The organism is Psychrobacter sp. NPDC077938 (genome assembly GCF_044542635.1).
GTDB lineage: Bacteria > Pseudomonadota > Gammaproteobacteria > Pseudomonadales > Moraxellaceae > Psychrobacter.
Genome location: NZ_JBITUW010000001.1, coordinates 288358 through 346028 on the forward strand (window position 1 = coordinate 288358; position 57671 = coordinate 346028).

Annotated in this window: 44 protein-coding genes; 11 read left to right on the plus strand and 33 right to left on the minus strand. The window is 44.4% G+C overall.

The genetic code is table 11. The features are described from left to right. Positions 1-33 precede the first annotated feature (33 nt). From ACIGBM_RS01275 to ACIGBM_RS01290, 4 genes are all read right to left on the minus strand, one after another. Positions 34-1050 carry a cell division protein ZipA C-terminal FtsZ-binding domain-containing protein gene (locus ACIGBM_RS01275; RefSeq protein WP_397476503.1) on the minus strand — a complete coding sequence of 339 codons (1017 nt, stop codon included), beginning with the start codon at positions 1048-1050 and terminating at the stop codon, positions 34-36. A 215-nt stretch (positions 1051-1265) separates the two neighbouring features. After that, positions 1266-5210: an AAA family ATPase gene (locus ACIGBM_RS01280; protein WP_397476504.1), complete on the minus strand. Its 3945-nt coding sequence runs from the start codon at positions 5208-5210 to the stop codon at positions 1266-1268. A gap of 66 nt (positions 5211-5276) precedes the next feature. Beyond that, positions 5277-6218 (minus strand): hypothetical protein, encoded by a 942-nt coding sequence (locus ACIGBM_RS01285; protein ID WP_397476505.1) that lies wholly within the window; start codon positions 6216-6218, stop codon positions 5277-5279. A gap of 51 nt (positions 6219-6269) precedes the next feature. Next, positions 6270-7073 carry a sulfite exporter TauE/SafE family protein gene (locus ACIGBM_RS01290; RefSeq protein ID WP_397476771.1) on the minus strand — a complete coding sequence of 268 codons (804 nt, stop codon included), beginning with the start codon at positions 7071-7073 and terminating at the stop codon, positions 6270-6272. A 157-nt stretch (positions 7074-7230) separates the two neighbouring features. Here ACIGBM_RS01290 and ACIGBM_RS01295 point away from each other — a divergent pair, with 157 nt between their 5' ends. Together ACIGBM_RS01295 and ACIGBM_RS01300 are read left to right on the plus strand one after the other, a co-directional pair. Beyond that, the gene (locus tag ACIGBM_RS01295; RefSeq protein ID WP_191114703.1) at positions 7231-8172 is read left to right on the plus strand and encodes a biotin--[acetyl-CoA-carboxylase] ligase; all 942 of its coding nucleotides are present in this window, start codon (positions 7231-7233) and stop codon (positions 8170-8172) included. A gap of 59 nt (positions 8173-8231) precedes the next feature. After that, positions 8232-8960: a pantothenate kinase gene (locus tag ACIGBM_RS01300; RefSeq protein ID WP_101205592.1), complete on the plus strand. Its 729-nt coding sequence runs from the start codon at positions 8232-8234 to the stop codon at positions 8958-8960. Between the two features lie 110 nt (positions 8961-9070). Here ACIGBM_RS01300 and ACIGBM_RS01305 read toward each other — a convergent pair whose 3' ends face one another. From ACIGBM_RS01305 to ACIGBM_RS01365, 13 genes are all read right to left on the minus strand, one after another. Next, the gene (locus tag ACIGBM_RS01305) at positions 9071-10258 is read right to left on the minus strand and encodes an isovaleryl-CoA dehydrogenase (RefSeq protein WP_102091661.1); all 1188 of its coding nucleotides are present in this window, start codon (positions 10256-10258) and stop codon (positions 9071-9073) included. Positions 10259-10460: 202 nt separating this feature from the next. Next, on the minus strand, positions 10461-11381 hold the full coding sequence (locus ACIGBM_RS01310; protein ID WP_397476506.1) for a hydroxymethylglutaryl-CoA lyase: 921 nt from the start codon (positions 11379-11381) through the stop codon (positions 10461-10463). A gap of 58 nt (positions 11382-11439) precedes the next feature. Continuing rightward, positions 11440-13539 (minus strand): acetyl/propionyl/methylcrotonyl-CoA carboxylase subunit alpha, encoded by a 2100-nt coding sequence (locus ACIGBM_RS01315; protein ID WP_397476507.1) that lies wholly within the window; start codon positions 13537-13539, stop codon positions 11440-11442. Positions 13540-13616: 77 nt separating this feature from the next. Further along, positions 13617-14426 carry an enoyl-CoA hydratase/isomerase family protein gene (locus ACIGBM_RS01320; RefSeq protein ID WP_397476508.1) on the minus strand — a complete coding sequence of 270 codons (810 nt, stop codon included), beginning with the start codon at positions 14424-14426 and terminating at the stop codon, positions 13617-13619. After that, positions 14426-14875 carry a hypothetical protein gene (locus tag ACIGBM_RS01325; RefSeq protein WP_397476509.1) on the minus strand — a complete coding sequence of 150 codons (450 nt, stop codon included), beginning with the start codon at positions 14873-14875 and terminating at the stop codon, positions 14426-14428. The genes ACIGBM_RS01320 and ACIGBM_RS01325 overlap by 1 nt, the downstream gene beginning before the upstream one ends. A gap of 98 nt (positions 14876-14973) precedes the next feature. Next, complete coding sequence (locus tag ACIGBM_RS01330; protein WP_057758338.1) at positions 14974-16584, minus strand: carboxyl transferase domain-containing protein; 1611 nt, start codon at positions 16582-16584, stop codon at positions 14974-14976. A 240-nt stretch (positions 16585-16824) separates the two neighbouring features. Continuing rightward, on the minus strand, positions 16825-18600 hold the full coding sequence (locus ACIGBM_RS01335) for an AMP-binding protein (protein WP_397476510.1): 1776 nt from the start codon (positions 18598-18600) through the stop codon (positions 16825-16827). 368 nt (positions 18601-18968) lie between these two features. Further along, complete coding sequence (locus tag ACIGBM_RS01340; RefSeq protein WP_397476511.1) at positions 18969-20213, minus strand: FAD-dependent oxidoreductase; 1245 nt, start codon at positions 20211-20213, stop codon at positions 18969-18971. 99 nt (positions 20214-20312) lie between these two features. Continuing rightward, positions 20313-20921: a DJ-1/PfpI family protein gene (locus ACIGBM_RS01345; RefSeq protein ID WP_397476512.1), complete on the minus strand. Its 609-nt coding sequence runs from the start codon at positions 20919-20921 to the stop codon at positions 20313-20315. A 403-nt stretch (positions 20922-21324) separates the two neighbouring features. Continuing rightward, positions 21325-22056: an amino acid ABC transporter ATP-binding protein gene (locus ACIGBM_RS01350; RefSeq protein ID WP_397476772.1), complete on the minus strand. Its 732-nt coding sequence runs from the start codon at positions 22054-22056 to the stop codon at positions 21325-21327. 190 nt (positions 22057-22246) lie between these two features. Continuing rightward, complete coding sequence (locus ACIGBM_RS01355) at positions 22247-22915, minus strand: ABC transporter permease subunit (RefSeq protein ID WP_296209595.1); 669 nt, start codon at positions 22913-22915, stop codon at positions 22247-22249. After that, positions 22912-23658 carry an amino acid ABC transporter permease gene (locus tag ACIGBM_RS01360; RefSeq protein WP_057758328.1) on the minus strand — a complete coding sequence of 249 codons (747 nt, stop codon included), beginning with the start codon at positions 23656-23658 and terminating at the stop codon, positions 22912-22914. The genes ACIGBM_RS01355 and ACIGBM_RS01360 overlap by 4 nt, the downstream gene beginning before the upstream one ends. A 96-nt stretch (positions 23659-23754) precedes the next feature. Continuing rightward, positions 23755-24729 carry a glutamate/aspartate ABC transporter substrate-binding protein gene (locus tag ACIGBM_RS01365; RefSeq protein WP_180958124.1) on the minus strand — a complete coding sequence of 325 codons (975 nt, stop codon included), beginning with the start codon at positions 24727-24729 and terminating at the stop codon, positions 23755-23757. Positions 24730-25105: 376 nt separating this feature from the next. Between ACIGBM_RS01365 and ACIGBM_RS01370 the strand changes: the two genes are divergently transcribed. After that, entirely contained in the window at positions 25106-26086 is a 981-nt protein-coding gene (locus tag ACIGBM_RS01370; RefSeq protein ID WP_347162464.1) for an Hsp33 family molecular chaperone HslO, read from the plus strand. An 88-nt stretch (positions 26087-26174) separates the two neighbouring features. On the opposite strand, the gene ACIGBM_RS01375 is transcribed toward ACIGBM_RS01370, so the two are convergent. The 10 genes from ACIGBM_RS01375 to ACIGBM_RS01420 form a co-directional block, all read right to left on the minus strand. Further along, positions 26175-27668 carry an alpha/beta fold hydrolase gene (locus tag ACIGBM_RS01375; RefSeq protein ID WP_397476513.1) on the minus strand — a complete coding sequence of 498 codons (1494 nt, stop codon included), beginning with the start codon at positions 27666-27668 and terminating at the stop codon, positions 26175-26177. A gap of 236 nt (positions 27669-27904) precedes the next feature. After that, the gene (locus ACIGBM_RS01380) at positions 27905-30121 is read right to left on the minus strand and encodes a PhoX family protein (RefSeq protein ID WP_397476514.1); all 2217 of its coding nucleotides are present in this window, start codon (positions 30119-30121) and stop codon (positions 27905-27907) included. A gap of 297 nt (positions 30122-30418) precedes the next feature. Beyond that, positions 30419-31048, minus strand: a complete 630-nt coding sequence (locus ACIGBM_RS01385; RefSeq protein WP_397476773.1) for a fumarylacetoacetate hydrolase family protein — start codon at positions 31046-31048, stop codon at positions 30419-30421. A 216-nt stretch (positions 31049-31264) separates the two neighbouring features. Continuing rightward, a complete protein-coding gene (locus tag ACIGBM_RS01390; RefSeq protein ID WP_101205569.1) occupies positions 31265-31990 on the minus strand; it encodes an ABC transporter permease in 726 nt (241 codons plus the stop codon). Positions 31991-32002: 12 nt separating this feature from the next. Then, positions 32003-32737, minus strand: a complete 735-nt coding sequence (locus ACIGBM_RS01395) for an ABC transporter permease (RefSeq protein ID WP_057758316.1) — start codon at positions 32735-32737, stop codon at positions 32003-32005. A gap of 436 nt (positions 32738-33173) precedes the next feature. Beyond that, positions 33174-34121 (minus strand): ABC transporter substrate-binding protein, encoded by a 948-nt coding sequence (locus ACIGBM_RS01400; protein WP_394124465.1) that lies wholly within the window; start codon positions 34119-34121, stop codon positions 33174-33176. Positions 34122-34193: 72 nt separating this feature from the next. Then, positions 34194-35090: a transporter substrate-binding domain-containing protein gene (locus tag ACIGBM_RS01405; RefSeq protein WP_101205565.1), complete on the minus strand. Its 897-nt coding sequence runs from the start codon at positions 35088-35090 to the stop codon at positions 34194-34196. Positions 35091-35242: 152 nt separating this feature from the next. Beyond that, entirely contained in the window at positions 35243-36043 is an 801-nt protein-coding gene (locus ACIGBM_RS01410; protein WP_238069235.1) for a transporter substrate-binding domain-containing protein, read from the minus strand. Between the two features lie 342 nt (positions 36044-36385). Beyond that, complete coding sequence (locus ACIGBM_RS01415) at positions 36386-37183, minus strand: ABC transporter ATP-binding protein (protein ID WP_057758311.1); 798 nt, start codon at positions 37181-37183, stop codon at positions 36386-36388. A gap of 348 nt (positions 37184-37531) precedes the next feature. Then, positions 37532-37837, minus strand: coding sequence for a hypothetical protein (locus ACIGBM_RS01420; RefSeq protein ID WP_397476515.1), 306 nt, complete (start codon positions 37835-37837; stop codon positions 37532-37534). A gap of 431 nt (positions 37838-38268) precedes the next feature. Between ACIGBM_RS01420 and ACIGBM_RS01425 the strand changes: the two genes are divergently transcribed. The 4 genes from ACIGBM_RS01425 (at position 38269) to gltS (ending at position 42293) form a co-directional block, all read left to right on the plus strand. Next, the gene (locus tag ACIGBM_RS01425) at positions 38269-39570 is read left to right on the plus strand and encodes a glutamate-5-semialdehyde dehydrogenase (RefSeq protein ID WP_397476516.1); all 1302 of its coding nucleotides are present in this window, start codon (positions 38269-38271) and stop codon (positions 39568-39570) included. Positions 39571-39691: 121 nt separating this feature from the next. Beyond that, positions 39692-40444: a ribonuclease domain-containing protein gene (locus ACIGBM_RS01430; protein ID WP_397476517.1), complete on the plus strand. Its 753-nt coding sequence runs from the start codon at positions 39692-39694 to the stop codon at positions 40442-40444. A 1-nt stretch (position 40445) separates the two neighbouring features. After that, a complete protein-coding gene (locus ACIGBM_RS01435; RefSeq protein WP_397476518.1) occupies positions 40446-40859 on the plus strand; it encodes a barstar family protein in 414 nt (137 codons plus the stop codon). Between the two features lie 159 nt (positions 40860-41018). Continuing rightward, positions 41019-42293 carry a sodium/glutamate symporter gene (gene gltS / locus ACIGBM_RS01440; RefSeq protein WP_102078318.1) on the plus strand — a complete coding sequence of 425 codons (1275 nt, stop codon included), beginning with the start codon at positions 41019-41021 and terminating at the stop codon, positions 42291-42293. A 128-nt stretch (positions 42294-42421) separates the two neighbouring features. Here gltS and ACIGBM_RS01445 read toward each other — a convergent pair whose 3' ends face one another. The 4 genes from ACIGBM_RS01445 to ACIGBM_RS01460 all read right to left on the minus strand — a co-directional run bounded on the left by ACIGBM_RS01445 (position 42422) and on the right by ACIGBM_RS01460 (position 48176). Next, a complete protein-coding gene (locus ACIGBM_RS01445; RefSeq protein ID WP_290178050.1) occupies positions 42422-43957 on the minus strand; it encodes a sodium:alanine symporter family protein in 1536 nt (511 codons plus the stop codon). Positions 43958-44366: 409 nt separating this feature from the next. Next, positions 44367-45623, minus strand: a complete 1257-nt coding sequence (gene glyA / locus ACIGBM_RS01450; protein WP_397476519.1) for a serine hydroxymethyltransferase — start codon at positions 45621-45623, stop codon at positions 44367-44369. A gap of 582 nt (positions 45624-46205) precedes the next feature. Further along, positions 46206-46694 carry a chorismate--pyruvate lyase family protein gene (locus ACIGBM_RS01455; protein ID WP_397476520.1) on the minus strand — a complete coding sequence of 163 codons (489 nt, stop codon included), beginning with the start codon at positions 46692-46694 and terminating at the stop codon, positions 46206-46208. Between the two features lie 99 nt (positions 46695-46793). Further along, positions 46794-48176 carry a GNAT family N-acetyltransferase gene (locus ACIGBM_RS01460; protein ID WP_397476521.1) on the minus strand — a complete coding sequence of 461 codons (1383 nt, stop codon included), beginning with the start codon at positions 48174-48176 and terminating at the stop codon, positions 46794-46796. 607 nt (positions 48177-48783) lie between these two features. Between ACIGBM_RS01460 and ACIGBM_RS01465 the strand changes: the two genes are divergently transcribed. Then, positions 48784-51003: an NADP-dependent isocitrate dehydrogenase gene (locus tag ACIGBM_RS01465; RefSeq protein WP_191114679.1), complete on the plus strand. Its 2220-nt coding sequence runs from the start codon at positions 48784-48786 to the stop codon at positions 51001-51003. A gap of 236 nt (positions 51004-51239) precedes the next feature. Here ACIGBM_RS01465 and icd read toward each other — a convergent pair whose 3' ends face one another. Further along, positions 51240-52499, minus strand: a complete 1260-nt coding sequence (icd, locus tag ACIGBM_RS01470) for an NADP-dependent isocitrate dehydrogenase (protein ID WP_397476522.1) — start codon at positions 52497-52499, stop codon at positions 51240-51242. Between the two features lie 437 nt (positions 52500-52936). Between icd and ACIGBM_RS01475 the strand changes: the two genes are divergently transcribed. Both ACIGBM_RS01475 and ACIGBM_RS01480 read left to right on the plus strand, forming a co-directional pair. After that, positions 52937-53551, plus strand: a complete 615-nt coding sequence (locus ACIGBM_RS01475) for a pseudouridine synthase (protein WP_397476523.1) — start codon at positions 52937-52939, stop codon at positions 53549-53551. A 220-nt stretch (positions 53552-53771) separates the two neighbouring features. Beyond that, on the plus strand, positions 53772-54635 hold the full coding sequence (locus tag ACIGBM_RS01480) for a DUF305 domain-containing protein (RefSeq protein WP_397476524.1): 864 nt from the start codon (positions 53772-53774) through the stop codon (positions 54633-54635). A 148-nt stretch (positions 54636-54783) separates the two neighbouring features. Here the strand turns inward: ACIGBM_RS01480 and ACIGBM_RS01485 are convergent, their stop codons facing one another. After that, positions 54784-56814 (minus strand): M61 family metallopeptidase, encoded by a 2031-nt coding sequence (locus ACIGBM_RS01485; protein WP_397476525.1) that lies wholly within the window; start codon positions 56812-56814, stop codon positions 54784-54786. 324 nt (positions 56815-57138) lie between these two features. On the opposite strand from ACIGBM_RS01485, the gene ACIGBM_RS01490 reads away from it, so the two are divergent. Next, positions 57139-57624, plus strand: coding sequence for a peptidylprolyl isomerase (locus tag ACIGBM_RS01490; protein ID WP_057758283.1), 486 nt, complete (start codon positions 57139-57141; stop codon positions 57622-57624). The last annotated feature ends 47 nt before the right edge of the window (positions 57625-57671 follow it).

The following is a 57671-nucleotide window of genomic DNA, read 5'->3' on the forward strand; positions in this document are numbered from 1 at the left end:
GCTGCTATTAATCAGCTTTTAGCCTTTACACTGCTAGCCCTCATAATCACGGACTTGGTTACGTAGCTGTTGCTTGTATTCAGGCGTGATTGGTTCATTCTCTTCATCCAGCATAATCGCGTCAAGGTCGCTTGCCATCATGTAAGCAATGCTCATCATACTATCAAAGCTGCGTACGGCTTGTGGATGAGGCAATGACAAGAACACCACGACACCGTTATAGGTGTTGGTCGCGACACTATGCGGATCAAACGGCGCGATACCGCTATCAGTGATGCCCATCATGCTAAACCACAACATACCAGTGCCGTCTTTCTGCTCATAGCGATGGAACATATTCATCGCACCATAGCGTAGACCGTATTTATCAATCAATGCTAACAGATCACGACCACGGATAATCGCCGCTGGACGGTCACGATATTGGTGCGGCAAGATGGTAATATTGATATTGTCTTTAGCGTTGATCAATGGGCCGTTTTGCGCATCATCACCTGACTCTGATAGATGCTGATCCAGTATCGGGCTGTTATCATCGAAGCTTGGCTCTTCTACCGTATCAATGGTTGGCATCAGGCTATCGGTCGCTGACATTAGGCTAGAGAACGCATCAGGCTCTTGCTCGATATGCATCTGATCGGCGACTTCTACAAACTCAGCACTATCGGCACGGCGCTGCTCTTCTTGCCAGCGCGCGTAGTCTGCTTCATCGATGACGTCATGGTCGTCAGCTGCTACATGGTCACGCTCAGCCGTTAGTTGCGCGTCAACGTTGGTATGCGCTTGCGTCAATGGCTCTTCTTCAACCACAGCATCCAAGTAGCTACGATCTGGACCGATGCTCGTCTCGCCTGCGACTGTATCATCAAGATCTGGCTGATCGACGATGTTGCGCTCGTGACGCGGTATGATCGGAATACCATTTTTATCATAATTGACCGCAGCAGCTTCGGTAGCACCGCGGCGCTTAAAGCTACGAATGACCATAAACAGCCCTGCGAGCACGATAAACGCGGCAATGGCAATCAATATAAACTGAATAACGGTCATGATAAATACATCCTAGTATATATAACAAAAGGGAATACACAAACGAGCATAAATGGCAATATTCTAGCATGGCTGACCTATATCGTCACCACATTGTGTACTTTATAACCAGTATGCTGGACTGAGGTCAAGCTTATTTGCATTTATGCCAATTGATTGATTATATTTGCATTGCGCTGATTCTCATAGCACTTTTAGTATCGGCTATTTCACGCTTAGCTCTCTACGTAACGCGCGGCTTCATCGAGCGACACACTGACGAGTGTAGAAATGCCCGCACTTGGCATGGTAATACCTTTTAGCTCATCAGCAATTTGCATCGTTAATTTATTATGACTGATAAAGATAAACTGTAAATCATCTGCTAGCTCATGAATGAGACTGGTGAAGCGCGCGACGTTGGCATCATCAAGCGGTGCATCGACCTCATCAAGCACACAGAACGGTGCGGGATGCTGCTTAAATATCGCAAAAATCAAACTCAGCGCGGTAAGGGTTTTTTCACCGCCCGATAGTACCGCTAAGCGACTATTACGTTTTCCCTTTGGCTGCGCCATTAAGGTAAGCCCTGCCCGCCACTGTTCTGACTTTGGCGTATTGGCTGGCATCTCGTCAGTGTTCAACGTCAGGCTAGCTTGTCCACCGCCAAAGACTTTGGCAAATAAATTGGCCAGCTCATTATTGACCGCATCAAGTGTCTGCATAAACAGTGTCTTGGTCGTCTCATCAATAGAGGCAATCGCTTCAGTCAATGTCTGCATACTGGCCGCGATATCTGCCGTCTGCTGTGCGAGTGGCTCTAAGCGCTCGTTTACCTCGGCCAACTCTGCGACCGCTGCCAAATTCACTGGCCCAATCTTGCTCAACTGCTGGGTCAACTTGGCTTGCTCAGATTCAAGCTCAGCGATTTTGTCTGGACGGACGCGGCGATCATGAGCGATAAAATCTGCTAGCAGGTTTGAGACGCTCATGCTTTGTTGCGGTTGCTCTGCTTGCGCTTTATATTTATGACTTACACGGTAGTAGGCATCTAGAGCGCTTTGTGTATGCGCGCTAGCATCCTCTAACCGCGCCGCGCTTAATGCCAGCTCAGTAGCATGACGGGCAAGTTCGTTTTGCTGCGTTTGCAATGTATTTTGCAATGTATCAAATGCTGTCTGCTGCTCAGCGTACGTTTGTTTTAGTGCTGTTAGCGCAGTATCGCGCTCGTTCAATAGCACTTGCTGCTCATCGCGCGTTATTTGGGCAGACTGCAAAGCTGCTTGTAGCTCTGGCAATTTAGCCTGCTGCTGATCGTGACGCGTCTGTAGACTTTGCTCATTCTCTAACGAGTTGTCGTGTTGCTCAGTCGCACGAGCCAGACTACTAACACTATGTTCTAAACGCATCTCGTATTGCTGAATACGCAGCTGCAGTGCTTGCCAAGCATCATCATCAGCTTGACGCGCACGGTTTAGCTCGCTGCGCTCAGCTTGCAGTTGCTGAGTTGTCGCTCGTGCTTCTACTATTTGCGGCGTTAGCGTAGCAATCTCGCTTTCAATGTGCTGTTGTTCTTGCTCAAGGGTTTGTTGCTCTTGCGCCAGTTCTTGCTTTTCCTGCTCAAGCGTTGCTTTATCAGCGTTCAGACGCTGGCTATCCGCTTGCAACCGCTCAGCGTTGGCTCGCTCGGTCGTCAGTTGCTGCTGGTATTTGTGCTTATCACGGGTTAACTGCTCAGCTTGCGCACGCGTTTCTTCCAAGCTAACTAACAATGCATCATAATCGCGCTGGTCTTTTGCAATAGATTTTTGCTGATCTTGTATTTTTATTTCAAACTCATCAAGCAAGTCTTCTAATGCTTGTAACCGCGTACGCTGTTGCAGGCGCTGCGTGAGGAATTGGCTATTGCTATTGTTTTGCTTATCCTGCGCACCAGCGAATTTGCTTAAATTAATCGTCCCATGACGACTGATCAACCAACCATCTACTGTAAGCACAATAGCAGACGGTGGCAATGACCTTAGTACATCAGTAAGTGTATCAACCTCATGCTGCTCACTGGTCTCAAGCTGCCCCGTATATATATAACATTGCTGCCAAAGCGCTAATGTAGGCTGTTTAATCAACTGCGATAATGGCAACACTTTATCAATCAAACTATCTGGCAATTCGCTGACAAAATTATGGTCACTGATGCTATTTTGCACAGTAGGCAACCATAAGCTATGACCCGTCTCTACTAGAGTTTTATCTTTTGCACTGGCAGGCGTATTTTGTGCTGTTTGATAAGTCAGTAAATCTGCAACGTCATGCTCAAGCGCTTGCCATAAGCTATTCGCTCTTTGAGAAACGCCAGTAGCATTATTAACGCTTGATTGCTTGATTTGATTAGCTTGTTGGTTAGCAGCCAGCACATGGCTGTCTAGCCACAACGCCAAGATGTTATCGAGTAGCGGCGCATACTCCTGCCCTTTCGCACTTAGCTCAATCTGCTCACGTAACGTTGTGATGGCTAACGGCTGATTATGTATGCCATCGTTATCTGCATTACCTGTCGCGGTAGATTGAGTCTTTTCCGATTGCTGTTGTGTAGGTTTTGGATGCAATATCTGATGCAGGGTATCGTATTCGCCTGCCAGCAGCGCATGACGCTTTTCATTATCGCTCAGCTCGCTCTGCTGTGCGTTTAGTCTCTGCTGCAAGCTGTGCGCTTGCGGTTGTATCTCGGACAAGCGTTCATCAACGGCTTCGCATTGACGCTCAACTTGCTGCAACTGCGTGCTTAGCTCAGTGACTTGCTGTTCTAGCACTTGACTGAGATTTTGCGCATTATCAGTCTTACTCACATCAGTACTGTCAGATGTAGATGGCGCTATAGACTGCTGTAATTGATGCCACAGGTTTTGCCAGTTTTGCTCGCGGCGTTGCCATTTATCATGACTTTGCTGATGGCGTTTTTGTGCTTGAGTGTTAATGGCCTGTTGCTGCTCAAGCGAACGGGCTTTATCTTGTAAGCGTGACAGATTGTTTTGCGCTTCATGCCACGCGCGTTGTAGTGGCTGCTCATTGCGCTTATAGTTATCGCGTTTATCTGTCAGCTCAGTCAGCTGCGGATGTAACGTTTCTAGCACTTGATTCTGCTCAGCTTGTTCAGCTTTTAGGCGTTCAATATCAGCGAGTGATTGCGCACGCTGTTGAGCCAAGCCAGACAGTTGCTGCTCAATGGCATTTAGCTGTGACTTAGCATCACTTAGCTTATGTTCCGCTTGTTGATAGCCGAGCTGCTGCTGATAGTGAGCGCTTTGGGCATCGTCTTTGAGCCATTGCTCTTGATTAATACGCGCAGTGAGCTTATCTTGCTGAGCTTTGAGCGTGTCGTAATCAGCTTGTAGTGTCGACACCTCAGCAGCACTACGCTCATGCGCTACTTTCTGCTGTTGATGCGTTTGCTTGGCTTGATAAAGCTGCTGGATAGCAAGCTGCTGCTCGATATCAGCTAGTGTTAATGCCAACTCTTCGTAACGCTGCGCACTAGCCGCCTGTTTAGACAGTGTCTTTTGTTGGCGTAATAGCTCGCTTTGCATATCGTGCAGACGTGCTAGGTTGTCTTTTGTTTTCTCTAACTTCTTTTGCGTTTCTTCACGGCGAGCCTGATAGCGCGAGACGCCTGCCGCCTCTTCGATAAACTCACGCAGCTGCACGGGGCTAGACTCAACAATGCGCCCAATCATGCCTTGCTCAATCACCGCATAGCTACGTGCACCCAACCCTGTACCTAAAAACACATCGACCACATCACGGCGACGGCAACGCGTACCATTGATAAAATAATCTGAGCGGCCATCTTTATTTACCTGACGGCGAACCGATAGCTCTTGGTACAAGTTAAACTCGTGGCGAATACCAGTCTGCTCATCTTGGGTATGCTCAAAGGTCAGCTCGACACTGGCGACACTTTTTGCTGTTTTATCTTGCGTACCAGCAAAGATAACATCGCTCATCGCCCCACCGCGTAACTGCTTGGCAGAGGTTTCGCCCAGCACCCAGCGGATGGCATCAATTACATTGGATTTGCCACAGCCGTTCGGCCCGACGATGGCAGTGATGCCATGACGAAAAGTAAAAGTGGTTGGATTGGCAAAGGATTTGAAGCCTGCCAGCTTTAGAGATTTTAAACGCATGAAGAGTCAATAAACTTAGCAAAAACAGGCGGCTATTCTACCTGAAATTGTGCTAGGTTTTTAGGGTTAAACGGCTAAGTGCATAAACGATTTTGATTCAAGGCTTTGATGGAACCCTCGTAGCAGTTTTTGCTCCACTTGGCAGACGCTATTTTCTGCTAAGTAGCGATTATTAAACTCGATAAAGGCTGACCAAGAGATACTTGCCACTTCTAAATGATCGACTATCTCTAACAGCTCTGGTCTTAGCAAATGCTGATACTTCCTTGGCCGTTTATGACACAGAGCCAGCTCCCGATCTACGAGCGTTTGCTTGTTTTGCTTTAGCGCGTCACCACCGATAAATAACAGCAAAAACTTTGCCCCTTTATCGATAAAGCCGTTTGCTAATAAATGCTCGTACATCAAACAATACTTTAGGATTGGGTCTGGGTTTTTCCGACCAGCGAGCTTTAACTCATTCGCTATCAGCACATTCGCCTGATGGTTATAGGCTAGGTTGTCCATATACATTGCTTTTAGCTCTGTACTGTTTTCAAACATACCGCTATTACCATGTGTCGACCATGACCCACTTGGCTCAAAGTTGATAAATTTACGATAAAATAAGTCCAGATAAACATCACTGCACAAACTCAAAAAGATATCGAATTCTTTATTTAGATAGTCTTCAGAAAAGAACGTTACGCGGCGCACGGCTTCTCTCGCATTACAGATACCCATCGTTTGCGTTGAATACGTCTCTAGCTGCTCAGTTTCATTCATTTTTGTATTGAGCTTTTTGATGACTGATTGCTCAATCTCTTCTATATTTTTGTCTTTTAACTCTGGGTGGGCCGCCCACTCAATGATTTGGCGTACGTATTGCTTTTTAGTGATGCCTAAAATACGCTGCGGCTCCCATGCCAAAAACTCTACCATATTAGAGAGACCTGTCGTCCATGATAACTGGTCTTTTAGATGATTCATTGAGCCGAAAACACGGCGGTATTTTTCTGCAGCTTTCATACTAATAATGTCTCACGGTTTGCTTACTAATTTTATAAAAACTCATTATTGCTATAAAACACCCAATCCACTCAACAACAACTGTCCTCCAGCAAATATCAATAATACGCCAAATGCGCGCTTAAGCATCAATGCAGGCAATACGTGAGCAAGCTTGGCACCGACTTTTGCCATGGCAAAGCTCGCCGCTGAGATAAATAGAAACCCAGTAATATGGACAAATCCTATCGTGCCCTCAGGCAGATTGACCACGTCTTGACCGAACCATGCAAACCCTGCCGCCCCTGCCAACGCAATCGGTAGACCACACGCTGCTGAGGTGCCGACCGACTGTTTCATCGGTAACCCTGCCCAGTTCAAAAAAGGTACAGTCAAACTGCCGCCGCCGATACCAAAGATAGATGACGCCATGCCAATACCTGTACCAGCACCAAACTGGATGCCGGCCGATGGTAGCGGTTTACCCACTTGCTCTTTATTAGAAAAGAACAGCATTTTTAGAGCGACCAATAGCGCACCGAAACCAATAATAGCCTGTAGAGCCTGCCCATCAATCATATCTGCGATACCAGCACCGACTAAACTACCAATGACCAATCCCAGCGCCATTTTGCGCCATACTTCCCAGCGGACACCGCCGCGCTTATTATGTGCAGTCAGTGAGCTGATTGAGGTCACTACAATGGTCGCCAGTGAAGTACCGATGGCCAAATGGGTGATCACTTCTGGCGAAAAGTCATAAGCGGTAAAAATCCAGACCAATGCGGGCACGATAATCATGCCACCGCCGACGCCAAACAAGCCCGCGCTAACACCGGCAAACGCGCCTGCAATCACAAACCACACATATAACATCATAGAACGAACCTTTTATAATACTGACTAGCGCTTAGGCGTGCTTAATTGTATTTGCCAAATCTCAGCGTGACCTTTATGCTGTTTACTCGGTACTGTCTGACCGCAACAATCGCTCAGTATATCAAAGTTTCCTTTAACCACATCGACTAAACTTATGCCGCCACTCACTAGTTTTTCTACCTATTTATCCGAGCTAAATCACCGTCATGTGGCTAGTAGCGCCTCGACCAATAGCGAGCTGATAGAAGCCTTGCAAAACGGATCGTTAGATGTCGCCACCGTACACGTTTTGACCGCGGAAACCCAAAGCGCAGGTCGTGGTCAGCACGGACGCTCGTGGCAGTCACCGCGCGGCAATGTCTATCTATCGCTATATCATCCCGTGCATATGCCGATCAGTGGTTTACTATCGCTCATCATTGGTCTTGAACTGGCTAAGATGCCTGTCATTCAAACTTTGAACGAGCAACTACAAGCGCAAAAGATGACGCCAATTGGGGTGAAATGGGCAAATGACTTGGGGTTTTATCCCACTCAAGAGGCTCATCTTGTACCATCGAATAACGCCGCTGCAAATCAGCGTACGCTACCCTTTAATAAACTGGCTGGGATTTTAATAGAGCCAGTGACGAAAGCTGGCAGGTTGGTCGGTGTGGTGCTAGGTATTGGCCTAAACGTACAAGCAGCACCAAAGCTCACCACACAAACGTCTGAGGGTATGAGCTACCAAGCGATTAGCTTACAAGACATTAATGAAAGGCTGCCTTTAGAGACACAATCTGCGCGCCTACCAGACCTACCAATGCTCTATCAACAGATGTGCAAAGCATTGATGGCGGCGATGACACGCTTTGAGCATTTGGGCATAGAGCAGCCAACGGGTCATACTTATTACTTAGATAGTTTTTTGGAGCAGTTCGCGATGATGGATGCGCTATCAGGTCTGCGCTTACGCGTCACGCAAGACTATAATAACGAAGAAAAAGTCGTGACGGGAATCGCTTGCGGTGTCGACACACATGGCTGTTTGCAATTGCGCCAAGATAGCGGTAAGATTTCTACGCTTTTTACTGGACGCATCGACGTTATTTATTAGGCTTAGACAACTATATTGATAAATACCATCATTAACGAGCACTATATAAAGGGACTTTTATGCTCTGGCTTGATCTTGGAAATACCCGCCTAAAATACTGGCTAACCGATGATATCGGACAAATAGTCGCGCATGATGCCAAGCAGCACCTGCAAGCGCCTGCCGAATTACTTATGGGTCTGACAGATCGTTTTGAGCGTTATGCGCCTGACTTTATTGGTATCTCATCAGTATTAGGCGACAACCTCAATGCCAAAGTATCAGAGACACTCAGTCGTTTGAATATTCCGTTTGAGTTTGTCCATGTCGATGCAGCGCACGCACTGATGAAAAGTGCTTACAATGATCAGCAGCTCGGCTGTGATCGCTGGCTACAGATGCTCGGTGCGGTCGATAAGAAAAAACGCCAGTGTGTAATTGGTTGCGGTACAGCGGTAACCATTGATTTGATTGATCATGCTGAGCATTTGGGCGGTTATATTTTCCCCAGTATCTATCTACAGCGCGAGTCCCTGTTCTCTGGTACTAAGCAGATTACCATCTCGAACGGTACTTTTGATAGCGTCAGTCAAGGCTTAACCACTCAAGACGCGGTGCATCGCGGTATTTTGCTCTCTATCGTCGGCGCGATTAATGAAATTAGCCATCGTCACCCTAATTTTGAATTGATTATGACAGGCGGAGATGCAGCTATTATTTCGCAGCACGTTAATCGCCCAGTACGCTTACGTGATGATTTATTATTAAACGGTTTGGCAAGATACTTTGATTATCGTAACAAGTCTTAACCGCTTATAGATAATTCGGTTTAACGTTGACACAAAAAAAGCAGCACGTTTTGAACGTGCTGCTTTTTTATTTTATATTAGAAAATAGCTAAGGCGTCATTAGCTACTTCTTATTTGGTCTCGTTAAACAGCTCGCGACCGACTAGCATACGACGAATTTCACTGGTACCTGCGCCAATTTCATACAGCTTGGCATCGCGCCAGTAGCGACCGAGTGGATACTCATTGGTATAGCCATTACCGCCAAATATTTGAATACCTTCACCTGCCATCCATGTGGCTTTTTCGGCACACCATAGAATCACACTGGCGCAATCTTTGCGCACTTCTCGACTATGACCAGCACCGCGCGCGTCCAACATATCGAGGTTTTTACCAACGGTATATAAGAAGCTACGACCGGCTTGTAGTATCGTATACATGTCCGCAACTTTACCTTGGATAAGCTGGAACTCACCGATCGCTTGACCAAACTGTTTACGGTCATGGATATAAGGCACGACATTGTCCATCACTGCTTGCATGATACCGATAGGACCTGCAGCTAACACGGCGCGCTCATAGTCTAGGCCACTCATCAGCACCTTGACGCCTTCATTGAGACCGCCCAAGATATTTTCGCTTGGTACTTTTACATTATTAAAAGTCATCTCACCAGTATGGCTACCGCGCATGCCGAGCTTGTCTAGCTTTTGTGCGGTACCAAAGCCTTCCATACCTTTTTCAACGATAAAGGCCGTCATGCCTTTAGCACCTAATTCAGGATTGGTCTTCGCATAAACCACCATCACGTCAGCATCAGGACCATTGGTGATCCACATTTTGCTACCGTTCAACACATAGCTGCCGTCTTTTTCTTCTGCTTTGAGCTTCATACTGACGACGTCTGAGCCAGCGCCTGTCTCACTCATGGCCAGTGCACCGATGAATTCACCGCTGATTAGCTTTGGCAGATATTTCTGCTTTTGTTCTTCAGAACCATTACGTTTGATTTGGTTGATACATAGATTAGAGTGTGCACCATAGCTCAGTGCTACCGATGCCGAAGCTCGGCTAATCTCTTCCATCGCGACCATATGTGCGACGTAGCCCATGTTAGAGCCGCCGTATTCTTCAGGAACGGTAATACCATGTAGACCGAGGTCACCCATCTTTTGCCATAAATCCATTGGGAACTCATCGCTGCTATCAATCTCAGCAGCACGTGGGGCGATCTCATTTGCCGCAAACTGCTGCACGACATCGCGTAGGGCATCAATATCTTCGCCAAGTTGAAAATTTAATCCAGGTAAACTCATAACTATTCCTTGTGTATAAATATTTTTAATCTTCAAATTTAAATCTGTTTTTAAAGCCGATGTAGCTGTATTTTTGCTACCGTTTTTAATGTCATAGTCAACTTAATGTGAAACTGTGGCAAGGCAACCGAGTGTAGATGTATATCGAATACTTCAAACGAGGTTAACGCTGGCATACTTCTATAGTGGGTTGACTATCTACTTAAGATTGACGCTTACTGATTAGAGCACGTGCTACATTTGAGCCGTTAGGACGCTTTAAGAACTCGCTGATACGCTCACCTGCCACGACCAACTTATCCAAATCAATACCTGTACTGATACCTATGCCATGCAGCATATACACCACATCTTCGGTCGCGACATTGCCCGTTGCGCCTTTAGCATAAGGACAACCGCCAAGACCAGCGACGGAAGTATCAAACTCACTGACACCCATTTGTAGTGCGGCTAGCGTATTGCTCAATGCTTGACCATAAGTGTCATGAAAATGACCCGATAGCATAGAAATATCAGCATACTCAAGTGCAGCTTGCAACGCTCGTTGTACTTTGAGCGGCGTACCCACACCGATGGTATCGGCAATGCCAATCTGCTCTGAGCCAATCTCTATCAGACGCTTGGTGACATAAGCTACTTGGCTGGGGTCAATTTCGCCTTCATAGGGACAACCAACCGTACAAGAGATAACGCCACGTACTTTTATACCCTGAGCTTTTGCTGCCGCAGCCACTAGTGCAAAACGTTCGATACTCTCATCGATACTACAGTTAATGTTTTTTTGGCTAAAGGTTTCGCTGGCTGAGCCAAAGATGACGATCTCATCAGGACGATGCAAAATAGCATTTTCGAAGCCACGCATATTGGGTACGAGTACCGAGTAACAAACGTCCGTCTGCCGCGTCGGCGCTAGCGCATCAAGTAGTGCGCTGTTATCGCCCATTTGTGGCACCCACTTTGGCGAAACAAAACTGGTCGCTTCCAATTTTTTGACACCCGCCGCAATTAAATCATTAATGAGCGTTTGCTTAACCTCAGTCGGCACCGTCATGGATTCGTTTTGTAGTCCATCACGCGGACTGACATCAACGATGGTGACATGGCTTGGATACGAATGGCTCATACTTGTCGTCCTTTTTGTTATTTGCGCTTTATGAGGCTTTTTTATTAAGCTACGTCAGCTATGCGCTTTCGCTATCGATACGCAATAGCTCATCACCATCAGCGACCAAATCACCTGCTGCAAATAACAGTTCTGCTACCACACCATCCGTCGGTGCCGTAATGGTATGTTCGATTTTCATAGCTTCGATGACGGCAAGTGGCTCGCCTTTTTTGACCGTGTCACCTACCGCAACTTTGAATGCAACCACTTGTCCTGGCATTGGCGATTTTAAACTACCAACCGCTGCTGTGTCTTCGCCCACATGTGCCATTACGTCGACAAGCGTAATTTCATCGCGTCCACTATCCGTGAATATGTAGACTGTCTCGTTATTCACCCAGCTTTGGGCACTGATACGTGCACCCTCTAACCATAAGGTATGATTGTGCGCGTCACTGCTATCATAGTTGACCTCACCTTCATAAACCGTTTCGGTCTGAGCCGCTACATTGATATTGCTATCATCCTGCGTATTTACGATTTCTTTACCAATGACGAGCGTAAAACTACTGAGATTATCGCCGCCTTTTTTGCTATCAGTACAACTTGCATTATGCCAATTACTGATATGAGCGCTATAAGTCTGCTCATCATAAACCAAGCTAAATGAACGATTATAATCGCTGTAAGCACGGAAACCCGTTGGCTTGCTAAACGGATCTGAGCCATGCGTGTTCGCTTCACTCGCAAGCTGCTGCGTAATAGCTGTCACCACAAGCGTCGATAATTCAAGAGGATGCTGATCAAAAAGCTTGTCCTGCTCGCGCTCTATCAATGCGGTATCAAGATTGGCTTTGCTAAATGAATCGGTATTTAAAATATAACGCAAAAATGCCACGTTGTTTGGCAGACCAACGATACGCGTCTGTGCCAATGCACGATCTAGTCTCGCCAAAGCTTGTTCGCGCGTAGGAGCATGGACGATAAGCTTGGCAATCATAGAGTCGTAAAAAGGACTGATCACATCTCCCTCACGTACGCCATCATCGATACGTACATCGGTAATGTTAAAGGTACTATGCTCAGGCTTTTGATAAGTGAATAAAGTGCCTGTCGCTGGCAAGAAATTGTTGTCAGGGTTTTCAGCACAGATACGCGCTTCAATTGCATGACCATTGATAGCCAAATCATCTTGTGTTTTTGGTAATGGCTGACCCGCTGCAACCAACAGCTGCCACTCGACCAAATCGACACCAGTAATCGCTTCACTAACGGGATGCTCAACTTGCAAACGCGTATTCATTTCCATGAAATAAAAATTCATAGAGTCTTCGCGCTGCTCAACGATGAATTCAACCGTACCTGCACCCACGTAATCGACAGCACGTGCTGCTTCGATTGCCGCTGTGCCCATCGCTTCACGCATGGCAGTATCGACACCGGGCGCTGGCGCTTCCTCTAATACTTTTTGATGGCGACGCTGTACTGAGCAATCACGCTCAAATAGATGCACATAATTACCATGCGTATCACCGAATACTTGGATTTCGATATGACGTGGTTTTAGTGCGTATTTTTCGACCAACACTTGATCATTGCCAAAACTGGTAATCGCTTCACGGCGACATGAATCTAACAGGTCAATAAAATCGCTGCTCTTTTCAACGATACGCATGCCTTTGCCGCCGCCACCTGCACTCGCTTTAATCAAGACAGGATAGCCAATACTATCGGCCTGCTGCTGCAAAAACTGCGCATCTTGATTGTCACCATGATATCCCGGTATCAACGGCACGCCAGCCGACTCCATCAAGCGCTTAGACTCAGACTTGCCGCCCATAGCACGGATAGCTTCCGCCGATGGACCGATAAATACTAGACCAGCATCTTGGCAAGCCTGTGCAAAGTCTGCATTTTCACTCAAAAACCCATATCCTGGATGGATTGCTTGGGCGCCCGTTTCAAGCGCTATCGCAATAATAGCATCGCCTTTTAGATAACTGTCTTTCGGTGCCGAACCACCCAAATAGATGGCTTCATCACAGACAGCCACATGTTTGGCCTCACGATCCGCATCAGAATAAACAGCAACGGTACTGACGCCAAGACGCTTAGCAGTCGCGGCCACTCGGCAAGCAATTTCACCACGGTTGGCGATTAGAATTTTAGAAAACATAACTATCCCTGTGTCTTGTCGTTATTATTTGACGTCTTGTCTATTTGCCCATTTGCCTATCATTGTTCTACTACTAGTTAGTCTGCCATTAGCCAATCAGGTTTACGCTTTTGCAAAAATGCTTGCACGCCCTCTTTACCCTGCTCTGATGAGCGGATATCAGCGATACCTTTGACCGTGTCAGCAATAAGCTCATCTGTAATAGGTGCACCAGCGACATCATGTAGTAGTTGCTTGCAGGTTTTTACCGCGTCAGGGCTGTTCTTAACTACTTTATTACAGAACGCAGCCACTTCATCGCCTAGCCACTCTTCGCTAACACGCTCATGGATAAAGCCAAGCTGACGCGCCTTTTTGGCATCAAATACTTCAGCACTTAAAAAATAACGCTGCGATGCTCTAGCGCCTAGCGCTCGGATAACATAAGGACTGATAGTGGCAGGTGCCAACCCTAAACGCACTTCACTGAGGCAGAAATTAGCAATCTTAACGGCGATAGCCACATCACAAACAGCAACTAAACCCATGCCACCTGCGTATACATCACCTTGAATAGCCGCAACTGTTGGCTTAGGACATTCATAAATAGTCTTAAGCATTTGCGCCAATTTATCAGCATCCGCTAGATTCTCTTCATAGCTATAATCCGCCATGGCACGCATCCAATTAAGGTCAGCACCTGCGCAAAATGCCTTGCCAGCAGCCGCTAGCACAATGACACGTACCTCATCATCAGCACCAAGCGTATTGAACGCATCGGTTAGCTCAGCAATCATTTCATCGTTAAAGGCATTACGTATCTCGGGACGATTCAATGTCACTGTCGCCACATGCTGCTCCACTTTAACCAGTAGGCTTTTATAATTTTTATCACTGTCTTTTTGCATTATTTTCTCTTTTGTAAAAACTTATCCATTGAATATGAAAGCGGTTTCTCGACTTCAAACTTACCAAACTCATTATCAAATGTTGTCCATGCGCGAGTTAAATATCCACGATTACGAAAAAAAGGATGAATCCATATCCAGCATAACTTCCATTTACCATGATTTTTTTCAAATAGACACCCACCAAAACATCTAGTAGGCATTGGTTTAAACTCATCAACGCATAGATCCATAGCACTCTCCGTGAACAAGAAACCTATACAATTACTTTTATGACTATCCGCTTCATACTGAATATGATCAAAACGCATTTCATTTTTAAAATATCTTGCATGTTTTTCTAGCTCTGTCCTTTTTTCTAACTCAGTGTCTGGTAAAACTTTAAATAAGAAACTGCCATTGAGAGGTTCATCAAATACCGTTAAATCGATTGTAAATTTATCTGACATTGAGGCTTCCTTGAAAATTTAATATAAGAACAGCTCTAATGTATAAAATATATCAGACAAAGTAGATGTTTTTATTTATGAAATAGAGCAAATAACTCCTACATTCTAAAGACACCAAACGTCGTCTCTTCAATTGGTGCGTTATAAGCCGCGCTTAGTCCTAACGCCAATACATTACGGGTATCAGCAGGATCAATTACGCCATCATCCCACATGCGCGCGGTAGCATAATACGGATGACCTTGCTCTTCGTACATTTCACGTATTGGCGCTTTAAATGCGGCTTCGTCTTCATCACTCCACGCTTCGCCTTTGCGATCAAAGTTATCACGTTTGACCGTTGCCAGTACTGACGCTGCTTGCTCACCGCCCATGACAGAGATACGAGCATTTGGCCACATCCATAAGAAGCGCGGGCTGTAAGCGCGGCCACACATACCGTAGTTACCAGCGCCGAACGAGCCACCGACGATAACGGTGAACTTTGGCACTTTTGCATTAGCCACAGCCATTACCATCTTGGCACCATGACGAGCGATACCTTCGTTCTCGTATTTGCGGCCAACCATAAAGCCAGTGATATTCTGGAGGAATACTAATGGGATTTTGCGTTTACAGCACAGCTCAATGAAGTGCGTACCTTTCTGCGCTGATTCACTGAACAAGATACCGTTGTTAGCAATAATACCAACAGGCATCCCTTCGATATGAGCAAATCCACAGACCAACGTCGTACCAAAGCGTGCTTTAAATTCATCAAAAGCACTGTCATCAACGATACGGGCGATAATTTCTCTGATATCAAATGGCTTGCGCTTGTCCGTTGGAATCACGCCGTACAATTCTTTAGCGTCATAACGTGGCGGACGCGGTGTGATTTGGTTGGGAATATTTTTTGTAGGGCGATTGAGATGACTGACGATGTTACGGGCAATCGATAGTGCATGAGTATCGTTTTGCGCTAGATGATCGACCACGCCTGATAGACGGGTATGTACATCACCGCCACCTAAGTCTTCTGCCGTGACCTCTTCACCCGTCGCTGCTTTTACCAGTGGCGGACCACCCAAAAAGATCGTACCTTGCTCTTTGACGATAATAGATTCATCGCTCATGGCAGGCACATACGCACCGCCAGCCGTACAGCTACCCATGACCACAGCAATCTGCGGAATACCTGCCGCACTGAGATTGGCTTGATTAAAAAAGATACGTCCGAAATGCTCTTTATCAGGGAACACATCATCTTGGTTCGGTAAATTAGCCCCACCTGAATCAACCAGATAAACGCATGGTAGATGGTTTTCTTGCGCAATTTCTTGGGCACGTAGATGCTTTTTGACCGTCATTGGGTAGTACGTGCCGCCTTTTACCGTGGCATCGTTACAGACAATCATACACTCGATACCATTGATACGGCCGATACCAGCAATCACGCCAGCCGCCGGAATCTCTTCGCCATACATATCATGTGCAGCCATCGGCGCCACTTCTAGGAACGGCGTGCCTACATCCAATAAACGCTCGACGCGCTCACGTGGTAACAGCTTACCACGCGCTAGATGCTTGGCTCGTGCGCGCTCTGAGCCACCTTGGGCAACTTTACGCAAGTGTACATACAAGTCATCGACTATCTCTTGCATCGCGGCACTGTTTTGCTGAAAATCGCTTGAGTTTGGACTCAGTTTACTGGTTATGATAGCGCTCATGATATCCCTTTTTTTCTTATACATAGATAGATACGTAGATGTGAGTAGCTTTTTATATAAATGATACTAACTGCTATTTTTAAGCGTTGCTCACATATAGTCGATTCAATTCAAAAGTAGTACAAGGCAACCGAGTGCAGATGTATGTGTGATACTTCAAGCGAGGTTAACGCTGTAATACTTTTATAGTGAAATGAATATGGTTAGTCTTTTATTTTTTAGAGCAGATAAGCAAGCTTACTACAAACCCAACTCTTCTTTCATTTGCTCAATGATTTTATATTTTTGAATTTTGCCAGTGATGGTCATTGGATATTCAGTCACAAAGCGATAGTAAGTCGGCACTTTATAGTGAGCGATATGCTCGCTACAGAACTCGCGTACTTCTTGTTCAGTTAAGCAGCCAGGTTCTTTTGGAATAATCCACGCTGCCAGCACTTCACCATAACGCTCATCTGGTATACCCACGATTTGTACATCACGAATCTTTGGGTGACGATAGAGGTAATTTTCAATTTCTACTGGATAGATATTTTCGCCGCCGCGAATCACCATGTCTTTACTACGGCCGACGATTTTTACGTAGCCATCTTCATCCATTGTGGCCAAGTCACCCGTATGCATCCAGCCATCTTGGATGGCCTCACGCGTTTTAAAACGACTGCCCCAATAGCCTTTCATTACTGAATAGCCTCGTGTAAGCAACTCACCTGTCTCACCTAACGGGACAATTTCACCTGTTTCTGTATCGACGACTTTGACCTCAAGCGCAGGCTGCACCAGTCCTACTGTCGAGACCTGTTTATCAAGTGGTGTGTGCTCATTGGTCTGGCAAGATACAGGACTGGTCTCTGTCATACCATAAGCAATAGTGACTTCGCTCATATGCATCTTATCGATGACACGGCGCATGACCTCAATCGGACAGCTAGAGCCAGCCATGATGCCAGTACGTAAGGTAGACAAATCAAAATTTTCAAATTCAGGATGGTCAAGCTCGGCGATAAACATCGTTGGCACGCCGTGTAGACCTGTACACTTCTCTTCTTCGACTGCCTGTAAGACGGTCAATGGCTCAAAGCCGTCGTTTGGATATACGATACAACCGCCATGCGTGAGAATCGCTAGATTACCAAGCACCATACCAAAGCAATGATACAGAGGTACTGGAATACACAGCCTATCCTCTTCAGTGAGGTTCATGGCCTCACCGATGAAATAGCCATTATTTAAGATATTGCGATGACTTAAGGTTGCACCTTTTGGTGTACCTGTCGTACCACTGGTGAACTGTACATTGATAGCATCGGTGTTTTTAAGCTGGGCTTGACGCTCGGCAACACGCGGATCATTGGCATCGCCCTCGCTCATCCACGCAGAGAATTTTTGCATAAAACCAAATGTCTCGTCCGACTCTGGCTCATCAATCCAGATGATGCGCTCAATCGTCGGAATCTCAACCAAATCAAGCTGAGTGTAGTCTTTGTGGTAAATCTCAGGACATAGCTCACGAATTAAACTGGCATAGTCACTGGTTTTGAAATGACGCATCAGTACGAGCGCTGAGCAGCCCAGTTTATTTAAAGCATATTGCAATTCAAAGGTGCGGTAGGCAGGATTGATATTAACGAGGATAACGCCGACTTTTGCCGTGGCTAACTGCATGAGTAACCATTCAGCATTATTGTGTGACCAAATGCCGATGCGATCGCCAATCTCTAATCCCATTTCAATCATGCTACTGGCTAGCTGGTTCACTTGATGCTGTAGCTCACGATATGTCCAACGGATATTTTGATGGCGGACGACCAGTGCTTCGCGCTCAGGATATTTGGAAACAATAGCATCAAAAAAGTCACCGATTGTCGCTTCAATCAGCGGTACATCAGGACCTTTATCATAGCTTTGAGTAAGTGGTGCATTGGCTGAGCGTGCGCCCATATTGATACTAGGAATATTGTTTAAAATAGTATCGAAGTCAACGCGAGTCGAATCGAAATCAGGAGTTTGAGTCATAACGAGTCCTTTCGTTTTACTTTTTATAGTATTTATAAATAGCACTTATTAATAGCCTGCGTGCAAACCTTCTTCCTTGGGCAGGTCTTACATAGCATTCAGCTACTATAACGCCATCAATGAAAGCCTGTCAACAATATCAATACAGTATGTATCATTTAATTAGTCAGTCTGCGTTTCTACTTAGTAAAAGGTAGCATAGAATCATGGCAAATATTTGACACAAAAAAGCCAGCCACATCATAAATAATGGGCTGGCTCAATCATCAATACTGTCGTTTAACAAAGTCCTCTGGCAAGCATCTAATAAAGGACATCACTTATAAATGATAATCCTATATTTTTTTCAAAAAATGGTATTGTAATCGTTATGCCTTAGGAACTGCAGGCGCTTTAATCGTTACTGTTGCGCTAACGGCTTCATTATCATCGAGCAAATCCATGACTAGCTCATCACCACTCTCAGTCTTCACTTGCCAGTTGCCCGCTGCTTGCGGTACGCCTGTCACCATCACAGAGATGGCTTTGTTTTTTAGGCGAATCATCGGCGGCTTATGATCATAGCCACTATGTTCATGACCTAAAATATCGTCAGCGATAGTCGCAGCCTGCGCGCGTAATGGCGCAACATAACGACAAGCAACCCCGTTGATAGACATACAGTCGCCGATGGCATAGATATTCGCTGCATTGGTACGCAACGTCGCCGCATCCACCACGATACCTGTACGGCGATCGAATTCCACACCAGCCGCCGCAGGTAATTGCTCATCGACTGTCAGACCTGTACTGGCAATCACATGATCTACAATCAATGGTTCAAGCGGCTGAGTATCAGTATTATCTGTATCCGATGATAACGGTGCATAGTCCACTTGTAGTTTCTCGCCATCTTCGCTGTCATTGTTATTAACACGAGCGACAGCTGATACTTGATAACCACCTAAGAATTGAATGCCCTGCGACTCGATTGCTTTGGCTATACGTGCGGTCGCTTTGGCTGGTAGCATCTGTGAAAGCGGTGCATCATTTAAATCAATAAGCGTTACTTTATGACCAGCTTTAAGTAGGTCTTCTGCGATTTCTGTACCCACCATACCAGCACCGACGATCGCAACATGTTGGCTACCTGTTGCTAGCTCTTCTTGTAGCTGACTAAAACGCTCAATGTGATTGACATGCCAGACCAAATCTTGCGGCAGACTTTTAGGGAAGATAGGATGCGCGCCCATCGCTAGTACCATTTTCTCATAGCCGATAGTCGTCAGTGTGTCATCTGACTGCGTAGTAGAGCGCACCTGTACAGTTTGGCTCACTGGATCGATATCTGTCACTTGCGTATTGGCTAGCAACGTCACTTCTGCTGTCTTAGCCGCTTCGCTACCAGATGCCCGTACCAAATCTGATGCTCGTTTGTTTTGGCTGATTGCCATCGTCAACATCGGCTTATGATAACGGTCGCCACTATCGGCCGTGATTAATGTGATTGGAATTTCTGTGTCTTTGGCACGAATGGCATCAATGACATGCCAGCCTGCCAGTCCTGCACCAATAATGACGACACCTTTTTTTGATGCTGTACTCGATGCTACAGATAAGTTCTCTACGCTCATACAAACTCCAATATGGTTTATGAATTATTTTAATTATCAAAAATATTGACCGCTATTGTATCAGTAAACAGCCATTCACTCACCTATCTAACAATTCACTTAGTCAATATCGAACTCCATGCGATGTGCTGTTGCACGCATGGTTTCACTATCTATTAATTTTTCTATACAGTATAGACTTGCGTGGATGCCTGCACTTATCCCCGCTGATGTGATGATATTACCAGTATTATCACTAGCATCTACAAAACGAGTATGCGAGATCACATCGATATCAGGATAGGATGCTAAATTATCCAAATCCATCCAGTGCGTGGTTGCTGACTTACCAGTTAGCAAACCTGCCTTAGCCAACAGCAACGCTCCTGTACACACTGAAAGCGTCAGCTCTACCAAACTTGCTTGTGTGTTAATCCAATCAATTACTACCTTATTATATATTTCTGTTTTTTCGGCACCGTATCCACCGGGGACGATTAATACATCAATGTCTGGATGATTGGCAAAACTATAGTCAGGAATGACTTGCAGACCATTCCTAGCGGATATCGTTGCTTGGTTCTCGGCAATAGTGATAACTTTAAAGTGCTTATCATCACTAGAACTGGCAGCATTTTCAGCCAACGAAAACACCTCAAAAGGTCCTGCAAAATCCAATACCTCTACTTCATTGAACAGTAGTATGCCGACGGTTCGTTTTAGCGTCATATTCAATCCTAATTCAGTTGATAGCGTTAAATTAAATTAAGTTTATCTATATTACGATTATTACCTTTTTAAATTTATTTGATTAATCAGATGAGCCATCTCATCTGCCTTTGCCGTTTGCAACCTCGCTAATCCTACGACTATTCTCGCTCTATTTTCAGCGACTTTATAGTCTCAAAGCTATCTTATTCAAATTCCTTGTGTGTAAACATCATAGGCTTCAAATTGTTGTTCAAATAGTTATACAAAAGAAACTGAATACAAAGCGCCCTATTAAAGATAGCGTTGAACTGTCTTTAATAGGGCGCTTTGTATAGTTATTAACAGTGGAAAGAAAAGTAAGCTTTAAAACACGTCTTCATATTCTAAATACTGCTATAAACAATCGTAAATCAAAGTGTATTTAATGATTTAAAATCTTCGATAAGAACATCTGTGCACGGTCACTTTTCGCGCCTTCAAAAAACTCATCCTTACTACAGTTTTCTACGATATGACCTTCATCCATAAAGATAATACGATTGGCCACCTGACTGGCAAAGCCCATTTCATGCGTCACACACATCATGGTCATACCATCACGAGTCAGCTCGACCATTACGTCTAGCACTTCTTGAATCATCTCAGGATCAAGCGCAGAGGTTGGCTCATCAAACAGCATTGCGACGGGATCCATGGCCAACGCTCGTGCAATCGCAACACGCTGCTGCTGACCACCAGAGAGTTCTGCTGGATATTTCGCCGCTTGTACCGTTAGGCCAACACGGTCGAGATAGGCCATCGCTTTTTGTTTGGCCTCAGACTCTTTACGGCCCAACACTTTGATTTGTGCCACAGTCAAATTATCAATAATAGTTAAATGTGGAAACAACTCAAAATGCTGAAACACCATGCCGACACGGCTACGTAACTTGGGCAAGTTGGTCTTTGGATCACCGACAGAGATACCATTGACCATGATGTCACCTTTTTGAAAAGGCTCAAGTCCATTCACCGTCTTAATCAAGGTTGATTTACCACTACCCGATGGACCACAAACAACAACGACATCACCTTTATGTACATGCGCGGTGCAGTCAGTCAGTACTTTAAAGTCTCCATACCATTTACTGACATTAGATATCTCAATGACCATCTCATCACTAGCATGACCACTATTGGTAACCAGCCCGCCAAAGGCATTTAAGTACGTATCAGCATTGCTCATCACTGGCTCCTAACCACATTGTTTTCGATAATCATTATTTAAAAAAGGTAAATCAAACATTCAAACCAAGCTCTCAACACTCAAAAGCGCAAGCGATAGGTCTATTAAAATAGCTATACTAAAATCGCAAACGCTTTTGTAATTGTTGCACACCAATAGAAGCACTTAAGCTAATCACAAAATAGACAGCACCAGCACCTAAGATATACGGCGTGAGTAATCCCATTAGCTCACCGCGAACGTAGGCTGCGCGGAAAAAGTCGGTCAAACCAATGGCAAATACCAGTGTCGTATCTTGGAATAAAATAATACATTGCTGCAAAATCAGTGGCAGCATCTTACGAAAGGCTTGTGGCAAGATGACCAGACGCATGGTCTGCCCATAAGTCATGCCGAGCGCTTTTGCCGCATTGACCTGCCCGCTACCAATCGATTGAATACCAGCACGCACTACTTCTGAGAAATAAGCAGCCTCAAACATCATAAATGCGACCACACAAGAGGCAAACGCAGCATCGAGTTGCAGGTACTTACCCGCTACCCAAAGATAAATCATCGGTACGGCAAAATAAAACCATAGCAGTACCAATAGCAGCGGCACGGAGCGAAAGTAGTTGACGTATAGTTTAGCTGGAATCTCAAGCGCTTTGATACCTGACAAGCGCATCAATGCCAGTACAGTTCCTAAACTGATACCGCCCAAAATAGCCAAGAACAATACTTTTAAAGTGGTAAGCATGCCACCCATCAAACCAGGATAGGCTGTTGCCAATTCGGCCATATTCATTTCTGACCTCCCGCAATAAGCCCAGGCACACGCAATTTACGTTCAATCAACCCCATAATAGCGATCAAGGATAAATTGAAAACCAAATAAATAATCGTCGCGTAAGTATATATCTCGATACTATTTTGAGTATATTCGCTGATGGTTTTGGTTTGGCTAATCAGCTCCATTACCCCCACTAGCGAGGCCACAGAGGCGTTTTTGAAACAGTTGGTTAGCTCAGAGCTGAGCGGTGGTAAGATAATACGAAATGCCTGCGGTAGCAGTACTTCTTTATAGACTTGTGGAATGCTAAACCCTAACGCGTAGGCTGCGTTAATCTGTCCATCTGGTAATGACTCGATACCCGTTCGTACCTGTTCGACAATACGAGCAGCGGTAAATAAGCCAAGACCGATACTGGCTGATAGCATGGCTGAAGTATTCGGAGACAAGTCCTTATACCACCATTCTTGTATCGTCGGCGTGAGCCAGCCAGGGGCGATATAAAACCAAAAGAACAGTTGAACAAGCAGTGGAATATTACGAAAAAATGTCACATAAGCCGTACCGATTGCACGAGCGGTCTTGTTGGGCAAGGTACGCATGATACCGAAGATAGTACCGACGACCATCGCAATGGCCCATGCGATACTGCCAATCAATAGCAGCCAGCCAAGACCTGTGATCATCCAATGGATGTAGAGCTCGTTGCCAATACCAGTCTGCTCAAAGAGCACACCCCAGTTCCAGCTATAATTCATGGTTGTCTCTCCGAGCAACGATTGATAAGCCTATACGTCAAATAAAATACTGGCTATCTGAACGTATAGGCAAGCTATGTTGAGGGACAATGAGCGTTACTGCGCTGCTGCTTCTTTAGGCTGAGCGCTGTCATGCGGATTGGCAATCAAGGCCTTTAAGTTGTCTGACATCTCAAAGTTTAGATTGACGTTCTTTGGTGGGATTGGGTTCAAGAACCACTTGTCATAAATGCTATTGATTTCGCCTGAACTAAACACATTAGCAAGTGCTTCATCGACCACAGCTTTGAATTCAGGATCATCCTTGCGCATCATACAACCATAGATTTCAAACGATTGCGGTGTACCGACGATGACCCACTCATCAGGATTTTTTGCTTTGGCTTTTTCGCCCGCGAGCAATACGTCATCCATCATAAAGGCATCAGCGCGACCATTTTCTAGCATTAGGAAGCCTTCGCCATGATCTTTGGCTGAGATGATATTGGTATCCATTTTATTATCATCGTTGTACTGACGGATATAACGCTCTGAAGTCGTGCCTGCTGTCGTTACAAGAGTTTTGCCTTTTAGGTCTTCAAAATCTTGAATACCAGAGTCTTTTTTGGTCAATAGACGCGTACCAATTTCAAAGAAACCATTAGAGAATGCAACTTGCTTTTGACGTTCTTCGTTATTGGTGGTTGAACCACACTCAAAATCTACTGTGCCGTTTTGTACCAATGGGATACGAGTTTGCGAAGTGATTAGGTTATAGCGAACGTTAAGGTCTGGCATGTTTAGCTTTTGCTTAACGGCCTCAACCACTTTCATTTCCAAGTCGTGTGCATAGCCAATCGGTTGGTTAGGATCATCAGCGATATAAGAGAAAGGAATAGAGGAATCACGGTGACCGACGACAATAGTGCCAGAGTCTTTGATTTTCTGTAGCGTACCGTTGGTGGTGGTTTCTGTCGTCGCTGCATCATCTGCTGGCGCATCAGTGCTGGTCTGGCTGCTGTTATTACATCCCGCTAAACCTAATGCCATAACAGCAGCTAAAGTCAACGGTTTGGAAAATGAGTATGTCATGAAATACATCCTTTTATCGCAAGATTGAGTGAGTGCTTGGACGACATAGGTCTGATTGACCAGACTGCCCCGCATCCGTACGGTTGTTGCTGTTGTTTATCACAATGCAACTTAATGTTACTGTACAACAAATTTGCAGTAGAGGGTGAATTTTTTTTGAGAGAGTACATATTTATGAATATATTTATATTCTAACTACAAGATGCTGGCTCATAGCGGCTATCTACTCAGAACTTTGTACAAACAGCTGCTTGGTTTTTTAAGCTCGTTATTAACCTTTGCTGCTTATAATCATCAAAACAGTCTACTAAGTAAGATTGATAAATCGGCAGTAATCCCCATAAAGCAAACAACTTCTCTATACTACAAATGACTTATGACTCAAGATATCCAAGTCCCAAATACGGACAGCCAAACTACTGGCAACCATGGCAGCAACGACATTCGCCAACGTTTCTTTGTTGAAGACTCTCCCGTGCGCGGTGATGTGGTACGCCTATCACGCAGCTACGCGAGCACCATTGCACAAAAGCCCTACCCCGAAGCCATCAAACGCTTATTGGGTGAGATGCTGACGGCAGCGAGTTTGCTAATCAGTACGGTCAAAATCAATGGTCGCCTGTCTATTCAGTTGCAATCATCAGACAGTGACAGCTTACTAAACTGGGCGATGGCAGAATGCGATCAAGACGGTATCATTCGTGCGCTTGCTAGCTGGAAAGGCGAAACGGATGAGCAAGTACAAGCGTGGGACAATATGATCCATGCCAAAGAAGCATTTGCTGAACTTGGTGCGATGGGACAAGGCGTATTGTTTATCAATATTCAGCCTGATGGCGGTGAGCCATACCAAGGTATCGTTGAGCGTAGCCATGACAATCTAGCGGACTGCTTAGCGCATTATCAAAAGCAATCAGCACAGATTCCAACGTTGATTAACTTAGCATCTGACGGCTTGCAAGCCGGAGGTATCTTGGTACAAATGCTACCGCGTACTGCTGAAGAAACGTCTGAAGTTGAGCAAAACCAAGATGCGGGTATCGACGATGATTTATGGACACGCTTGTCTGTATTGACGCGCACGGTAAAAGCAGAAGAACTAACGACACTGGATGCCAACGAAATACTCTATCGCTTGTATCATGAAGAAAACATCGTGGCACCTGAGCCTGCGCCTCTATCATTTGGTTGTACTTGCTCACGCGAGAAGTGTGAAATGGCAATCGAGCAAATCGGCGAAGCAGAAGCGTTAGATATCGTCGAAGAGCAAGGCGGTACATTTGAGATGGATTGCGGATTCTGCGGTGAAGTCTATAAATTTAATAAAGATGATGTAGCAGCGATATTTGCTGAGTAAGTTTTTTTTCTTACTTACCATAAGTTAGCCTTTATAAAAAAACCCTCAAGCGTCATACTTGAGGGTTTTTGTTTTTATCATTAAATCACTACACCGCTACATCTAAACTTCTAGGATAAGAGTGTATGCGCGGACGTCCAGCATAGTCACTTCGACCATTATCAAGTAGCCATTCAACAACCTGCTCGCGCACTCGCCTACTATGAATCAAGTTCATATGATTGACGCCATAAAACACTGCTTTATGACCATCTGGCACAAACAAAGCATGTTCAGCGTCATCCTCGCCCAACGCTGAAGCCACCGATACTAAGCTGTCTCCTAGCAGATCCGTCACCTTAGAATCATAATGCGTTTCAAGCAAAGCACTGGCGACAAAGTAAGTTTTGATACCACTTGGCAACCGTGCAGGATGGCGGAAATCTTGTGGCAACACGCTACGTCCTTCTAATGCCTTCCAGTCCGCATCGCGAATACTGCCATGACGTAGATCAATGATACCGGCACTGCGCATATCCCCTAGCTTGGCCAGTGAGCCTGCAAATGGCAGTTTGGCAATGATGTCTTGCACATAATTACCGATACGCTCAAGAACTGCCCCATGATGCGGCGAACCTAGCGTGATAAGATTGCCCACGCGTTTTATCCAGTCTAGGCGATCTTGCTCACCATAAAACAGTGCACTGCGAGAGACCAAACCGCCCATACTATGTCCAACCAGATCTATCTGACTGATATTTGGGTTGTCATCGACCAGCGCTTGTAGCAATTGAGAGAACTTACGACCGCTACGTGAGATACGTCGACCCGTATTGTAATCCAAATACAGCACCGTGGTATCAGGCTGACTGATATGAATTGCCTCGCCCAAATCATTATCTGCTTGGGCTTGCCAGCTCAAATGACTCATACATAGACCATGGCACAAAATAACGATACGGCCTGATAGCACTTCATTCTGTGGTTTGCCATCTTGAGTGTATAGCATCATCGGAATGGCGAGCGCATTTTGATTATTGACAAGATGATCACCCATGACACCATTGAGTACATTGACCAGTTTTTTTAGTGAGTCTGGTAGTGGCTGCACTGACTTTTGGAGAATCAGGTTTTTGTATATGCGTAGTACAGACGCTAGGTTATTACCGACCATTTGCATGACATGACGTATCGTGCCATAGATACGTCCAGTAAATCCGCGCGACCATTTATTTAAATGTTTGTCATTGAAGCGGCCTAGCGGACGCAAGATAACTTCACGGTGGATGGCTTCTACGATTTCTGTAATCTCAACCACACCCATGGTGGCAAGCTGCGCCAATCCTTCAAAAAAATCAGCCAAAGATACAGGTGTTTTGTTGATTTCATCACTGTCATCCGAATCTGCTAGTAGCTTGACCAGTTCATCCATATCGATGGCTTCGAGTTGGTCAATTTGTTCATATAGATGACTGTGTAGCGGTACACTCGCATCTGGGACAAAATGCGCATCGAGCTCATGATGAGTACGAGTATAGCTGCTATCGTTTTGAGCGTCGCTGTCACTAACACCGTCGTTATAAAACACCTTTGGACTGCTCATAATATTTGCACATTCAGCGAGAAAAGTAATGGTCTATATTATCCTGTAACTGCAGCAAAGAGAAGTGAATGGTTTGACTTTAGAGCGGGGTGACGACTAGCAGAGCTAGATAGGTGATAGACGGTCTCTTTAACTATTAAATCAATATAATAATAAAAAATCCCAAGCCTTAACTTGGGATTCTTATGGTTATGAGTACTCTGGTTGTGTCTAATATACGCTTACAGCTTATCCATCTATGTTGTACTGTCAGCCGTATCAAATGATTCTGCCAGAATGACATCGCCATCCTCGCGAGTAATCATCACAGTCGCTGAGCGAGGAATACTACCGCCAGCGACAGCGCCCCATGTGTTGCCCGGATGTTGGATGTTGATAAACAGCGTTTTGAAATCTGGCGCCATGGTGATACCTGTTACTTCGCATCCTTCAGGACCGACAAAGAATCGTTTGATATTGTCATTGCTGGCAGATGTACCGACTCGGGTCGACTGCCCTGCCGATGTGGTCGTCATCGATCCATCACTGACCTTACCCGGTAGTGCCGCGAGCAACATACAGCTACTGGTATCGGTGTAAGCGCCGTCATCTGTCTGAATCCATAAGACACCGCGCGGGTCAAAATATAGCCCATCAGGTGAAGAAAAGTCATTATTGTCATTTAATTGAGAGAGGTTTTCTGCTGATAAATCACTTGGCGCACCAAACAGATAAATGTCCCACTCAAAGCTCGTTGCAGCATGGTCGCCGCCTGCTTCTGCCCAGCGAATAATGTGACCATTGTCATTACCAAGCGCTTTTCCGTTTGATTGATAGCTACGCGGATTGGAAGCTGAGACAGGCTGGTCGTCACGTACGCCGCGATATTTATTATTGGTCAATGTCACATAGACATCGCCCGTCATAGGACTGACCGATACCCATTCAGGTCGATCCATCTTGGTAGCACCAGCAGCATCGGCAGCTGCACGGGCAAAGACCAATACTTCATCTTGTCCATTGAATGGCAATACGCTATTAAAAGCATCCAGTCCGTTTTGACCGTGGACGAGAGCTTTCCACTCACCGCTACCATCTTCGTTAAATACCGCCACGTATAGCGTGCCTTCATTCAGATATTTGTCACCTGCTTTTAGTCCACCGCCAATATCCGAGTTTGACCACATCGCTTTGGAGACAAACTTATAAATGTACTCACCTCGGGCGTCATCACCCATATAGAACACCACTGGTTTGCCTTGCTCGACAGGAGCATACGCGCAGTTTTCATGAGCGAATCGACCCAGTGCAGTGCGTTTCTGCGGTATAGAGTTTTGGTCAAACGGGTCAATTTCAGTAATATAACCGAAAGTGTTAAAGCCGTAGCGATAATCTTCAGCAGCACTAGCACCGACTGCGGTCATATCCCAGCGTGAGAATTCGTCTGCTATCTTGGCATCCTTTGCCTCTGGGGTATGCCATAAATACTCCCAACCTGGGAAGTCCTCCACCGCACCGTAGCGCTCGCGCGCATAGTTATCACTAGCGCTCAATTGGCTGGCATCTTGTCCACGGGCAAACACACCCAAGAAGTTCTCTTCAGTAGTCAGATAAGTACCCCAAGGTGACAGACCTGCGCCGCAATTGTTATTGATACCGCGAGTCTGATAGCCTGTCGGATCAAACTTGGTCTTGACCAGAGCAGAACCTGCCACAGGGCCAGCCAATTGTGCTGTTGTACTACTGGTAATGCGGCGATTGTATTTAGAATCAGGTACCATCTCATAACCCATACCATCTGCACGGCGAGTTAACTCAACCACTGAGACGCCATGACAGTTGACTTCGCGGCGGACGTCGCTTGCGAGACGGCGGTTTTGAAAGATAGGCGCAGCATCGTTATCTTGAGTGACGTAATAGCCAAATGGGCTAAGCTCACTGCTATTGACGTATTCGTGGTTCATGACTAGCAAGCTGTTTTCTGATGCTTTAGCATCGTAAGCGTTACCGTTTTTGCCAAAGAACCACATCCCATCATGGTTGTCACCCATACGCCATTCAAACGACTCTGCTGATTGCTCGCGATTGTCTTTCCAGTCCTCGATACCAGAGTTCAGCGGTGTACCAAGCGGTAATATCATCTCTGCCTTGTAGCCTGCTGCTACGGTCATCGTATCCGCTGTTGAATGCGCGACTGCCTCAAACTTTAAGGTATCAGGACGCTTTAAATCACCTTGTGCAGGGATAGCGGCATTATCGTCATTACCAACAATACTGTTATCGTCGTCTTCACTACAACCGACCAAAGGTAATGCGCCAAAAAACGCAGCAGCCGTCAACCCTGTGCCACCTTTTAGGATACTACGGCGGTTCAATCGACGATTGATAATCGTCTGAAAGTCAGTATTATTAGTAGGATTTGAGTCTTCAACCACTTCGTGGGCAAGCGTTCGCTCATTGTTCAATAATGTCATTATCAGTCACCTTGCTATTAGGCTAGATTGGCAGAGAGTTGATCGCGGCTTTATAATTACGACCACAAAAATACGAATTCCGCTTAAGTCTACTCAACCTTTATGACAGCACGCTGAACAATAGGTGACAAACTGATGACAATCGACTGTACTGATGATTCTTGAAAAATAGAATAATTAGATAGGTAGCATTGTTTGGCAGTTAGCAAATTTAAAAAATAAATATAAAGGCTTAAAAGCAAAAACCCCAAGCAATTGCTCGGGGTTTTTAATATGTGTTTGTTATTGCAATCAAGCTTACCGCACTTGTGATACCCACTCATGAGCACCCAGTTTTAGCTTCAACTGATCGCCTGCTTGCAACACACCAACACCGCTTGGCGTACCAGTCATAATCACATCACCTGCTTGCAAGCTAAAGGCGTGACTGATATTGACCAGCAATTCATAGACAGGAAATAGCATTAAGGCACTATCGCCATCTTGCATTAATTTATCATTGATAGATAGCTGATACTGTACACTTTGCAGATTGCCAAACGCTTGTGGGTCGAGCCAATCAGCAAGCACACAGGCTCCGTCAAAACACTTAGCACGCTCCCACGGATGACCTTTTTCTTTTAGCTTGCTTTGCAAATCACGCAAGGTCAAATCCAGCCCCAATGTCACGCCACCAATCGCTTGCTGAGCTTGCTCAATCGTCGCCATAGATAAATCAGCTGATAGCTGAATACATAGCTCGGCCTCGTAGTGAGTCTCGCCAAACAGCTCTGGACTTGGGCGAACCACATCACCACGGATAGAAACCACTGAAGACGCAGGTTTCATAAATAGTATCGGCGTAGTTGGTACTTCATTGCCCAACTCTGCAGCATGTGCCGCATAGTTACGACCAACACAGACGACTTTACCAATAGAAGTACGCAATCTTTCATTATGACTGATAGCGCCCTGCTCGGCATTGACACCGGCTGCAATGGTGTTCGCTAATGACTCGTGTGGCGATTGGCTCATACTAAACTCTCCCTGTAAATGATGGCTATTTTATCAGCAGTCCATACTATATTGTCTACAGTGACTTTGACGATTTTTAGTTGCTAACTGCTAACTGCTAACTGCTAACTGCTAACTGCTAACTGCTAACTATGGAATCGTATTGGTCACCACATCTGGTGGTACATAACTGGCATGACGGTTCATACGTTTTTCAAACATTCTAAAGCTAAACAAGATAACCCACGACAGCAGTAGATAGACGATACCAGCGGCAAAGAATAACTCCATCAAGGTATAAGTACGTGCACTAATCGTACGTGCAACACCTGTGATATCCATCAATGCAATAGTCGAAGCGAGCGCACTACCTTTTAGCATAAAGATAACTTCGTTACTGTATGCTGGAATCACAATACCAAATGCGCGCGGTAGCGTAACGCGTGTTAGCTTTTGCCATTTTGACATACCAAGTGCATCAGCAGCTTCAAGCTCTCCAATCGGAATCGTCTGAATCGCACCGCGTATAATCTCAGCTAGATAAGCACTGGTATTGAGAGTAAAGGCTATGATGGCACACCAATATGCTTGGCTAAGTACTGGTTCCCATAAGAACGACTCGCGTACGGCCTCGAACTGACCCAAACCGTAATAAATCAGGAATATCTGTACTAACAGCGGCGTACCACGGAAAAAGAAGATATACAGAAATGGTAGTATCTGTACCACCCAATTCTTAGACAGTCGTAATAACGCCAAAACCAAACCAAACAGCAATCCAATCACACCTGAAAACAAGACCAGCTGTACGGTCAATACCGCGCCGCCTAGTAAATCAGGGATATGGTCAAAAATGACCTGCCAATTCCAATCCATAGTAACTCTCCTCTACCCTATGGTCGATTGACTGTGAGTGGATTGACGGCTTATCTTTTTGGCATAGCGTGCCGCAGGATTGGCGCGCCACTCAAGCCACATCATAAAGCCAGTAATCAACATGGTCAGACCCAAATAAATAATCGCTGCTGCCATATAAAAGGTAAACGGCTGCTGTGTAGACTGTGCCGCACGCGATGACTGATACATGATGTCCTTGAGACCCACGACCGATACCAATGCGGTATCTTTGAGCAGTACCAGAAACAAATTACCCAAACCTGGTAAAGCAATCTGCCACACTTGCGGCAAAGTGATGCGATAAAAGGTCTGAAAAGGACGCATACCAATTGCTTGCGCAGCCTCTCGCTGCCCTACTGGAATCTCTTGAATGGACATGCGAAAAATCTCAGTCGCATACGCACCAAAAGCAATAGACAGTGCCATGACACCACCCCAAAAAGCGCTAATCTCGACATAGTCGTTATAGCCGAACTTTTTGAGGATGCTCATCAATAAGATAGAGCCGCCATAATAAATAAAGAGCACCAATAGCAGCTCAGGAATACCGCGCATTGTCGCAGTATAGACAGTCGCAAGTTTACGCAGCAACCAGATATTGGACATCTTTGCGGTTGCACCGAGCAAGCCTAGAGCCAGACCAATGATTAAACTGGTCACAGCTAGCTGTATGGTGACGGTAGCGCCGCTCAATAAAAGCGCGCCAAATCCTTGTAAGTCAAACACGATTATCCACTCAGTCTCTTTATATTAGCAATTTGCAAAATATGAGTTAAAAGAATCAGCATCAATAGCTGAACGCGGCGAAACACCGTATTTTATACCAAATCAATAGGGATGGTCGGCGTCAAAAAATGACGTCAGAAGAATACGATTAACGCTGCGATAATTGACACAGTAGAAATGAGCGCTGATTTTATCATATTCACTCGCCGTGATGTTAATACTGACGCGTAAAAGCTGTGCCTAAACCGTACTTAAACAGACACTTGCCTCTAGAGACATAAAATCAGCCGACTAAATTTGAGTAAAATTGATAGGCGGCTATTATGTATATTCGTTGCTATAACGACAAACAAAAAAGGACATCACCATGATGGCGATATCCTTTTATTGATCAAAACAATATTTTTTGACTGCTATCTTTGACTACTGTTAGCTATTAACTAGTGCTTTCTGTCGTTGGTTGCTCGCTAATGTCTGCACCTATGCCTGTATTTGCGTCTTCATCAACTGTGCTCGTTACAGATGCTGGTACCGCAAAATACTTTTGATTGATTTTATCGTAAGTACCATTAGCTTTTATATTAGCAAGAGACTGATTGATCTTTGCTTGTAGCGGATCGCCTGGGCGTACTGCTATTGCAAAGTTATCATTAATATCGATCTCATCACCTTTTAGCGCATATTTGCTACCAGCATTTGAGCTCAGCCATTCTATAGCAGGCAGCTTATCAGAAATCATCGCATCGACACGGTTTGAACCGAGATCCAAAAACGCATTGCTCAACGTATCATAAAGCTTCATATCGGCTTTTGGATACGTGTCTTCTAGCCACTGAGATGAAATGGTTGAACGCTGTGCAGCAATAGAATGCGAGTCAATATCGCTTTTGTTACTAGGGTCAAAGCTGCTGTCTTTTTTGGCCAAAAAAACCAAGGCATTGCTAAAGTACGGATCGGTAAAGCTCACTTGCTGCGAACGCTCTGGAGTAACGGACATCGCGGCTACGATTGCATCGTATTTACCCGCTTTTAGACCAGGGATAATACCGTCCCAGTCCTGCGCCACAATTTCACAAGTAACCTGCATATCCACACAGAGTGCATTTGCTATCTCAACATCAAAACCACCCAGTGTCCCATCGGCATTGGTATAGTTAAAAGGTGCATAGGCCCCTTCTGTACCGATGCGTAATACATCACCTGTAGAGGCTGCCGTTGCTTCGGTAGCCTCTGGATTGGTATCAGCTGTACTCTCCTGGCTATTGCTACAGCCAGCAACGGTAAAGGCCGTCGCTAGCGCAAGCAGTGACATAGACAAACGACTGGCTATATTAATATTAGATTTGCCAGTCGTGGTACAGATTGGGGCACAATGGTTGCTCATGATCATCCTTGGTTTTTTCTTGAGTAAACAACACGTCTTCAAACAACAGCAGTCAAACTGCTAGATATCGTATTAGTTAGCTGGCGCTTCTTCTTCAGCGACCATTACTTCTTCGACACTATCAGTTGTTGCCACCGCTTTTTGTGCTGCAGCCGTTGAGCTAGTACCAAAATAGCTACCCGTGATTTGATCATAGGTACCGTTGTCTTTTAGCTCAGCCAATGCTGCATTGAACTTAGCAACTAACGGATCGCCTTTACGGAAAGCAATACCCATTGCATCATCATTGGTGCTGATTTCTTCACCTTTGACTTCGTAGCCTTTGCCTGCGTCTGTTTTTAACCAGTCAATACCCGTTACTTTATCAGACATCATACCGCGCACACGGCCTGAGGTTAGATCTAGATAAGCATTGTCTTGCGTATCGTATAGTTTGATATCAGCATCTGCATGCTCGTCTTGTAGGTATTGCGAGGCAACAGTTGAGCGCTGTGAGGCAATTGGTAGACCTGTTAGCGATTCTACGCTTAAGTCATCACCTTTTTTACCGATCAAGATGATACCGCTATGGAAGTAAGGGTCACTGAAATCAACCACTTCTTTACGCTCAGGCGTGATAGACATACCTGCGATAGCTGCATCAAACTTCTGTGCGTTAAGCCCTGGAATCAAACCATCCCAATCTTGAGAGATGACTTCACACTCAGCTTTCATTTGCGCACATAGTGCGTCAACCAGCTCAATCTCGTAACCAATCAGCTTGCCATCTGCATCGGTATAACTAAAAGGCTTGTAGCTTGATTCTGTCGCGATTTTGATATTTAAAGGCGCTTCAGTAGCGGTATCAGCTTCAGCATTTTCTGCTGGTGCTGAGCTATTGTTACAACCTGCCAGCATTAGCATTGCTGCGCTAAGTGGTGCTAGCCACAATGCTTTTTTGCTCATTGATGATGTCATTGAAATTGTCATAAGTTTTATCCCTTAATATATTTACCAGCTGTATCGTCAATCACTGCTTGCTGATTTATGCTTATAAACACCGTTTATTTGAAACATGCCCAGTTTTAAGCATTACTTGCATCAAACGTTAATTGTTTAAAGCATAAATCCCCAGTGAGTCATTATTGACCAAAGTTCATCTGCTCAAGACGTGCAAGCTCACCGTTACTACGGATTTCGCTCAATGCTTTGTCAAAGTCAGCTTTGAGTGAGTCACCTTTACGTACAGCAATGGCAATATTGTCATCGTTATCAATTTCATCACCAACGATACCGAAGCCCGCTGCGTTTTCTGCTAACCATGATTTGGCAGAAACTTTTTCAGCCAATACCGCATCGCTACGACCAGATTTTAGATCTAGATAGGCATTGTCATAGTTGTCATACAACTGAACGGTGTTGCCTTCTTTGCCTTCGTAGTTATCCTGTAGATAAGCACCTGGCGTAGTAGAACGTTGACCACCAAGCGTTGCATCTTTAATCGTCATAGGATCAAAACTACCATCCGTATTGGTTAGCCATACCATCGTATTGGCAAAGTACGGCTCGCTGAAATCAACTTTTTCTTGACGCTCAGCGGTGATAGACATACCTGCAATCACAGCATCATATTTTTGTGCCAATAAACCAGGGATAATACCGTCCCAATCCTGTGCAACGATTTCACACTTGGCTTGCATTTGATCACACAAGGCGTTGGCAACATCGATATCAAAACCTGCCAAGCTACCGTCGGCGTTGGTGTAGTTGAATGGAGGGTAAGCGCCTTCGGTGGCGATACGAATGGTTTTACCAGTGGTTTCTGCTGCAGGGGCGTCAGCGTTGGTATCGGTAGTTTCATCGGCAGGTTGGCTACAAGCGCTCAACATCAATGCAGCAGTAACGGTCATCGATGACCACAATAGGCGAGAATTCGACATCATACGTTCCTTAAATTCTGATGGGTTTTACATAAGTTTTTGACAGGATTTTCTGACTTAGGGTTCTGATATTTTGTTCTCTGACGTCCCTGCCAGACAAGCAATATAGATAGCAGAATAGCAGACAGCCACGAGACGTGACGGCCTATAAACCTTTTGATAATACCTTAGTAAAATATCAAAAACAAACGTTTTGCATACTCATAGTTATCATTGGGCAATAAACAGTCAACAATGGTTACGTTACAGTGATGTTACATTTGGCAGGACGAATGGTGGCAAGAGCGTTGCCACCATCTGTATTGGACATGATATTAGACATGGTACTAGGCAAAAAACTAATAACTAAGTAGGACGATGTGATGCCATAAAGTCTTTGACGCGCTCAGAGGTAGGGTTATCAAAGACTTGCTCAGGTGTGCCAATTTCTTCAACCACACCTTGATGTAAAAAGACGACTTTGCTTGATACTTCACGGGCAAAGCGCATTTCGTGAGTAACGATAAGCATCGTACGTCCCTCTTCTGCTAGCTCGCGCATTACTGCAAGCACTTCGTTGACCAGTTCAGGATCTAGCGCAGAGGTTGGTTCGTCAAATAATAGAACTTGTGGCTGCATAGCAAGCGCACGGGCAATAGCGACACGCTGACGCTGACCACCAGATAAGTTGGCTGGATAAGCATCTTTTTTGTCGAGCAGGCCTACTTTATCGAGCAGCTTTTCTGCATCGCTAATCGCTTGGTCTTTTTTAATCTTTAAGACCTGCGTTGGCCCTTCGATGATGTTTTGTAGAATTGTCTTATGCGGCCATAGGTTGAAGTTCTGAAAGACAAATCCTACACGAGCGCGCAAGCTTTCTAGCTGCTTCACGTCTGCTGCTTGTAGCTCACCTGATTTGGCAGGTTTTAGCATCAGCTCTTCATTACCGATCAAGATACGACCATGATTTGGGTTTTCTAGAAGATTAATACAACGCAGCAACGTCGACTTACCTGAGCCAGATGAGCCCAAAATAGAGATAACATCGCCATCATAGGCAGTCAGGGATACCCCTTTCAATACCTCTAATGAGCCGTAGCTTTTATGGATGTCTTGTAAGTCTAGGGCGATAGGCCGAGTCGGGTTTTTTGCAGTATCAAGCATGGTTCAGCAGACTTCCAATAAATATGAGTGAAAACACGAATAAAATAAGAGCTATATCTATATATAGTACAAGCATCTAGATGCATTATCGTAATATGCCTGATGAGGCAAAGAGAAAAATGCCATATTGTCTCTTATTACGCAGTAAAAAGGCAAATATTGTATTTAACCAACGGGTTAATCAGTTTTTAGCAAAACACGAATACAAAAAAGCCCAGACTGCATTTATCGCTCTGGGCTTTATTTTATCACTTTAGAATACGAGACGTTGTGTTATCTGATAACTGCCTATTTATAGTATGTGCTTAGTACATTTAATATGGCGCTAGTGCATTCTATAGCATGCGATTAGTACGTCGATACATGCTCTGAGTCTTCAGTACCATCCATCATATCTGCATCTTCTGCTGTCGCCACTGCCACATCATCGTTATTGGTAACGTCCATACCCTCATCATTGGCACTAGCAACGGCAACATCGTCATTGTCGCTCGCTGTTGCACTTTCTTCTACAGAGGTTTGAGCGTCTACAGTAGTATCAGCTTCAGTCTCCATTGGTGTATCGTCTTTTTTACTACAAGCGCCTAATGCCAGAGCACCTGCTACCAAGCCAACCGTTAACCAATTTTTATAAGTTGTATTTTTCGTAGCCATGTTCGTTCTCCATCACTCATTATAATAAGATTAAGTACTATCTACTGATAGCCTTGCTGTTTTAATGCTTACTATACTGAGGATATCTCGCAGCTACCTTAGTATTTACAGCGCAATTCTGTTAAAAACACGTAAAGATATAGTGTAGTACTGATAACGCGGTTATTCTAAATAAACACCGCTTAGCATGAACAATATTACTTTGAATAAGCCCTTACAAGAGCGCTGTAAAGTGGATTCTGTTCACAAAATCATCTTTACTATCGTCCCAATCTGCTCTATGTTAAATAGCATAATGACCTACCGCTACCTAAGTAGGCATTCAAAACTTCTTTTTTTGCGACATTTTTCGCCTTTTTAGGTACTTTTACCTATGTAAAATTGGGCGCTTTTAGTTATAAAAAACCTGTATCACATAAGGAAAATAATTTATGAGTCAATCGAATACTACGGATATTACGACCTATATGCAGTCTGTCGGCGAGCAAGCAAGGGCCGCTTCTCGCGCACTGGCTGCTGCCAACACTGGCGATAAAAACTCAGCACTCTTGGCCATTCATGATGAGCTGGTCAATGCCAAACAAGACATCTTGGCAGCCAATAAAATCGATATGGACAACGGTCAAAAAAACAATCTTGATAGCGCACTCCTCGATCGCTTGGAGCTGAACGAGGCACGATTTAACGGTATGCTACAAGGTCTTAAAGATGTCGCTGGCCTTCCTGACCCAATCGGTGAAGTTACTGACATGACCTATCAGCCATCAGGTATTCATTTAGGAAAAATGCGAGTACCACTTGGCGTAGTCGGTATGATTTATGAGTCGCGTCCTAACGTAACATTGGAGGCTGCCTCACTGGCGCTCAAATCAGGCAATGCCATTATTTTACGCGGTGGTTCTGAAGCCTTTGAGTCTAACCAAGCCATTGCCAAATGCATCATCAAAGGTCTTAGCCATACTGATCTATCAGAACATAGCGTGCAAGTGCTACAGACGACCGATCGTGCAGCCGTTGGTGAGCTGATCACCATGACTGAATATGTCGATGTCATCGTGCCACGTGGCGGTAAAGGTCTGATTGCGCGTATCAGTAACGATGCAAAAGTACCTGTAATTAAGCATTTAGATGGTAATTGCCATACCTTTATCGATAGTGATGCGGATCCTGAGATTGCGATCAAAGTCAGTGTCAATGCCAAAACACATCGCTACGGCACTTGTAATACGATGGAGACGCTACTGGTCGATGAAACAGTCGCAGATGAGCTATTGCCTAAAATAGCAGAGGCCATCGTCGCTGCTGATAACGCAATGCAACTACGCCTTGATGACAAATCACAAGCTATTCTAAATGAGAGTGCTAAGCTTGAAGGTCATCTATCAGCTGCCACTTCTGAGGATTGGGATACTGAATATTTAGCTCCTATCCTAGCGGTAAAAGTGGTCTCAGGTATTGACGAAGCGATTGAACATATCAATACGCACGGCAGCCATCATACCGATGTCATCATCACTGATAACTATACCAAGTCGCAGCGCTTCATCCGTGAAGTGGACTCGGCCAGCGTTATGATTAACGCTTCTAGCCGTTTTGCTGATGGTTTCGAATACGGTCTCGGTGCTGAGATTGGTATCTCAACGGACAAAATCCATGCGCGTGGTCCTGTCGGTCTTGAAGGTCTGACTTCACAAAAATGGATCGTTTATGGGCATGGCGAAACCCGTGCTTAATCATACCAGCATTCACTATCAAAACGAGTAATCAAAAACGTCAGCAATTATGCTGGCGTTTCTTCGTTTGAATCATAAGTATTTTAGTTAAGGCATTTAAATTATAGGGAGCGGTACGACCATGCAAAGTGGCAAGATTAAGCACTGGAATGAAGATAAAGGCTACGGCTTTATCGATGTAGATAATCAAAGTGAAGATGTGTTCTTTCATATTAGCAAAGCAAGACTGGCGAAGCCTATAACGGTTGGTCAAAGTGTCTACTTTAACAGTGCCCGTAACGACAAAAACCAATTGAGAGCCACTGAAGTGACCTCGTCTTCATTGAGCCTTGACCAAGATACTGCATCAGATATTCCAAGCTATACCCCTACTAATGCTAATAGAAATAGCAATCAACGCACTCGTAACTCAAATCGTAGCAGTCACAATAGCAAGCCCAATAAAAGAAGCTTAGGCTCTACGCTATTTAGCCTTATCGCTATAATCGCCGTCGCTTTCTATTTTTTTGGCGATTTAAATTCGACATTGTTTGCTGATAGCATCGAGTCGACAACGGTATCGCAGGACGTAAATAATAATACAAGCCAAGTCGCCCGTGCTGGTATAACAGGTGATGCACAGGTCGATAATACGATTGCGCTTATTCAGCAAGGCGGCCCGTTTCCTTATCCAAATAGAGATGGTACGACCTTTTATAACCGTGAAGGCAGACTACCCGTCCAGTCACAAGGCTACTACCGCGAATATACCGTGCCCACCCCTGGTGTCTCTCATCGCGGCGCACGGCGTATCGTCACAGGTGGTAACCCACCTACCGTCTATTACTTGACTGTCGACCATTATGATAGCTTTCAAAGACTACAGGTGCCTTAATATGAAACGAGCTGATATGAAACAAGCCGATATGAATCGAGACAGTATGAACCAAGTAATCCACTACGTTAATCAAAGCCATGTTAATCAAGACCACATTAACCAAAACGGTACAGCACTGGGTACTAGCATTCCTGCGCAGGCTGTTACTATAGCCGTCGGTGACACGCTCGAGAAAACTGAGTTATTGGCGAGTTTGGCCAAGGCCTGTGACTTTCCTAGTTATTTTTCACACAACTGGGACAGTGCATGGGATTGTCTAACAGACAGTGAGGCAGTTCATTTAAGGCTTGATTTAACAGACGTCAAAAGGATAAATACTGAGGACTTCAATGTCTTTAAAAGCATCATTGAGGATGCCTTTAGAGAATTTGGCAAACCACAATTGTGGATAATTGTGCCATCTGAGGATTAAGCTTATACGTTAGAAAATTAGTCGTTAAAAGCCTATGTATTGCAAGCTTGACCGCCGATAGTCACCGATAATTATTCGTCATCATAGAAACCTGAATTCGAGATAAAGCCATATTTATCCCGAATTCAGGTTAATTTATTTTATAGAAAGGATTAACCTATGGAGATTACCTTAAACGGTTATTACACCCTGATATTGGCCACCTTAGTGCTGCTACTTGGGCGGTTTTTGGTGCGGAGAGTCAAGTTTTTAGAGGACTTTAATATTCCAGAACCGGTTGCTGGTGGTTTGGTCGCGGCGATTGTTGTCTATGCTCTCAATATGGTTTGGGGATATAGTTTCAACTTTCATCAGGGATTACAGACCGCCACCATGTTGATGTTCTTTGCCTCCATCGGTCTGAGCGCTGATTTTAGTAGGCTAAAAGCAGGCGGCACACCATTATTGATTTTTACTATCGTTGTTTCAGTGTTTATTGTATTGCAGGACGTCGTTGGTGTGGCCATGGCAAGTGCATTGGGACTTGATCCTTTGCTCGGTCTAGTGACAGGTTCTATCGCTCTAACGGGTGGTCATGGTACAGCAGGCGCTTGGGGAATCACGCTAGAACAAGACTACGGTGTGGTCGGTGCGACTACATTGGGTATCGCGGTTGCTACTTATGGTTTGGTCGCGGGTGGTATTGTTGGCGGTCCTGTTGCCCGTCGCTTGATTAATCGACTTGGCCTAAAACCAACGCCAGCCAACCCTGATCCTAGCGATATCGAAAAAGTTGCTGGTGCACAGTCGTTATATAGCACCAAACACGATGAGGAGTCTGCAGGTAGTAATAAAGATATCTTTGAAAGACCTGATAGCATGCGCTTTATCACGGCGTCCTCTACTATCGAAACCTTGGCGCTGTTCGCAGGTGCTTTGGCTTTTGCCGATGTAATGGCCATCGTTGCTGAAGGTACATGGTTTGAGTTGCCGACGTTCGTATGGGCACTGGCAGGCGGCGTCATCATTCGCAATGTGCTGACGATGGTCTTCAACTTTGATATGTTTGACCGCTCGATTGATGTACTTGGTAATGCGTCTTTAAGTCTATTTTTAGCGATGGCATTGTTGTCTTTAAAACTTTGGCAATTGACCGACTTGGCAGGCCCTGTACTAATTATATTGGTTGTACAGACCATCATTATGATTATCTATGTTTACCTCATTACCTTTAAAATTATGGGTAAAGACTACGACGCAGCTGTATTATCAGCGGGGCATTGTGGTTTTGGTATGGGTGCAACACCGACTGCAATTGCAAATATGCAGGCAGTCACTGATCGCTATCTGCCTTCACCTAAAGCATTCTTGATTGTGCCAATGGTAGGTGCGTTCTTTGTTGATATCGTCAATGCCACGATATTGCAGATATTTACGAAGCTGCCGTTTATGTAGGCTGATGCTGGTACAGATCAAATCTTAATAGCTATCTAACAAATACTAGCCATCGAAAAGCCCGCCAAGACTCATCTTGGCGGGCTTTTTTAATTATCAAGTTATAATAGAGTGTTCAATCAAACCCATTATTTATACTTCTTAATTTCACCACTTTTCACACGCGCTATGAAAGAATTAACCTCTCTTTTCACAATTGGCATCAAGAAGTACAGACCGATGATGTTGAAGATCGCCATAGCGAACAGAGCCGCATCTGAGAAGTCGATAACGAAGCTGAACTGTACGATGGTACCGATAACAACGAAGATTAAGAAGATAAGTTTGTATATCATCTCGCCGCCTTTACCTTCACCAAAGAGGTAAGTCCAAGCTTTTAGACCATAATATGACCATGAAATCATCGTTGAGAAAGCAAACAACAATACCGCGACAGCTAGGAAATACTGGAAGATAGGCGCCGTTTCCATAAAGGCCGCACGGGTTAGATCCACACCAGTAAGAGCTTGGGTTTGTAAGTTTGCGGCAGTGTTCACCCCAGAGATAGTAATAACAAGTGCCGTCATCGTACAGATAACAACCGTATCAATGAAGGGCTCTAATAGCGCTACTAGACCCTCAGTAGCAGGCTCTTTGGTTTTTACTGCTGAGTGAGCAATAGCGGCTGAACCAACACCCGCTTCGTTAGAGAAAGTTGCACGTTTCAAACCTTGAATCAAGGCACCAATAAAACCACCAGCCACGCCAGCACCAGTGAAGGCACCCGTGAATATCTCGCCAAATGCAGCACCGATATGATTAAAGTTAGCAATCAGTACGATTACCGCCATAGTAATGTATAACAAAGCCATAAAAGGTACGACTTTTTCGGTAACGGTTGCGATGCGCGGCATACCACCAATGATAACCATACCGACTAAAAACGCTAAGCCAATACCAAAGAATACACTGTAATCCGTTGGAATGCTAAAAGTAGAGCTCATGACTGCAAAGGCTTGGTTACCTTGGAACATGTTACCGGCACCAAAGGTCGCCAATATACACATAAGGGCAAAACCAACAGCCAGAAACTTACCTAATCCACCCATACCACGTTCAGCCATACCGCGGCTTAGGTAGTACATAGGGCCACCTGATACGACACCAGATGGTAGTACCGTACGATATTTGACACCTAACGTACATTCTACGAACTTGGTCGCCATACCGAATAGGCCGACCATAATCATCCAAAAGGTAGCACCTGGTCCACCAATAGCAAGTGCTGCACCAACGCCTGCAATATTACCAAGACCAACAGTACCTGATAATGCAGTCGCTAAGGCTTGAAAATGGCTGACCTCGCCTTCTTCTTTGTTAGCAGGATTGGGATCGGTATATTTGCCTCTGACAATATCTAAAGACAAACCTATTTGGCGAAACTGAATAAATCCAAAGTAAAAGGTGAATACGAGTGCGGCAACTAATAACCAACCCACAATAAGCGGGAAGCTGACGTCTCCAAGAGGTACTGAAAAGAAAATAAGGTCGACGAACCAGCCGAATATATTGGCCATAAAGCCATCGAGACCTGCTCCAAATGCTGCTAAACCTGATTGTTCTGCTGCTTGCGCAAGAGTCGTGCTGAGTAATAGCATCGTTGCGACTAAAGATTGTTTTTTCATGTAAATCCCTCTATTGAAAATAATATTTATATAATTATTCAATCAATTACAGCGATACTAATACAAAGTGTAACTATTTATTATAATTTGTATTAGTATTATTACTAAATGTTCAATACTGACTATATACTAATATTTTTGTATAAACAAAGAGATTTACACATTTTTCTTAATTAAACATCAACTTAGCTCCTTGAAACTAATACCAAAACTCAGTCAAGATCACTACATTTATCGAAAAATGTCGGTAGTAATCTTCAGGTTAAACAATAGACTTAAATATAATTGAAAGAGCTAAATAGCAATACTGATACAGGTTTGCGTTAAATGCTCTAATATTTATAAAGAGTAATAACAAAAAAACCGCTAAGCAAAAGCTTAGCGGTTTTTTTTATTACCATTCTAAAGTTTACTGATTTTTAGCATAGACTGGTAATTCTGCACAGATCGCTTCTACTTTAGCGCGTACTTCAGTAGCAACCGCTTCATCACCGCGGCTGTCTAGTACGTCACAGATCCAACCTGCCAACTCACCCGCTTGTGCTTCGTTGAAACCGCGAGTAGTAATCGCTGGCGTACCGATACGGATACCAGAAGTCACGAATGGTGATTTTGGATCGTTTGGCACAGCGTTTTTGTTGACAGTGATATGTGCTTCACCAAGCCATTTGTCCGCTTCTTTACCCGTCATTTCTTGCTTAACGAGACTGATCAGCATGAGATGGTTTTCAGTACCGCCAGAAATGACTTCATAGCCGCGCTCTTGAACCACTTTTGCCATTGCTTGCGCATTTTTCACTACTTGCTGCTGATACGTTTTGAAATTATCTTCTAACGCTTCTTTAAAGCAAACCGCTTTTGCAGCGATAACATGCATCAACGGGCCACCTTGGTTGCCTGGGAATACGGCTGAGTTTAGCTTTTTAGCCAATACTTCATCACGCGACAAAATCATACCTGAGCGTGGGCCACGTAGAGTTTTGTGCGTAGTCGTTGTAACCACATCAGCGAAAGGTACTGGGTTTGGATAAACACCGCCAGCAACTAGGCCTGCAACGTGAGCCATATCGACCAATAGATATGCGCCTACTTCGTCCGCGATGTCACGGAAACGCTGCCAATCAACTACTTGTGAGTATGCTGAGAAACCCGCGATGATCATTTTTGGCTTGTGCTCACGTGCTAGAGCGTCTACTTGGTCATAATCAATAAGGCCAGTGCCTTCTACCAATCCGTACTGTACAGCATTGTAGTTCAGACCTGAAAAGTTGATGTGAGCGCCATGCGTCAAGTGACCACCAGCGTCTAGACTCATGCCTAGTACCGTGTCGTTTGCTTCTAGCAATGCTAAAAATACGGCTGAGTTTGCTTGGCTACCAGAATGCGGCTGAACGTTCACATACTCTGCACCGAACAACTCTTTAGCGCGGTCAATGGCCAATTGCTCAACTACGTCCACATGCTCACAACCACCATAATAACGCTTGCCAGGATAGCCTTCTGCGTATTTATTGGTAAGGTCAGTACCTTGTGCTTCCATCACTGCTTGTGAGCAGTAGTTTTCAGAGGCGATAAGCTCGATGTGGTTTTCTTGACGAACGCTTTCTGCGGCCATCGCTTCAGCAAGTACTGGATCAAAATCTTTGATAGAAATATCTTTAAACATAGTGATGTCCTAAGTAGTGACTGTCATTAAAAAACGTCATTGAAAAGAAGCTTATAGCCTGCCCACAATAAAACAACTACTGCGTCAACGTCGCTGAAGTACTATTAATACCTCTGCACGCTGTTTTTCTGCAGTCTGTTTTATGGTATGACCATTATTGTGAATGGAGTCTATTAGCAAAGATTGAAATAAGAATAAATACAGGCGACTGACCTGTTATTAACTTGACTGATTCGTCAATAAAATCGATGTACATTTGCATCGATATCATCGCGAAAGATTAAGTGTAACATGAAAATTTGTGCTGTGAGCGCAAAAAAACCTCACCTTAAGATGAGCGAATTAAATGACTATATAACACAGATAAATAGCCAATAAAATAAAGGATTTACCCGCTGAATATTTTCGCCAATATGCCTTCTTATGTTAATTCAAGCATAAAATATTTTTGAGCGTGGCCAGATATAGTCGATTCAATTTAAAGGTAATACAAGGCAGCCGAGTGTAGATGTATATCAAATACCTCAAGCGAGGTTAACCTAGTAATACTTTTATAGTGGAGTGACTATTATAGTGAAGTGATCATAAGAACGCTGGCAGGAACGTTTCACTGATCATTATCTTACGACCATGCCAGTCATAACGCGTTTGTCGTTGCCAACCGTCACTGGTATGACTGATAAAACGCTCATTTGGCAAGGTACGGCGACGCTTAAATAAAACGTAGCCGATAGGTGTGTTCTTCAGATGTTGAAGACGACGAGACTGACCTTTTAAACTGTTTAAAGGAAAGATGCTCTGTGCTTGCACCCATGGCATTTCATCATTGCCATATAGCTGCACTTCCCGTATCCATGCCAGCATTGGACGATTTAGCATCATGCCTCGTACACCCAACTGTTTTTTTTGACCTAAAGTCAGCAAACGATAGCCCTCAAAGCTGCGTTTTACGCGCAGCGGCTGCCCTGCCCTCTCTTCTAATATCGCAGTGAGAGAGCCTTCAGCATTTAGCCAAGGTATGAGTTCAGTAGGAGGTAAGCCACTGGTAGAACTAAAAGAATTGCTGGTCATAGTTTATAGCTAGTATTTTTTATAGGATGTTTGATAGTTAAAAGGTGTTTGCACATAGAAGCAGAGTGAGTCACAGCTGATTGCCGTTATAAATTACTGCTATGAGGCACTGCCATCAAATTCAGGCATATTGTCTGCATTAAAAGGCAAAGCCTCAAAGGCCTGCTGACGATACTGCGCCATATGCTCACGATCTCTAGCACAAAAATCGCCAATCGCCGGTACAAAACGTGGATCATAAATACGGTGGATAGAATGGGTCGTCGTTGGAATAAAACCACGTACCAACTTATGCTCGCCTTGCGTGCCTGGATCGAAGGATAACAGCCCTTGCTCGATAGCAAACTCAATACCTTGGTAATAGCATAGCTCAAAATGCAAGCTGTCATATTCACCTAATGCGCCCCAGTAACGACCATATAAGGTAGCATTATTATCGCCATCAGCCTTATCACCATCAACATTGTCGCTATCAGGTCTGTCATATAAGAACAAACTACTCGCTATAATCTCACCACTGGCATCAAGTGCTTGCGCAAGCATTATATGCTCAGGCATGCTCGCTGCCAAAGCCATAAAAAAGTCTATCGTCAAATAAGGTTGCTGTCCGCGTACTGCATAGGTCATCACATAACAATGATAAAAGGCCTTCCAGTCTGCGTCGCTAATAGCATCGCCGCATTTTCGCTGGCAAATAATGCCTTGCTCAGAAACTTTACGGCGCTCAGCCCGAATGGTTTTGCGCTTTTTGGCTTTTAAGGTCATCAAAAAAGCATCAAAATCTGCAAATGGCTTACTGTCATTAAGTAAGTCTTTATTTTGCCATAAGAACTGGCAGCCTTGACGCTCAAATATCGGTAGCTCAATAGCAGCTGACTCTACGCCACTTTCTTGAGCCGCTATCGCAAGCTCTACATCAATTTCAGTTGGCATAGATGTAGTAGCAATAGAGGTCAGCTTTGGTGTCACAAACAGTCCATGCCAGCTTGAAGCGCCCACTTGTTGAGCGATATCATCGATACCTGCGATGGCTGTTTTGAGGATATCTTCATTTAATATTTCACCTTTTGCCAACCAAACTCTCTGACCAGTAATCGGTGTATATGGTGCGCTAGTGACCAATCGCGGATAATAATCAACACCATAGCGTGCATAAGCTTCAGCCCATGCATGATCAAATACAAACTCACCGCGATGATGACCTTTTATAAATACTGGCATGACAGCCACAGGCTGCAATGTATTTTCTGCCGCGCTATCTACTAAGGTATCGGTGTTATCTTCACTATCGGCACTGTTAGTAGCATCAGCGACACGATGTACCAAAATAAATATCGGTAGCCACCCTGCCTGCTCACCAATTGCTCCAGTGTCAGTCAGCGCTTGCCAAAAAGCAAATGACATAAAAGGGGTATCTGGCGTCTGCCACTCTGTTTGGCTCTGCCAGCTGGTATCATTAATCAGCGCATACTCTAAACTCATATTCACCGTCACTATTATAATCGCGATATATTTATCGATAACCAATCTATTGATGACCTAGACTAGCAAATTTTTACGCCATTGCTGTCACAATTTGCAAAAACTTATCTGCATCCAATAAAAAACCACCAACGATAACGCGGGTGGTTTGTACGACTGCGCTCATGGGCAGTGAGATCAATATAAAACGTCATGAAAAAACAGTAGTTGTATGGAAAAGATGATATCGAAGCCGATGACTGGTAGAATAAGGTTGTTATTAGCTTAGTATAATTCGAAACCATAGGATACGAGCTAAAACAGTATACTTAGTTCATGGTATACGATTGACATCCTATCGGATTTATAGTGGATTGATTATAATGTAGCGTCAGTGATTCACTTTTAGGCAATTTTGCACCGACCGTTAACGTGTTGCCTTTAAATGCTTTTTTCATGAATATTATTAAAAGAAAATGTCTGACCTGTCTTAAAAATTTCTAAGAAGCTACATATGAAGTACTTGTTCTAACCATATCATGGATTATTGCATAGTATCATTGACGCATATTCAACACTATATTTGAGCTTTATTATTAACTACAGCCTAAAGGAAGATCTAACTAAAATGTCAAAAATTATTTATACAAAAACTGACGAAGCCCCAGCGCTGGCGACTCTGTCGTTCTTACCTATTGTCGAAGCATTCACTAAAACGGCAGGCGTTGAAGTTGAAACCAGCGACATCTCTGTTGCAGCGCGTATATTGGCCGAATTCCCTGAATACTTGACCGAAGAGCAACGTGTGCCTGACAACTTAGCTGAGCTAGGTCGTCTGACTCAAGATCCAAACACCAATATCATCAAACTGCCAAACATCAGTGCTTCTGTACAGCAGTTAAAAGCCGCTATCAAAGAGCTACAGAGCAAAGGCTATGCTATCCCTAACTTCCCAGAAGATCCACAAACTGACGAAGAAAAAGAGCTACGCAAGCGCTATGGCAAAAGCTTAGGCAGTTCAGTGAACCCAGTACTCCGTGAAGGTAACTCAGATCGCCGTGCTCCTAAAGCAGTTAAAAACTATGCACGCAAGCACCCACACTCTATGGGTGAATGGAAGCAATGGTCAAGCACGCATGTATCACACATGCATGGCGGCGACTTCTACGATGGCGAGCAATCTATGACATTAGATAAAGCTCGTACGGTACGTATGGAGTTGTTACTTGATGACGGTACTCAAAAAGTATTAAAGCCTAAAATTGCTTTGCTTGATAAAGAAGTCATCGACCTGATGGTCATGAGCAAAAAAGCACTATTAGAGTTTTATGAGCGTGAAATGGAAGATTGCCGCGAAGCTGGTATCTTGTTCTCACTACACGTGAAAGCGACTATGATGAAGGTCTCGCATCCTATCGTCTTTGGTCATGCAGTTAGAATCTACTATAAAGAAGCTTTCGAGAAACATGGCGCTTTCTTTGATGAGCTAGGTATCAACGTCAACAACGGTATGGCAGATCTATACGACAAGATCTCAACGCTACCAGCTTCAAAGCGTGAAGAAATTGAGCGTGATTTACATGCGTGTCAAGAGCATCGCCCACGTCTGGCAATGGTTGACTCTTCAAAAGGTATCACCAACTTCCATTCACCAAGTGATGTAATCGTTGATGCTTCTATGCCAGCGATGATTCGTTCAGGCGGTAAAATGTGGGGTGCTGATGGCAAAATGTATGACTGTAAAGCCGTCATGCCAGAGTCTACCTTTGCGCGTATTTACCAAGAAATGATCAACTTCTGCAAATGGCATGGTAACTTTGATCCAAAAACAATGGGCACCGTTCCTAACGTTGGCCTAATGGCTCAAAAAGCTGAAGAATATGGCTCGCACGACAAGACTTTTGAGTCTAGCGATGCTGGTATTGCACGTATCGTCGATATTGATACGGATGAAGTGCTACTCGAAAAACGTGTTGAGAAAGGTGATATCTGGCGCATGTGTCAGGTCAAAGATGAGCCTATCCAAGACTGGGTAAAACTTGCCGTACGCCGTGCTCGTGAATCAGATACGCCTGTTATCTTCTGGTTAGACCCATACCGTCCACATGAGAATGAGCTAATCAAAAAAGTTAGAACGTATCTAAAAGATCATGATACTACTGGCTTACATATCGAGATTATGTCTCAGGTTCGTGCGATGCGTTATACGCTAGAGCGCGTTGCTCGTGGTCTAGATACTATCTCTGCGACCGGTAACATCCTACGCGATTACCTAACTGACTTGTTCCCTATCCTAGAGCTAGGTACCAGTGCCAAGATGCTATCAGTTGTACCATTAATGAAAGGCGGCGGTTTGTTTGAAACTGGCGCTGGTGGTTCTGCACCGAAGCACGTTGAGCAGCTGACAGAAGAAAACCATCTACGTTGGGATTCACTTGGTGAGTTCTTGGCATTGACGGTATCTTTGGAGCATCTAGCAAACAACGACAACAATGCTAAAGCTCAAATCTTGGCAGACACGCTAGATACAGCAACAGAAAAACTGCTACTAAACGATAAGTCGCCATCACGTAAGACTGGCGAGTTGGACAACCGTGGTAGCCATTTCTATCTAGCGATGTACTGGGCAGAAGAGCTTGCAGCGCAAGATAAAGATAGCGAGCTAAAAGCGCAATTTACACCATTCGCGCAAAAGCTAAAAGAGAACGAAGAAGCCATCGTTAAAGAACTTAACCAAGCTCAAGGCAAGCCAGTAGACATCAAAGGCTACTACTATGCTGATGAAGAATTGGCTAAGAAAGCAATGCGTCCAAGCGCTTTGTTTAACGAGACATTGGCATCGCTATAATTTTAAGCAACTGCTCTTAAACAATTAAGCCTAATCGCTTTTGGTTTTTATACCTAGCAGCGATTAAGCAAGTTTAAGTCTTAGTAAAAAACACCTCAACCGTCTTAGAACGTTGAGGTGTTTTTTTGTGTGCTGTCTAAAGGCTCTATAAAGAGTGAAATAAAAAAAGCCATCTGTATAATCAGGCGGCTTTTTGTACATAACAATAAAATAGAATGATTAGAGTTTGAATAGTCTTATGCTTCCATATGCTCAATAATCGCCTTACCAAACTCCGAAGTACTCAGTAAGGTAGCATCTGGCATCAGACGCTCAAAATCATACGTGACTGTTTTATTGGCAATCGCCCCTTGGATACCACTGATGACAAGGTCAGCTGCTTCCGTCCAGCCCATATCACGAAGCATCATTTCAGCTGACAATATCAGTGAACCTGGATTTACTTTATTCTGACCAGCGTACTTGGGTGCAGTACCGTGCGTCGCTTCATAAACAGCGATCGCGCCGCCTTTATTTGCACCAGGTGCGATACCAATACCGCCTACTTCAGCGGCCAATGCATCAGAGATATAGTCACCGTTCAGATTAAGCGTTGCTACTACAGAATAGTCTGCGGGACGCATCAAAATCTGCTGCAAAAACGCATCAGCGATGACGTCTTTAATAATAATATCATTACCTGTTTTTGGATTTTTCATAGTCATCCATGGACCGCCATCTAATAACTCTGCACCAAAACGCTCTGCCGCTAGCTCATAGCCCCAATCCTTGAATGCGCCTTCAGTGAACTTCATGATATTGCCTTTATGCACTAGAGTCACGTTTGGCAAATCATTATCGATGGCATGCTGAATCGCTTTGCGTACCAGACGTTGTGAGCCCTCTTTTGAGACAGGCTTGATACCGATGCCGCAGTCTTCAGGGAATCGAATACTGGTCACACCCATCTCATCTCTTAAGAAATTAATAACTTTTTTGGCATCATCGCTGCCCGCTTTCCACTCGATACCCGTGTAGATGTCTTCTGTGTTTTCACGAAAGATAACCATATTCGTCAGCTCTGGATGCTGCACTGGACTTGGTACGCCCTCAAACCAGCGTACGGGGCGTTGACAGACATACAGGTCGAGGTTTTGGCGTACCGCGACGTTTAACGAACTAAAGCCACCACCCACTGGCGTGGTCAATGGACCCTTGATACTAATGACGTAGTCTTTTAGAATCTCTAGCGTCTCGCTTGGCAAATAATCGCCGTCATATACTTTCGCTGCTTTTTCACCAAGATAAGTCTCCATCCAAATGATAGACTTCTTGCCGTGATACGCTTTATCAACCGCAGCATTGACTACTTTTATCATGACAGGCGTGATATCTACGCCGATCCCATCACCTTCCACAAACGGAATAATCGGATGGTTGGGAACATTTAATGTGAGATCTGCGTTTACGGTCACTTTTTCGCCGTCTCTTGGCACGATAACCTTATCATATGACATCGATGATACTCCTTGGTTGTATGTTGGACGTCGCAAGCGAACTAGGCACTTTGTTATGCTAACCGTTTTATTATAGTTATAACGCTCTGGGCGCTTATCGGCTAAGCAAAGCTTTGATGAGTACGACACTTGCGGCATTGATTTGAACAATGTTAAAAGTAGCTTTAAGCTAAAAAAATTAAAATAAAGACCCAAACAATGATTGTCGCTTGCAGATAGTAGATATTTCTCTATTAAAAATATAAATACCACTATTAGAATGCGGATTTAGAATAACAGCAAATTTATATAAGCGCTGTCCTACTTTTGTAGCAGGTCACGTAGCATACAGCACATTAAATATATCGCCTTTAGTCTTGCCGCTTAATACTAGCTCGGTATCACAAAACATACGCTACAATGCTTCATTACTCATCTAAAACTAGGAAACACCATTTATGTCTACTTCTAGTCTCATCTTATTCAATAAGCCTTACGGCGTGCAAAGTCAGTTTAGAGATGACAGTAATAACGATCACACCACCCTATCGCAATACTTTACCGATAAGGCTTTGCGAGTTGCTGGTAGGCTAGATGCTACTTCAGAGGGCTTGCTGATTTTGACCGATGATGGTCGCGTTAACAAAGCAATTACTCATCCGCCAAAAGCTAATGCAGGGCGCAAACAAGGTAAAACTTACTTAGTACAAGTAGAAGGAACCCCTACTGCTGAGCAAATCAATAAGCTTAAACGTGGCGTGGTTTTAAAAGATGGTAAAACGCTACCTGCTGAGGTCAGACATGTTAGTGAGGAAGAACTACCGATGGTACTCTGGCAGCGCAATCCGCCAATACGTGAGCGTAAAAGCGTACCGGACTCATGGCTAATGCTGACAATATACGAAGGTAAAAATCGTCAAGTTAGACGTATGACAGCGCATGTCGGTCTGCCTTGTCTGCGTTTGATACGTTGGTCAGTGGCAGGATTTGAGCTAGGTGATTTAGCTGTTGGGGAGTTTGTACGCGTTCATCTAACTAGCGAACACTGTCGTCAGCTAGGTATTTCTAACTAGCTTTGAGTTTAAGTGCTTTAGGAGCTAGATACTGTTGATTAATTCACACTGTTTGGCTGTTTATTCCCTAACATAAAGCTCTGACACTAATATATTACGACCTGTTAAACATAGTGTCTCGAATGGGTAAGGTTTATCTGCTAACATTCAGCACGTAATTGATTATGTATAATAAGTATTATCCATTTATCGTTTGGTTTTTTCACAATAGGGATATGTCATGATTGCTTCTCGTCGTTTTCTTTCGTTGGTCACTAGCATTTCTGCGGCGCTTGTATTGAGCGCCTGTCAGCCAACGACTGAGGACAACCAATCAAATCCTGCGGAAGAAACCTCACCGCCCGTGACTGATATGCCACATGCTGAGCATGACGGTATGGCAGATGATACTCTAACAAATGACAGCGATAGCAGTGTCAGTGATGAGTCTCAAATGAGCGATATGCTCAGAGACTATACGAGATCGATGACTAGAATGCATGACGAGATGATGATTGGGATGGGTTATAACGATCCTGATACCGCTTTTGCTAAAGGCATGTTGGGACATCATCGCGGCGCGGTAGAGATGGCAAAAATAGAGCTCAAGTATGGTACTGATGAAGCGATGCGCCAACTTGCTCAAGATGTCATTACGGCCCAGCAAGCTGAAATCGATGTATTAAACAAGTGGTTGGCTAGCCATCCTGATGCTGCCAAACCTAAGCCAAATACTGTGGCAATGCAGCAAGCATATGCTAAAAACATGGAAAATATGCATGGCGAAATGACTTTGGGTGTGGCTGATCCCGTGCCTGATATGGCATTTGCACGCGGTATGCTACCGCATCATATTGCCGCTGTTGATATGGCAAAAGTTCAGCTCGAATATGGGACAGATGAAGAGATGCGTCAGTTGGCTCAAGACATCATTGATACCCAGCAAACTGAAATCGATGTGATGAAAAACTGGATTGCTGCGCTTGAGGCTGCAAGTAGCGAAAAAGACGATAGCTCTGTAGATGAAAATATTGAGCCCGAATTTACCGATGATAAGAACCTAGATAGCCCAGATAATCTAGACAACAGAGCCAAAGAGCAGTAATTGTATATCTCGCTAACCCCTGATTTGTTAATCACTTAGGTTGCTTAGACATATCAACAATATTATAGATTATAAAAAACCCTCTTCTAAGCAGTATTGCTCGGAAGAGGGTTTTTTGTATGGAAAGGTATTTTATATAGCATCGAGGCTATCGTTTCATAACATTAAGCCATGTCTCCCAACCTGCCTCACCTTTTAATTGCTCATTATCATTCTCTAAAGTCTTATCTCCTTTTGCTAAGCGTAGGCTTACTTTATGAGGAGGTACTGCTCCAGTCATGCCAGTTGTCTCATCTCGCGGCTCAACTTTAGTTGTCGTTTCGGGTTGAACCTGAACACACATCAGCTCATCACGACGGAATAAATAGCATTCAACAGGATGCTCTGTATTAACCAAGGTGGTAAGTTGTTTCGTATCTGCTTTGATGCCGTCAATCGCGATAATAACGTCATGCGCTGAAATACCAGCTTTAGCCGCAATACTACCTCGCATCACACGATTGACCTTGAGCCCAGCTGGCGTCTCATTACATCGCATACCCCAAGGCACATGCTTGTCAGCGGTTTCTTTGGTATTCGCCTGTATTTTGACACCGTTTGCCACTAGCAACGCTTCAATTGGCAGCTCTTCTACCCCATTGACGTAACGACGTTCAAAGTCTTCCCATTCTGCTAGCGGCATAAACTGCTCAATAACAGAGGCCATGTCATCACTACTGATACCAATCCGCTTACTATCGTTCTGCTTGGCCTGAGTATAAAAAGCTTTGACCACATCAAACAAACGATAACAACCATCACTATGCTTGAGTAAGATTAGGTCTAGACATAAAGCTACCAATGCGCCTTTATTATAGTAGCTGATACCCGCATTGCCTGTATTTTCATCGGTACGATACAGTTTAATCCAAGCATCAAAGCTCGACTCTGCCACGCTTTGATTGCCACGCCCTGGGGTTTGATAGTAGCGATTGATTTGCTCGGCTAGCAGTCGCAGATAATTGGCTTTATCAATCACGCCTGATGCTTGCAACATAAAATCATCGATATAAGACGTAAACCCTTCGAATACCCAAAGTAATGGCGTAAATGCCTCACGTCGTAAATCGACATTGATCATGACATCAGGACGTACCGTCTTCACCCACCATGAGTGAAAATACTCATGACTACATAATCCTAAAAATCGCTGATAATCTGTACTTGGTAACTTTGGCTCATTGGTGCTGGGTAAGTCATTGCGCGGGGTGATAAGGCTAGTAGAGTTGATATGCTCAAGCCCACCATAGTCTTGACCACTTGCAAAGGTCATAAACGTATAATCGTCAAATGGCGCATCGCCTAACCAATCTACGTAGGTCTGACAAATCTGAGTAATATCCTGCTGTAATCGACCTAGATTAGCATTCTGCTTACCTGACAGGTAAAAGCTATGATGTAGCGTCTGATGCTCATTATCATGAATAATAAAATCAAACTTTTCTTGTTCTGCGATTTCGAATGGATAATCAATCAGCTCGTGATAATTCGCTGCCTGTAACTTGTAAATGTGCTGACTATTCGCTTGCTGAAGGCCTTTTTGCTGCTGATCAACTTGCAGGTGCGTAGTGTCCAACCCACAAGCCAACAGTACTTTGCTACTTTCTTTGTCTGCAAAAAATGTCTCAGGCATAATCAAGCTAACGTGGACAGGTGCTTGCTCTTGCCCTTCGACGGCGAGCGCAAGTGAAGTGAAATTGCCATAAAGTCGTTGCTGATCGACGTAGGCCGTACGCACGGACAAATCATAGCAATAGACTTCGTACTCGATGATGACCGTCTGCCCAGCTTGCACCGCTGGCAGCTGCCATGTATTTTTGTCGATTTTTTGCGCGCGATAAGTCTCTGACTGCTCGTCACTATCCGCTGTTTGAGCTTCTATTACTTGATAATGTACCGCAGTGATATTTCGGGCAAACTCACGCATTAGATAACTGCCTGGTATCCACGCTGGTAACCAAAGCTGCGGCGCATCGGATACTGCTGTAAAACTCAGTGATACATCGACCAGGTGCTCGTAGAAACGGGCAAAATCAAATTGATAGCTTATATCAGCTATCGTTTTAGCCTTAGTATCATGATGATTGGTTGAAACATTGCTCGCTGGATGTTTAGTAGTGGTATTGGCAAATGCTGTCATCGTATCTCTCGTCCTTATTTTTATAATTATGCTAGAAGTCCTACTCTAAAAAAGCAACTCCTAAACCATGAATAGCCAATAGCTATGCATCAACTATAGAAAATAGCAGTTATTATTGTAAATTGTGGCATTAATTGGCATTTTTTATGTTTTTTGCCTTGAAAGTTATGTGGGCCATCTCAATTAAAGATGCTAACTGCTAAAGTTACTTTAATAAACTGATGATAATTGACTAATGACGTGGCCTTTTGGCTTGCAGATTGGCTCTTTTAGGTTTATTGCAACCGTATTTAATTTTTTACATAGATATATTTAGGATATTTTATGACTACTATCGCAAAAGACACTGCCGTCAAATTCAATTACACATTAAAAGACGACGAAGGCAATATCCTTGACCAGTCACCAGAAGGTCAGCCACTTGCTTATCTACATGGTCACAGCAACATTATCCCAGGCCTAGAAGCACAATTAGAAGGTAAGTCTGCTGGCGAAAAAGTTAATGCAGTCGTTGAACCTGCTGATGGCTACGGCGAATACCAAGAGCAAGCAGTACAGCACGTACCACGTGACAACTTCCAAGGCGTTGATGACATTCAGCCTGGTATGCAGTTCCAGTCAGAAGCTGGCGGCCAAGTAATGTTGGTTACTGTGACTGCTGTAAACGATCAAGAAGTGACTGTTGATGCAAACCATCCATTGGCTGGCAAGCGTTTGACATTTGATGTTGAAATCCAAGAAGTACGTGCAGCAACTGAAGACGAACTAAACCATGGCCATGTACATGGTGCAGGTGGCGTTGAGCACTAATCTCTTCTAGAGTATAGTGACAATAGTTAGATGGTAAATTATTAGAT

Coding starts and splice junctions, on each gene's coding strand:
- ACIGBM_RS01280 (WP_397476504.1), bottom strand. CDS start 5,210: ATGCGTTTAAAATCTCTAAAGCTGGCAGGCTTCAAATCCTTTGCCAAT.
- ACIGBM_RS01420 (WP_397476515.1), bottom strand. CDS start 37,837: ATGGCTACGAAAAATACAACTTATAAAAATTGGTTAACGGTTGGCTTG.
- ACIGBM_RS01285 (WP_397476505.1), bottom strand. CDS start 6,218: ATGAAAGCTGCAGAAAAATACCGCCGTGTTTTCGGCTCAATGAATCAT.
- ACIGBM_RS01370 (WP_347162464.1), top strand. CDS start 25,106: ATGACTCAAGATATCCAAGTCCCAAATACGGACAGCCAAACTACTGGC.
- ACIGBM_RS01295 (WP_191114703.1), top strand. CDS start 7,231: ATGCCGCCACTCACTAGTTTTTCTACCTATTTATCCGAGCTAAATCAC.
- ACIGBM_RS01300 (WP_101205592.1), top strand. CDS start 8,232: ATGCTCTGGCTTGATCTTGGAAATACCCGCCTAAAATACTGGCTAACC.
- ACIGBM_RS01475 (WP_397476523.1), top strand. CDS start 52,937: ATGTCTACTTCTAGTCTCATCTTATTCAATAAGCCTTACGGCGTGCAA.
- icd (WP_397476522.1), bottom strand. CDS start 52,499: ATGTCATATGATAAGGTTATCGTGCCAAGAGACGGCGAAAAAGTGACC.
- ACIGBM_RS01380 (WP_397476514.1), bottom strand. CDS start 30,121: ATGACATTATTGAACAATGAGCGAACGCTTGCCCACGAAGTGGTTGAA.
- ACIGBM_RS01305 (WP_102091661.1), bottom strand. CDS start 10,258: ATGAGTTTACCTGGATTAAATTTTCAACTTGGCGAAGATATTGATGCC.
- ACIGBM_RS01340 (WP_397476511.1), bottom strand. CDS start 20,213: ATGAGCGTAGAGAACTTATCTGTAGCATCGAGTACAGCATCAAAAAAA.
- ACIGBM_RS01350 (WP_397476772.1), bottom strand. CDS start 22,056: ATGGTCATTGAGATATCTAATGTCAGTAAATGGTATGGAGACTTTAAA.
- ACIGBM_RS01480 (WP_397476524.1), top strand. CDS start 53,772: ATGATTGCTTCTCGTCGTTTTCTTTCGTTGGTCACTAGCATTTCTGCG.
- ACIGBM_RS01375 (WP_397476513.1), bottom strand. CDS start 27,668: ATGAGCAGTCCAAAGGTGTTTTATAACGACGGTGTTAGTGACAGCGAC.
- ACIGBM_RS01455 (WP_397476520.1), bottom strand. CDS start 46,694: ATGACCAGCAATTCTTTTAGTTCTACCAGTGGCTTACCTCCTACTGAA.
- ACIGBM_RS01415 (WP_057758311.1), bottom strand. CDS start 37,183: ATGCTTGATACTGCAAAAAACCCGACTCGGCCTATCGCCCTAGACTTA.
- gltS (WP_102078318.1), top strand. CDS start 41,019: ATGGAGATTACCTTAAACGGTTATTACACCCTGATATTGGCCACCTTA.
- ACIGBM_RS01390 (WP_101205569.1), bottom strand. CDS start 31,990: ATGGATTGGAATTGGCAGGTCATTTTTGACCATATCCCTGATTTACTA.
- ACIGBM_RS01485 (WP_397476525.1), bottom strand. CDS start 56,814: ATGACAGCATTTGCCAATACCACTACTAAACATCCAGCGAGCAATGTT.
- ACIGBM_RS01435 (WP_397476518.1), top strand. CDS start 40,446: ATGAAACGAGCTGATATGAAACAAGCCGATATGAATCGAGACAGTATG.
- ACIGBM_RS01365 (WP_180958124.1), bottom strand. CDS start 24,729: ATGACATACTCATTTTCCAAACCGTTGACTTTAGCTGCTGTTATGGCA.
- glyA (WP_397476519.1), bottom strand. CDS start 45,623: ATGTTTAAAGATATTTCTATCAAAGATTTTGATCCAGTACTTGCTGAA.
- ACIGBM_RS01310 (WP_397476506.1), bottom strand. CDS start 11,381: ATGAGCCATTCGTATCCAAGCCATGTCACCATCGTTGATGTCAGTCCG.
- ACIGBM_RS01445 (WP_290178050.1), bottom strand. CDS start 43,957: ATGAAAAAACAATCTTTAGTCGCAACGATGCTATTACTCAGCACGACT.
- ACIGBM_RS01325 (WP_397476509.1), bottom strand. CDS start 14,875: ATGTCAGATAAATTTACAATCGATTTAACGGTATTTGATGAACCTCTC.
- ACIGBM_RS01405 (WP_101205565.1), bottom strand. CDS start 35,090: ATGACAATTTCAATGACATCATCAATGAGCAAAAAAGCATTGTGGCTA.
- ACIGBM_RS01460 (WP_397476521.1), bottom strand. CDS start 48,176: ATGAGTTTAGAGTATGCGCTGATTAATGATACCAGCTGGCAGAGCCAA.
- ACIGBM_RS01330 (WP_057758338.1), bottom strand. CDS start 16,584: ATGAGCGCTATCATAACCAGTAAACTGAGTCCAAACTCAAGCGATTTT.
- ACIGBM_RS01410 (WP_238069235.1), bottom strand. CDS start 36,043: ATGATGTCGAATTCTCGCCTATTGTGGTCATCGATGACCGTTACTGCT.
- ACIGBM_RS01345 (WP_397476512.1), bottom strand. CDS start 20,921: ATGACGCTAAAACGAACCGTCGGCATACTACTGTTCAATGAAGTAGAG.
- ACIGBM_RS01360 (WP_057758328.1), bottom strand. CDS start 23,658: ATGAATTATAGCTGGAACTGGGGTGTGCTCTTTGAGCAGACTGGTATT.
- ACIGBM_RS01275 (WP_397476503.1), bottom strand. CDS start 1,050: ATGACCGTTATTCAGTTTATATTGATTGCCATTGCCGCGTTTATCGTG.
- ACIGBM_RS01320 (WP_397476508.1), bottom strand. CDS start 14,426: ATGCAAAAAGACAGTGATAAAAATTATAAAAGCCTACTGGTTAAAGTG.
- ACIGBM_RS01465 (WP_191114679.1), top strand. CDS start 48,784: ATGTCAAAAATTATTTATACAAAAACTGACGAAGCCCCAGCGCTGGCG.
- ACIGBM_RS01490 (WP_057758283.1), top strand. CDS start 57,139: ATGACTACTATCGCAAAAGACACTGCCGTCAAATTCAATTACACATTA.
- ACIGBM_RS01315 (WP_397476507.1), bottom strand. CDS start 13,539: ATGTTTTCTAAAATTCTAATCGCCAACCGTGGTGAAATTGCTTGCCGA.
- ACIGBM_RS01400 (WP_394124465.1), bottom strand. CDS start 34,121: ATGAGCAACCATTGTGCCCCAATCTGTACCACGACTGGCAAATCTAAT.
- ACIGBM_RS01430 (WP_397476517.1), top strand. CDS start 39,692: ATGCAAAGTGGCAAGATTAAGCACTGGAATGAAGATAAAGGCTACGGC.
- ACIGBM_RS01425 (WP_397476516.1), top strand. CDS start 38,269: ATGAGTCAATCGAATACTACGGATATTACGACCTATATGCAGTCTGTC.
- ACIGBM_RS01290 (WP_397476771.1), bottom strand. CDS start 7,073: ATGTTATATGTGTGGTTTGTGATTGCAGGCGCGTTTGCCGGTGTTAGC.
- ACIGBM_RS01335 (WP_397476510.1), bottom strand. CDS start 18,600: ATGACTCAAACTCCTGATTTCGATTCGACTCGCGTTGACTTCGATACT.
- ACIGBM_RS01355 (WP_296209595.1), bottom strand. CDS start 22,915: ATGAATATGGCCGAATTGGCAACAGCCTATCCTGGTTTGATGGGTGGC.